Consider the following 47,073-nt stretch of genomic DNA (forward strand, 5'->3'; position numbering starts at 1 on the left):
CGCCACCCCTTACCGTCATCCACCTGAACGGCCCGATCAACAGCGGCAAGACGACGATCGGTGTCGCGCTCGCACGCGTGCTGCCCGACGCGCGCTTCATCGACGGCGACGATCACGATGCGCCCGAAGATGCGCCGTTCGACGTGCAGTGGGCGATCGCGCTCGAACGTCTCGTCACGCAGATCACCCACGCACGCGAGCGTCATCTGGTCATCGCCTATCCGATCGGCGAGCCGGAATTCGAGCGGCTGCGCGCCGCCTGCGATGCATGCGGTGCGCGGTTGTACGTCGTGACGCTCGCGCCGCCCGAAGCGATCGCGTCGTCGAATCGCGGCTCACGTGCGTTGACGGACTGGGAGCGCAACCGGATCGCCGAGATGTATCGCGAAGGCTATGCGTCGCGGCCGTTCAGCCAGATGGTGCTCGAAACGTCCGATGCGACGCCCGACGCTTGTGCGGCGAGGATTGCGCAGCACGTCGCGGCGACGGAGTCTTGAACGGCACACCGGCACGCAGATACCTCGCAGCAGCCAGCAAAATGCCATTTCTCCGGCCTGGATTGGAAAACGTTTACTCTCCCGACACTTCTTGCTAGCATCGTCCTCGATCGGCCTGGCCAGATTCACGGAAAGCCGATTGAAAGCCTTGAAATTTCCGCAATTCCCGGCATCTCTGTTCCAACTTCCGAGCCTCACCTGCTTTCTGTATTTTGGAGTGCTTTCTACGGGCAACCGATCTCGCTCCGACGATCGCGCGCCTTAAAAGGAAAACGTTATCCAACAACGTGGCGCCCAGCCACGGACCATCAGAGAGAGACACCATGAAGAACAGGATCATCCCGTGCGTCGTCGCCGTTCTGTCCGTTGCGTGCCTGTCCGCGTGCGGCGGCGACGATCCGGCCAGCCCGGCCGCCGCCGCCCGCCAGCAGGCCACCGCGATGGCGCTCAGCCCGTCGAACCCGCCCGGCTCGAACTTCAACCTCGCGCCGTTCACGCTGCAGTTGCCTACCGGCTCGTCCGGCAAGGTCGACACCGTGAGCGGTTCGTCGCTCGCGGGCGGCTACGTGAACCCGACGTATTTCTATACGGACGCCAACGACGGATCGATGGTGATGATGGACCCGACGCAGGGCTGGACGACGTCCGGCTCGCTGCATCCGCGCACCGAACTGCGCGAGAACGCGATCTGGCCGACCTCCGGCACGAACCGGCTGAATGCGACGGTGGCCGTCACGCAAGTGCCCGATCACACGACGATCGGCCAGATCTTCCAGGGCACCGGCCCGAGCAAGCCGCTGTGCGAGCTGCAGTTCACATCCGGCGGCGTCGTGCAGTTGCTGCTCGAAAGCACCAACCAGGGCGGCAAGTCGACCACCACGCCGATCACCACGGTCGGCGTCGGCAAGCAGTTCAGCTACGCGCTGAGCCTGAGCGGCACGACGATCACCGTCACAGCGAACGGCACGACGAAGACCTTCACGATGGATTCGAGCTTCGACGGCGAAAGCTTCTACTTCAAGGCGGGCGACTACGACCAGACGGCCGTGTCCGGCACACCGCTGACGACGCCCGGCACCGTCGTGAAGTTCTATGCGCTGACGCTCACGCATGGCTGATCGCTCGGCAAGACGCATGAAGCCGGACGGGCGCACATCATGCGCGGCCGTCCGGCGTTTCGATGCACGCGTCGCGCTTACGAGTGATGCCGCACACCCGGCACGACGGCTTCCTTCGCACCCTTGCGGCGCAACATCAGCGTCACCACCGCCGACACCGCGAGCGTGCCCGCCACCACATACAACCCCGCCGCATACCCGCCCGTCACGTGCTTCAACCAGCCGATCGCGAACGGCCCGACGAATCCGCCGAGATTGCCGATCGAATTGATCATCGCGATGCCCGCCGCCGCGCCGGCGCCGGACAGGAACGCACTCGGCATCGCCCACAACGGCGCCTTCGCGGCGCTGATCCCGATGTTGACGACCACCAGCGCGAGCACGGTCAGCAGCGCCGTGCTCGCCTGCCCCGCGAACACGAAGCCGATGCACGCGAGCACGCACGGAACCACGACGTGCCACGTGCGCTCGCCGGTGCGATCCGAGTGCCGCGCCCACACGATCATCGCGACGACGGCGGCGATGCTTGGAATCCCGGTGAGCAACCCCGTTTGCAGCGCGGTGAAGCCGAACTGCTTGACCATCAGCGGCGCCCAGAGGCCGAGCGTGTACAGCCCCGCCGACGTGCCGAAGTAGATCAGCGCGAGCGCCAGCACGCGCGGGTCGCGCAGCGCCTGCCACGCGCCGGCCGTATGCCCGGCATGCGTGTGGCGCGCATCGGCTTCGGCTTTCAACCTCGCGACCAGCCAGTCGCGCTCGTCCGCGCGCAGCCACGCGGCCTTCGACGGCGCATCGGTCAGGCACCTGAGCACGACGAAGCCGAGCACGACCGCCGGCAGCGCTTCGATGATGTACAGCATCTGCCAGTCGGCGAGCCCGAACATCGGCGGCATCTGCATGATCGCGCCCGACAGCGGCGATCCGATCGCGGTCGAGATCGGCGCGGCCGCCATGAACCACGCGGCGGCCACCGCGCGCTGCTTCGCGGGAAACCACAGGCTCAGGTACAGGATGATGCCGGGGAAGAACCCGGCTTCGGCCATGCCGAGCAGGAAACGCAGCACGTAGAAGCTCGTCGGCCCGGCCGCGAAGGCAGATACAGCCGACACGATCCCCCACGTGATCATCACGCGCGCGATCCAGATGCGCGCGCCGACGCGATGGAGGATCAGGTTGCTCGGCACTTCGAACAGAAAGTAGCCGATCAAGAACAGGCCGCCGCCGAACCCGAATGCGGTCGGCGACAGGCCGATCGCCTTGTTCATCGTCATCGCGGCGAAGCCGACGTTGACGCGATCGAGAAAGCTGACGAAGTAAAGCAGCATCACGAACGGAATGATGCGCCACATCAGCTTCCGCGCGACGCGGGTTTCCAGATCCGCTTGCATGTGTCTCCTCCTTCGAGGTCGAGCCGTCGAGCCGGGCTCGGTGTATGAATGCTCGCCGGCGCCGCGGCGAAGCGCGTGGACCGGCGCGCCCGGCTCGCGTCGGGCGCGCGAGTCTCGGGGCAGGAAAATCCCGGGGGGGCGATGAACGGGCGACGAACGGTTACTGGGAGCACACGCACGCGCGCCGCCTGCCCATCGCCACCCTTGTCATCAGGCTGCGACCACCGCGTTCGCGACGCGCTCGCACACAGCCGCCGTCACCTGCGCGGTCGTCGCGCTGCCGCCGAGGTCGCGCGTATGCAGTGACGGGTCGGCCGTCACGGCCTCGATCGCCTGCATCACGCGCGCGGCGGCTGCCGTTTCGCCGAGATGTTCGAGCAGCATCACGACCGACCAGAACGTGCCGACCGGATTCGCGAGCCCCTTGCCCATGATGTCGAACGCGGAGCCGTGGATCGGCTCGAACATCGACGGATAGCGGCGCTCGGGATCGATGTTGCCGGTCGGCGCGATGCCGAGGCTGCCCGCGAGCGCGGCGGCGAGATCGCTGAGGATGTCCGCGTGCAGGTTGGTCGCGACGATCGTGTCGAGCGACGCCGGCCGGTTGACCATGCGCGCGGTCGCCGCATCGACGAGCTCCTTGTCCCACGTGACGTCGGGGAATTCCTGCGCAATCTGCTTCGCGATCTCGTCCCACATCACCATCGCGTGCCGCTGCGCGTTGCTCTTCGTGATCACGGTCAGCAGCTTGCGCGGGCGCGACTGCGCGAGCCGGAACGCGAAGCGCATGATGCGTTCGACGCCGGCGCGCGTGAGGATCGACACGTCGGTCGCGGCCTCGATCGGGTGACCCTGGTGCACGCGGCCGCCAACGCCCGCGTATTCGCCTTCGGAGTTCTCGCGGACGATCACCCAGTTCAGGTCGTCGGGCCCGCAGCGCTTCAGCGGCGCGTCGATACCGGGCAGGATGCGCGTCGGGCGCACGTTCGCGTACTGGTCGAAGCCCTGGCAGATCTTCAGGCGCAGCCCCCACAGCGTCACGTGATCCGGCACGTCGGGGTCGCCCGCCGAGCCGAACAGGATCGCGTCCTTGCCGCGCAAGGCGTCGAGGCCATCGGCCGGCATCATCGCGCCGTGCTGGCGGTAGTAGTCGGCACCCCAGTCGAAATCCTCGAACTCGAACGCAAAGCGGTCGCTGCCGCGGGCCAGCGCTTCCAGCACCTGCTTGGCCGCAGGCACCACTTCCTTGCCGATCCCGTCGCCGGGAATCGTTGCGATACGGTAGGTCTTCATGCGCGCATCCTCGATTGATCGTCAGCGTGGATGCACTTTACCGAACCGGCAGTGCGGGAACCGGTGCTAGACTCAAAGCATCTTTAACTTGAATTCATGAATCGCGACATGGCGGATACCGTCCAGCCGGCCGATCTCGGCTTCTTCTCGACGCTGGCCGCGTCGGGCAGCCTGAGCGCGGCCGCGCGCGAACTCGGGCTCACCGCGGCAGCCGTCAGCAAGCGGCTCACGCAGATGGAGCGGCGCGCGGGCGTGACGCTCGTGAACCGCACGACGCGGCGCATGATGCTGACGCCCGAAGGCGACGTGTATCTTGACTACGCGCGCCGGATCCTCGACCAGATGGACGAACTCGGCGAACTGCTCGGCAGCGCGAAGCAGCGCCCGAAGGGGCTGCTGCGCGTGAACGCGACGCTCGGCTTCGGGCGTAACCAGGTCGGCCCCGCTATCTCGCGCTTCGTCGCGCGTTATCCGGAGGTATCGGTGCAGCTGCAGTTGTCGGTGATGCCGCCGCCACTCACCGACGACGCGTTCGACGTATGCATCCGCTTCGGCGAGCCGCCCGATACGCGGGTCGTCGCGCGGCGGCTCGCGCCGAACCGCCGGCTGCTGTGCGCGGCGCCCGCGTATCTCGCGCAGCACGGCACACCAACGACGCCGCACGACCTGACGCGCCACAATTGCATCGGCATCCGGCAAGGGGACGAAGGTTACGGAATCTGGCGCCTGTCGAGCGGGCGCGGCACGGCACGCCACACGGAGGCCGTGCGGATCAACGGCAACCTGACGACGAACGATGGCGAGATCGCCGTGAAATGGGCGCTCGACGGGCACGGGATCCTGATGCGCGCGGAATGGGATCTGCGCGACTATCTCGCCGACGGCCGCCTGGTCGTCGTGCTGCCCGACCACGAGACGCCGAGCGCCGACATCTATGCGGTGTATGCGCAGCGTCACCAGATGTCCACCCGGATTCGGGCGTTCGTCGATTTTCTGGCGGACGAGCTGGGACAGTGATCGGAACGCAGGAAACGACGCACGCCGATTCATGAGAGACAAACGTGCGGCTCGGTCAAAAGAGCCAATATTTCAGCTGTTTCGTCAAATAATCGCCAGAATATTGACACTTTCATATGAGCCGGCAGCCGCCGGATTCGCGCCGGGCCGCCGCCCTCCGCTCCGCCGCGGCAACCCGGCGGGATCATCGATGCGCTTCCGTTATCTCGTCGGTCAAGCGAGCGCACCCACGACGATTGCGAACCATTGACCGCGCCTGACCCGACACTTGCTGATCAAGCTGCGGCCATCTGGGCGTCCACCTGATCAGCCCTGTCCGCGGCACCCACCGTCTGCCGCCACACCCGTGCGGTGATCATGCCTGCATGGCCGCTCACCGCCGCCTCGAAACGCTCGCCGATCCATTCGACGAACGCGCGCACGCCGGGCGACACGTGCGGCCGCTTCACATACACGGCCGACACCGCGATCGCGTCGGGCCGCCAGCGCGGCAGCACTTCGCGCAACCGCCCCGCATCGATCAGCGGCTGCGCGGCGACACGCGGCGGCTGGATCAGCCCGAGACCGTGCATGCCGCACGCCAGATACGCAGGCTCGTCGTCCACGCTGACGATCCCGTCCATCCGCATCTTGCGCACCGTGCCATCGACGAGGAAATCGAGCTCGGCCGTGCGCTGGCCCGGCACCGACGACAGGCTGACCGCGCGATGCGAGGCCAGATCGTCGAGCGCGCGCGGCACGCCGTGGCGGTCGAGATACGCGGGGCTCGCGCAGGTCACGCGCTCGAGCATGCCGAGCCGGCGCGCGACGAGCGACGAATCGGGCAGTTCGCCGAGCCGGACACTGCAGTCGATCGCATCGCCGACGCGATCGGCCGCGCGCCCGGATACACCCAGCGTCAGCACCAGATCGGGATGCCGCGCATGAAACGCGCCGAGCGCCGGCAGCACGATCGCGTCCGCGACCGCCGCCGGCAACTCGACGCGCAGCGGCCCGCTCGGATGCAGCGCGGCGCCGCGGATGCTGGCTTCGAGTTCGTCGACGTCCGCCGTGATGCGCACGCAGCGCCGGTAATACGCGTCGCCTTCGGGCGTCGCCCGCAGCGCGCGCGTCGTACGCACCAGCAACGGCATGCCGAGCGCCGTTTCGAGCTCCTGCACGGTCCGCGTCGCGGTGGCGCGCGAAATGCCGAGCGCCTGCGCTGCACGCGTAAAGCTGTTCATTTCGACGATGCGCGTGAAGATGCGCATCGCGCGGATCGGATTGTCCACCGGACACCCCTGCATGTTGGCCGCATGCCGCCGCGCGCGTTCGCGCACCGTGCATGCGTATCGAGGAACGCCGCGCCGCCGGCGCGGCAGAGTGGGCTCAGCCGTTCGCCGCCACGGCGCGCCGCGCCGGTTCGTCGAGGAGCCGCTGCGCCAGCGCGAGCGCGTCGTCGCGCGTGGCAGCCGCATTCAGCGGATAGCCCCACACCTTCTCGAACGCACCCGAGAATGCGTTGAGCGCCACACGCCGCGCCGCGTCGGGCTCGATCGCGATCATCGCGGGGATCCATTCGCGCGACTGCGCGCGGTTGGCCTTGCTCCACTTCGCGAGCTGCTTGCGCAGTTCGTGATCGTCCCCGCCGCGATCGTCGCCGGACGGCGCATCGTCGGTCAGAAGAACGAACGGTTCGCGACGCGCCAGCAACGTGTCGAGCTCGGCGATCAGGCGGGCGGGGTCGGTGTGCGTCGAACCGGTGTAACGCAACCAGACAAACGGGAAGTCAGTCGTGACGATTTGCATGTCGGCCCCCAGATGAGAACGATTCTCATTTTATGGATCGAGGCCTGCGGCGTCATTTATCGTCCCGGCCAACCGCTTGCTCAATCCGGCCAATCGCGCACGCATGGGGCGGCACGGCCTTCATCGTTCAGCGTTGCCGGTCGGTCAGGAATTGCGTCGGCGACTTGCCGGTTGCCTTGCGGAACATCGTCACGAAGCTGCTCGCGCTCTCGTAGCCGAGATCGATCGCGATCTGGTGCACGCGGCGGCCGGTCGTCAGCATCCGCAGCGACAGCGCGACGTGCAGCCGCCGGCGCCAGTCGCCGAGGCTCATCCCGAGTTCCTTCGCCGCGAGCCGCGTCAGGCTGCGCTCGCTGATGCCCACACGCCGCGCGAGTTCGGGCAGCGGCGACTTGTCGGCCGGATCGTCGAGCAGATGGTCGATCAGCTTGCGCAGCCGCCGGTCGGCCGGCATCGGCAGGTACAGATCCTCGACCGGCGCCGCGACGAGTTCGTCGAGGAGCGTCGCGATCAATCGCCCTTGCGGCCCGTCGACGTCGTACAGGTTCGGGAAGCTCGCCGCCTTCAGCAGCAGCTCGCGCAGCAGCGGCAACACCGACAGCGTGCAGCAACGCGCCGGCAGGTCGAGCGCGGCGTCGGGTTCGACCAGCACCGCGTAGAAGGTCGCGCCGGCCGAGCCGCGTGCCGCGTGCGGGACGTCGCACGGAATCCACACCATGCATTGCGGCGGCGCGCTCCACACGCCGCCGTCGATCTCGCAGTAGATGACGCCGCTCAGCGTATAGAGCAGTTGCGCCTGCGGATGACTGTGCCGCTCCAGCCGCCATTCGGGCTCGACGACCGAGCCGCCGAACACGACGAGCGGACGCGGCACGTGGAAGATTTCATCATCCGCTGCGGGATCGGTGGTCGATGGAAGCTTGCGCATGAAACGGTGGACGATGGAGAAAGCCGGACGCGCTGCCTGCGCGCCCTTTCGTGCTTATACCAGAAAGGCACCGGTGCGGCCCTGCCGCCGGCCGGGTGACCGGGCCGCGTCTGCAACCGCGCGGCGAAGCGAATACAATGCCCCGATCCCCCGCCGCTGCGCCCACTTTCCGGAGCCGCCATGTTCGACCTGACCACGCTGACCACCTTCACGGCCGTCGTCCTGGGCCTGTTCCTGATTCCCGGCCCCGCCGTGCTGCTCGTGCTGAGCCGCACCGTGCAGGGCGGCCGCAGGACCGGCATCCTGACCGGACTCGGCGTCGCCAGCGGCGATTTCGTGCATACGCTGTTCGCGGCGGTCGGCCTGTCGGCGCTGCTGATGACGTCGGCGCTCGCGTTCAACGTCGTGAAGGTGGTCGGCGCCGCGTACCTGATCTACCTCGGCGTGCGCGCGCTGATCGAGAAGCCGTCCGATCCGTCGCTGCCCAGCGTGTCGCCCGTCACGCCGCTCAAGGCGTACCTGCAGGCGATTCCCGCCGAAGTGCTGAACCCGAAGACCGCGCTGTTCTTCCTCGCGTTCATGCCGCAGTTCGTGCATCCGGAACGCGGCTCGACGTTCGTGCAGTTCGCGGTGCTCGGGCTGATCTTCGTCGTGCTCAGCTCGCTCTACACGACGCTGATCGCGTGCTCGATCCGCCCGCTCGGCCGCATCGTGAAGCGGCTCACGTGGCTCACGCGCTGGCAGGGGAAGATCATCGGCTCGATCTTCATCGCGCTCGGGCTGCGCGTGGCGGTGCAGCAGCGCTGATGCGCGCCCACATGACGTCTGCTCCCGCGCCCGCCGGCGAAGCCCTCTACACCGACCCGCGCCTCGTCGCGATCTACGACCTGTTCAACGCGGGCGACCAGGATTTCGCGTTCTACGCGTCCGTGATCGGTGCCGCGCGGCAACGCATCCTCGATCTCGGCTGCGGCACCGGCACGTTCGCGCGCCGGCTCGCGGCAGCCGGGCACGACGTCGTCGCGATCGATCCCGCGCCGGCGATGATCGAATACGCCCAACGCCAGCCCGGTGCCGACACCGTGCGCTGGCTTGCATGCGGGCTCGACAGCTTGCCGCCCGATGCACCACCGTTCGATGCGGTCGTGATGACCGGGCATGCGTTCCAGTGCCTGCTGACCGACACCGAAATCGACGCGACGCTGCGCGCCGTGCGGCGCGTACTCGCCGACGGCGGCCGCTTCCTGTTCGACACCCGCAATCCGCGCATCCAGCCGTGGCTTGCATGGACGCCTGAGCATTCGGCACGCAGCGTCGAGTCGCGCGAGGCAGGCATCGTCGATCTTCATCATGCGGTGCGCTCGGTGGACGGTGCGATCGTGACGTTCGACACGCACTACCGCTTCCGCCGCGACGACACGGTGCTGACGAACACGAGCCGGCTGCGTTTCATCGCGCAATCCGAATTGCAGGCGCGCGTGACGGCGGCCGGTTTCGCGTCGGCCGACTGGTGTGGCGACTGGGAGCATGCACCGTTCGATGAGGCGGCCAGCGCGGAGATCATCGCGATCTGCCGCGCGTGAGAGACGCGGTGCAGACATCACGCGCCCCTCTCATCATCACCCGCCGTCGAGCACCTGCCGCACGCCCTCCCAATCCAGCCCGAACCGCGCGAGATACTTGCGCAGCCGGTCCGCATCGTTCGGCTGCTTCTTGCTCCGCCGCGATACCGCGAACAGCGTGCGCCCGGCTTCCGACAAGCTTGCCGACACGCGGCACACGTCGAGCACGCGTTCGAGCTGCGCACTGTCGAACAGGTCGAGTTCCGCCGCACGCGCACCGAACACCGCGTCGACACACGCTTCGGACGCACCCGCTCCGCCCGGCGACGACCACGTGCGCGTCAGCCGCTCGACTTCCTGTTCGGCAAGCGCTTCGGTGATCCGCCCGGCATCGGCCAACGTCGCCATCCGCGTGACCGACGCGGACAGCTCGCGGAAGTTGCCGGCCCACGCCGCACGTGGCGACGCGGCGAACGCGAGATAGCGCCGCTTCGCCTCGACGTTGAACCGCACCTGCTCGCCCTGCTCGCGGCCGAAACGGTCGAGCTCGAATTCGAGGTTCGGTTCGATGTCCTCACGGCGCTCGGCCAGCCCCGGCAACTCGTACGTCCACAGGTTGATCCGCGCGTAGAGATCCTCGCGGAACGTGCCGGCCGCCACCATTTGCCGCAGGTCGCGGTGCGTGCCCGCGATCAGCTCGAAATCGCTGGTCGCCTCGACGTCCGCGCCGACCGGCAGGAAACGCTTCTCCTCGATCGCCTTCAGCAGCATCGCCTGCTCGTCGAGCCCGAGTTCGCCGATCTCGTCGAGAAACAGCAGGCCGCCGTCCGCCGCGCGCAGCAGCCCGGCACGCGCGGACTGCGCGCCGGTGAACGCGCCCTTCACGTGGCCGAACAGCGTCGACATGGCCGCGTCGCCGCGCAGCGTCGCGCAGTTGATCTCGATGAACGGACCCGCGAGCCGATGGCGGCCGCGCTTCAGCTCGTACACGCGCTTCGCGAGAAACGACTTGCCGGCGCCCGTCGGCCCGACCAGCAGCATCGGCGCGCGCGAACGCACGGCCACGCGCTCCAGTTGCTCGATCAGCGCGTTGAAGCGCGCATTGCGCGTCGCAATGCCGGCCTTCAGGAACGACACGGTTTCGTCGCGCTCGCGCGTGAAGCGCTGCGCGATCCGGTTGTAGCGCGACAGGTCGAGATCGATCACTGACATCGTGCCTGGCCCGCTCGGCCCTTCGTCGGTCTTTTGCGGCGGCGCCGTCTGCGCGAGACGCGCGGGCAGGTAGCGCGCCTCTGCCAGCAGGAACCAGCAGATCTGCGCGACGTGCGTGCCGGTCGTGATGTGGATCAGGTAGTCCTCGCGATCGAGATCGAACAGGTAGGCACGCGCGAAATCGTGCAGCGTGGCGTAGACCTCCTCGAAATCCCACGGATCGCGAATCTCCATCGGGATCAGCCGCACGTCGGTATGCGGCGACACACGCTCGAGATCCTGCTTCACGCGGTTCGCGAGACGCGCGTAGTTCGGCGAGTGCAACAGTTCGAGCCGGTCGATCGGCGTGTCGCGCTGCTCGCACAGCGAAATCGTCGGCCGCCAGTTGCGCCAGCGGCGCTGCGAGCCGCCGCCCTGGTCGAGCACGGTACCGAGAAAGCCGATCGCGACAGTCTTTCGCATGTTTATCTCATAGGATAAGAAGCGATCTGATTGTATCGAATTTTCCTGGTCGAGCCACCAGCGGATATTCGACACCACCCGCGATTCAAAATAATTTCCCCTTTCACTTCAACGGCTTGAGATTTTTATCGAGCATCAGGTCACCCACTGGCACGCTCCTCGCTAAATAGAAAGCGCCGGATGTCCCGCTGGCCCACGAGCCAGGGTTCAACAAGCCCTGCTGGTGCGCCGCCGCCGAACCTCGTTCGTCGCGGCAGCGCATGTCGCCATGGGCAGACGAAGGCACACGGGCGCGCCAGGCATGCCTCGTCCGGGTTCGAATCCCGGGGCGCCCATTGTTCGGAAGCTCATCAGGTCGAGCAGCCGGCGAAAGCCGGCCGGTGGCGGGTTCGAATCCCGCTCGAACACTGTCCGCAAGGACAGTCTCTTGATAGAAGCAGTACCCGCCGGCGCGGGCCGCAAGGCCCGCCGCGCGTCGGACCGGTTGCGGTTCCGCGCGATCGGCCGGACGGCCGCAAGGCCCGCGCGAAGGCGCACGACGACGCGATGCAGGATGCGCCGCCGTGCACTTCGACGCCGGGCCAGCGCGCCGCCCGCCCGATTGCGTCGCCCCGCGATCCGCACGATGCGCGTCACCCGGCGGTCATTGAAGAAAAGGACAAGAATATGTGGATGCGACATGTAGTGAAGAAGAACGAACGCGCGCTGCTGATGAATGAGGGCGATTTCGTGAAGGTGCTGGAACCGGGCGTGTTCAAGGCCTTCGATCCGTTCAAGCGTTTGTCGGTGCAGACCGCGCGTCTCGACGCGCCGCTCGCCGACGCGGCACTGGCCGACTACCTGCGTCACGACGCGCCGGACGTGCTCGCGCAGCACTTCGTCGCGATGGATCTCGCCGACGATGAAGCGGGCCTGCGCTACGAAGACGACGTGCTCGTCGAGATCCTGGCGCCGGGCACGCGCCGGCTGTACTGGCGCGGCCTGACCACGCACCGTCTGGAACGCGTCGATCTCGCGCAGGACAGCATGCTGCCGGCCGCGCTCGTGAAGCGCATCGCGCAACCGGCGCTGCGTGCGCGCGGCGTGGCGGGCCTGACGGGCGTGCTGCTGGCGCAGGTGCCGGCGTACCACGTCGGCGTGCTGAAGATCGACGGCAAGATCGAGCGGTTGCTGGACGCGGGCGTGGCAGCGTTCTGGCGCTTCAACCGCGACGTCGCGGTCGAGCTCGTCGACCTGCGTTTGCAGGCGATCGAGGTCGGCGGACAGGAAATCCTGACGCGCGACAAGGTCGCGCTGCGGCTGAACCTGTCGGCGACGTGGTGCTATGCGGACGTGCTGCATGCGTTCGGCCAGCTGCAGAAGCCGGTCGAACACCTGTATCGCGAGCTGCAGTTCGCACTGCGATCGGCCGTCGGCACGCGCTCGCTCGACGAACTGCTGGAGGACAAGCAGTCGATCGACGACGTCGTGATCGCGCAGGTGCGTGCCCGCCTCGGCCATTCCGGCGTGGACGTGCGCAGCGTCGGCGTGAAGGATATCGTGCTGCCGGGCGACATGAAGACGATCCTCGCGCAGGTGGTCGAAGCGGAGAAATCCGCGCAGGCGAACGTGATTCGCCGCCGCGAGGAAACGGCGGCCACGCGTTCGCTGTTGAACACCGCGAAGGTGATGGAAGAGAACCCGACCGCGCTGCGGCTCAAGGAGCTGGAAACGCTCGAGCGCGTCGCGGAACGGATCGACCGCATCTCGGTGTTCGGCGGTCTCGACCAGGTGCTGAACGGACTCGTCAGCATCAAGGGCGCGCAATGAACGATCAGGCACGGCGCACGGGCGCCGTGCCTCATGAACAAGGTAGCAAGGTGATGAACATGAGTGAAATGGATTACCAGGTGATGGAACTGGCGAACGGCAAGCCGGTGAAGATGTGGACGCAAGGCGTGGCCGTTGAAGACGAAGCGCGCGCGCAATTGCGCAACACCGCGCAGATGCCGTTCATCTTCAGTCACGTCGCGGTGATGCCGGACGTCCACCTCGGCAAGGGCTCGACGATCGGCAGCGTGATCCCGACGAAGGGCGCGATCATTCCGGCCGCGGTCGGCGTCGACATCGGCTGCGGGATGATGGCCGCGCGCACGACGCTGACGGCGTCCGACCTGCCGGATTCGCTCGCGGGCCTGCGCAGCGCGATCGAACGCGCGGTGCCGCACGGCCGCGCGCCGGGCCGCCGCGATCCGGGCGCGTGGGGCGACCGCGCACCGGCCGCCGTGACCGAATCGTGGAAGTCGCTGCAGCCGGGCTTCCAGCGGATCGTCGACAAGTATCCGAAGCTGGAAAAGACGAACCACTACGCGCATCTCGGCACGCTCGGCACCGGCAACCACTTCATCGAAGTGTGCGTCGACGAAGCGGACCACGTGTGGTTCATGCTGCACAGCGGCTCGCGCGGCGTCGGCAACGCGATCGGCAGCCTGTTCATCGAGCTCGCGCAGGCCGACATGCGGCAGCACATCGCGAACCTGCCGGATCGCAACCTCGCGTATTTCACCGAGGGCAGCCGGCACTTCGACGACTACGTCGAAGCGGTGGGCTGGGCGCAGGACTACGCGCGCCGCAACCGGCAGGCGATGATGGACGCGGTGATCGGGGCGGCACGCGGCGTGATCGCCAAGCCGTTCTCGGTCGACGAACACGCGGTGAACTGCCACCACAACTACGTGCAGCGCGAACGCCACTTCGGCGAAGACGTGCTCGTGACGCGCAAGGGTGCGGTGTCGGCGCAGAAGGGGCAGCTCGGGATCATTCCGGGATCGATGGGGGCGAAGAGCTTCATCGTGCGCGGGCTCGGCAACCCGGACAGCTTCTGCTCGTGCAGCCACGGCGCGGGCCGGACGATGAGCCGCACCGAAGCGAAGCGCCGCTTCACCGTTGACGACCAGGTGAAGGCAACCCAGGGCGTCGAATGCCGGAAGGACTCGGGCGTCGTCGACGAAATCCCGATGGCCTACAAGGACATCGACGCGGTGATGGCGGCCCAGCGCAGCCTCGTCGAAGTGGTGCATACGCTGCGCCAGGTGGTGTGCGTGAAAGGATAGCGCGGTGCGCGGCCGAGGGCCGGCGGCCGCGCACAACGAAAAGGAAGCAACAACAATGAAAACGGAAAAATTGACGACCGTGCGCAGCGCACATCCGGTCGACCCGGCCGTGCGGGCGCGCGTGATGGCGGAGCTTGAAGAAGTAGAGCGCCGCCACGACGTGAGCGTGCTTTTCGCGTGCGAATCGGGCAGCCGCGGCTGGGGGTTCGCATCGCCGGACAGCGATTACGACGTGCGCTTCGTGTATGCACACAAGCGCGACTGGTACCTGAGCGTCGAGTCGCAACGCGACGTGATCGAGCGGCCGCTCGACGACGAACTCGACGTCAGCGGCTGGGAACTGCGCAAGGCGCTGCAACTGCTGCGCCGCTCGAACCCGACGCTGCTCGAATGGCTCGACTCGCCCGTCGTGTATCGCGAAGACGCGCGCTGGGCGCCGCGGCTCAGGTCGCTCGCGTCGGCGTTCTTCTCGCCGGTGCGCGGGCGTCACCACTACCTCGCGATGGCGAAGAAGAACTTTCGCGGCTATCTGCACGGCGACACGGTGCGTTACAAGAAGTACCTGTACGTGCTGCGGCCGCTGCTCGCGGTGCGCTGGATCGACGCGGGGCTCGGGATGCCGCCGATGCGCTTCGTGGATCTCGTCGACGGCACCGTGCACGAGCCGGCGGCGCGCGCGGAACTCGACGCGTTGCTCGCGCTGAAGATGAGCGCGAACGAAAGCGAGTACGGGCCGCGCCGGCCGGCGATCCACGCGCTCGTCGAGACGATGCTCGCCGATGCCGAGCACGATCGCGAATACAAGCGGCCGTGGGGCGACGTGGCGATGCTCGATGCGTTCCTGCGCGACGTGGTCGACGGACGATGAAAGGTGAACGGCGCGATGCCTGAGGGCGTCGCGCCTTTTTTTTCACCCGCGCTTGTCCGCCCCATGCCGGCCAGCAACCGCCGTGCCCGCACACTACGCGTCGTCGTCGCGATCGCAACACATTGCGGCGGTATACTCGACGCTGTTCCGTAACGCGCGCCGCCGCATGCGCCGCAGCCTTCGACCCGCGCCGCTTGCTGACGACGCGCTTGCAGTCCGACGTCTTCCGCCCGCCCTTCCACAGTCGATACGAACCGTCATGTCGCACCGCCTTTCGCTCGCCATCGCCACCCTCCTCGCCGTTTCCCCGCTCGTCGCCCAGGCTCGTCCGCTTGCGCGGCCGCCGGTCGAGCGCGATTTCAAGAACTGGTCGGTCGTCTGCGACAACGGCAACCGTTGCATTGCCGAAAGCCACGCCGACGATATCGACGACGCACGCACCCGGCTGATCCTGCGCGTGACGCGCGATGCGGGCCCGGACGCACAGGCCTCGCTCGACCTCTACGCGTCGGCGCCGCTGGACCTGCGCACCGCACGCGTGGATGGCCGCCCGTTCGATGCCATGGCGGCCCAATGGCATGCATTCGGCGGCAAACCGGACGATGACGACGCGCATCCATTCCGGATCCGCACCAACGATCCGGCAACGGTTGCGGCATGGCTCACCGCCTCGCGCAATGCACAGTTGCTGAGCTTCGGCGATCCGGCGTCGGCGCAAACCGCCCGCACGCCGTTGACGGGATTGAATGCCGCGCTGCTGTTGATCGACGACACGCAGGGCCGGGTCGGCACCGTCACCGCGCTGCTGCGCCCCGGTACCCGGCCCGCGTCGTCGGTACCGGCCGCACCGGCACTGCCGCCCGCCGTCACGCCGGCACCGGCCGTCGCGGACCTGTCGGCCGCCGAGCAACGCCCGCTCGTCGACGCGGTGCTTGCGAAGTTCGGCGGTGACGTGAAGCAATGTGCGGCCGACGTCGAAGACGAAATGTCGGCGAGCGATCGCCGGAAGGCATCGCGCGCCGTGGCGATCTCCGCCGACGAGGCACTGGTTGCGATACCGTGCCAGACCAGCAGCATGTATAACCACACCGACCTGTGGTATCGCGTGCGACGGACGGCGCCCTTCACGCCGACGGCGATGAATTTCGGCGAGAACGCGAACGCGGGGCTCGATTCGGCGTCGTTCGCGAACGAACTGACCGAGGCCGGCTACGATTCCGCCAACGCGACGTTGTCGAGCAAGGTGAGGCTGCGCAGTGCCGGTGATTGCGGCTCGACCGCGTCATGGATCTTCGACGGCCGGCGCTTCGTGCTCGGCGACATCGCGACGCACGGCACCTGCAACGGCCTGTTCGACGATCAGTGGCCACGCCTGTATCGACGGGCCGATGCGGCAGGAAGCCGCTGACGCATCACCTCACGCGCCGACGATCGAGATCGAGAACCCGTCCCAGCCCTTCTGGCCGACCGTCTGCACGGCGGTCGTCGTGAGGTTCGGTGCAGCCGCGAGACGCGCGAACCCGTCGCGCACGCCGACCACGTCGGGTTCGCGATTGCCCGGATCGGCCACGCGCCCGCCGCGCACGACGTTGTCGACGACGATCACCGTGCCGGGCCGCGACAGCTTCAGCGCCGCGTCGAGATAGACCGGGTTGTTGTCCTTGTCGGCATCGATGAAGATGAAATCGAACGGTGCTTCACCCGCGTCGACGAGCCGCGCGAGGCTATCCTTGGCACTGCCGACCACCACCGTCACGACTTCCGCGAACCCGGCACGCGCGATGTTCCGCGTCGCGACCTTTGCATGCTCCGGGTTCAGTTCGAGCGTCACGAGCGTGCCGCCCGGCGGCAACGCGCGCGCGAGCCAGATCGTGCTGTAGCCGCCGAGCGTGCCGACCTCGAGAATCCTCCGTGCGCCGCGGATCGTCGCGAGCAGTTGCAGCAGCTTGCCCTGGTTCGGCGCGACGTTGATCGCGGGCAGCCCCGCCGCGTCGCTCGCCGCGAGCGCGGCGTCGAGCGCGTCGTCGGATGGCACGAGCGTCGCGGAGAAATACGCATCCACCTGGTTCCACTGGTCCTGATTCATCACGCCCCCCTTGTTTGCGGAACAGGCATTTTATGCGCCGCCCCGCCATAAGCAACAAACCATTCGTTCTAAGGGCAGGTGCGCACGTGCTCCTATAATCGCTCGACCACCACAACAACAGACGGAGCACCCATGACCGATCAGGCCGCATCGAACTGGCGCCTCGAAACCATCGCCGTGCACGGCGGTTATCGTCCCGACCCGACCACGCGCGCGGTCGCCGTACCGATCTACCAGACCGTTGCGTACGCATTCGACGACACGCAGCACGGCGCCGACCTGTTCGACCTGAAGGTCCAGGGCAACATCTACACGCGGATCATGAACCCGACGACGGACGTGCTCGAGCAGCGCATCGCCGCGCTCGAGGGCGGCATCGGCGCGCTGGCGCTCGCATCGGGGCAATCGGCCGTCACGTACGCGATCCAGACGATCGCCGAAGCCGGCGACAACATCGTGTCCGCGAGTTCGCTGTACGGCGGCACCTACAACCTGTTCGCGCATACGCTGCCGCAATACGGGATCACGACGCGCTTCGCCGATCCGCGCGACCCCGCGTCGTTCGAGCCGCTGATCGACGCACGCACGAAGGCGATCTTCGCGGAATCGGTCGGTAACCCGCTCGGCAACGTCACCGACATCGCCGCGCTCGCGGAAGTCGCGCATCGCCACGGCATCCCGCTGATCGTCGACAACACGGTGCCGTCGCCGTACCTGCTGCGCCCGTTCGAGCACGGCGCGGATATCGTCGTGCACTCGCTGACGAAGTATCTCGGCGGGCACGGCACGAGCCTCGGCGGCGCGATCGTCGATTCGGGCAAGTTCCCGTGGGCCGAGCATGCGCACCGCTTCAAGCGGCTGAACGAACCCGACGTCAGCTATCACGGTGTCGTCTACACGGAAGCGTTCGGGCCGGCCGCGTATATCGGCCGCGCACGCGTGGTGCCGCTGCGCAACATGGGCGCGGCCATTTCACCGTTCAATGCGTTCCAGATCCTGCAGGGCATCGAGACGCTGGCGCTGCGCATCGAGCGGATCAGCGACAACGCGCTGAAGATCGCGCAGCATCTCGCACGCCACGAAAACGTCGAATGGGTGAACTACGCGGGCCTGCCCAATCACCCGGACCATCCGCTCGTCGCGCGCTACCTGTCGGGCCGCGCGCCGGGCATCCTGACGTTCGGCGTGAAGGGCGGCCGCGACGGCGGCGCGAAATTCCAGGACGCGCTGAAGCTGTTCACACGGCTCGTCAATATCGGCGACACGAAGTCGCTCGCCACGCACCCGGCATCGACGACGCACCGGCAACTGTCGCCGGCCGAACTCGCGAAGGCCGGCGTGAAGGAAGAAACGGTGCGGCTGTCGATCGGCATCGAGCATATCGACGACCTGCTCGCCGATCTCGACCAGGCGCTCGCGCAGCTTTGACCGCCACGGGCGCACCGGCTTGCCGGTGCGCCCTGCATCGAACGGGTTGACCTTGAAGCGGCTTCAAGGTGTTCAATCGCCGGTTGGTGCCGGGGCTACGCCCGGCGTACACGAACCGTACAATGCAGCGGGCAGCATGATGCTGAGCCCGCTGCGGTACGCCAACCGTCCGAGAGGCCTCATGACACCGACCGCGAAGCTCGCGCTGCTCACGTTACCGCCCTTGCTGGCGGCCTGTTTCGGTGCCCTCGCGGCCGCGTGGCGCTCACCCGGCCCAAAGACTTCCAGCGTCATCCAGCATTTCACCGGCGGCATCGTGTTCGCAGCCGCCGCGCTCGAGCTGCTGCCGCAGGACCGCGCGCACGCGCTGTTTCCGGTCGTCGTCGGCTTCGTGCTCGGCATCGCACTGATGCTCGCGGTCCGCGCGCTGTCGGGCGCGATCGAGACGCGCTTCGAAGCGGCGCGGCTGCCCGTGAGCCTCATCGTCGTCACCGCGATCGACCTCGTCATCGATGGTCTCGTACTCGGGATCGCGTTCTCCGCGAGCGACGAAAGCGGGATCATCCTGACCGTCGCGCTGACGCTCGAGGTGCTGTTCCTCGCGCTGTCGGTCAGCGCGGCGCTCGCGGCCGCCGGCATCGGCCGCCTGCTGTCGATCGTCGTACCGGTCGGGCTCGCGGCGCTGCTGAGCATCGCGGCCGTGGCCGGTAACGCCGCGTTCGCCGGCCTTCCTCCCAACCTCTACGCAGCGCTGCTCGGGCTGGGTACCGTCGCGCTGCTGTACCTCGTCACCGAAGAACTGCTGGTCGAAGCGCATGAGGTACCTGAAACACCGTTCGCAACGGCAGCGTTCTTCATCGGCTTCATCGTGTTCTTCCTGATCGAAGGATCGGTGAAGGCAGGATAAGCCGCGCACGACCACACGCCGGCTACCACGTGGTCGCGCCCGTCGGATACGTATCGACGATGCGCGTGCCGTTGACGGGCGTCACGCCCTCGTTGCGCAGCGCGGCCCACAGGTCGATCGCATGTTCGCGCGACTTGCGGCTGCCGTCGTCGGTCAGCACGTTCAGCGCGATCACTTCGTCGCCGGACGTCAGTTGCAGTTGCTCCTTCAGCTTGCGCGACTGATGCGACGCGGTGCGGATATCGCCGAGCAGGATCCGTTTCTCCGCGCCATTCGATCCGCCGCCTGCATCGGCCGGCACGAACGTCAGCCGGCCGTTGCCGACCTCGCATTGCCCGCGCGTGAACGTCGCGCTCCACTCGCCGGCCGGCACGGCCGCGAACTCGCAGCGCATCCGCTCGCTCGCGCGCCGGCCGACGTCATGCGCCGACGCGTGCGACAACGCTCGCTCCGGCCAGCCGGCCGCCATCGCGGCCGTCGACATCAGGCACGCCGCGAGCACGATTCCTTTCGCTAAATGGCGCATGGCACTCTCCTCTTCGCGTTTGCTGGAAATCCGTGACAGGAGCGTTCACTTTGAGCCGGCAGCGGTGCGGAATCGTGATCGCAGCATGACGGTTTCGTCACCACCTCGACACCGTATGCGTCGCACTACGAACGACAATTCGTCGCGCATTTCCGCACGCATGACGCGGCGATGACATTTTTCTCATTTGTCCCTCACCTTCACGATCCGAACGGTTTCCAGAATCGGCAGCGCCATCGCGACATTCCGCGCCCGCCGGCACCCCGCGCGGCACGAAATCGATCGATGCACGAAACGATCATCTTGACCTTCAGGGGCACACCATGAAAACTCCAGTTCGGCTCGCCATGATGTCGGGTGCGCTGCTCGCGACCGCTCACGCGGCCCACGCATCGGAAGTCACGTTATACGGCCTGTTCGATACGTCGTTGACGTACGTATGGAACGCCAACGCGGACGGCAGGAATCTCGTCGGCCTCGGCAACGGCAATCTGCTCGGCAACCGCTTCGGGGTGAAAGGCTCGGAAGATCTCGGCGGCGGGCTGAAAGCGATCTTCACGCTGGAAAACGGCTTCAATCCGAACACCGGCGCGCTCGGGCAGGGCAACCGGATGTTCGGCCGCCAGGCATTCGTCGGCCTCGAAAGCGCACGCTGGGGCACGCTGACGCTCGGTCGCCAGTACGATGCACTCGCGGATGTCGCGTGGCCGGTCACAGGCGACTTCTACTTCGGCAGCGTCTACGCGACGCCCGGCGACGTCGACAACTACGACACGTCGTCGCGCACCGACAACGCGGTGAAATACACGTCGCCCGTGATCAACGGACTCCAGTTCGTCGGCATGTATGCGCTCGGCGGCGTGGCCGGCAAGAGCGGCGCCGGGCAAACCTGGTCGGCTGGCCTGTCGTACAGCAACGGCCCGGTCGACGTGGCCGGCGGCTACTACTACGCGGCCAATCGTTCGTCGCTCGCCAACGGCAACCGGACCGGCTGGAACGGCACGTCCGACGGCACGTTCGACGGGTCGCTGGTCAACGGCGGCTACATCTCCGCGAAATCGATCGGCATCGCGCGCGGCGCATTGCGCTACAACTTCGCGCCGTTCGCGATCGGCATCGACTACAGCAACGCGCTGTACAAGGCCGATGCGATGTCCGCGTTCCGCAGCACGCAGAAGTACGACACCGCACGCGGCTTCTTCAACTACCAGGCGACGCCCAGCCTGCTCGTCGGCGTCGGCTACAGCTACACGCGCGCCCGTGGCGATACGGGCGCAACCTACCATCAGGTGTCCGCCGGCGCCGACTACGTGCTGTCGAAGCGCACCGATCTCTATGCAGTCGGCGCATGGCAACGCGCGAACGGGGAGCAGCGCACGCTCGACGGCGGCACGCAAACGGCGCAGGCGTCGATCGGCTCGTATGGCTACGGCGGAACGCGCACGCAGGGTATCGTCAATCTCGGGTTGCGCCACCGGTTCTGACCGCAGCGGCATGACGCGCGCCGCGTGACGAAAATTTCATGTTCCGATCAGGTTCGCGAAGCGTCGTATCGCTACGATCGGAAACGTGACGGGCAGCGCCCGTTCCAGACCACGCAAGCGAGTCGCTGCCGCACGGCACGTCACGCGTTAGGCCCGGACACGTCGAGTGCCGGGCCTTTTTTTGATCGCGCGCCGACGATCAGCGCGTTGAAGTGCGTTGCGGAAACAGGCAGTTGTGCGTCTTTACGTACAGGTTCGGATTGCCGCAACGATGCCCGGCGTAGTCGATCTGCTCGCCGGGCATGAGATCGGCCGGCACCGGCTTTTTCGCAGCGGCGGGCGCGGCCTGCGCAGTAGGCTGGGTGCCGGAACGTGTCGATGCGCAGCCCGAGAACAGCGGGACGATCAGGACTGCGATCAAGGCTAGGCGAATGGCGGGACGATGCACTTTTCGGTCCGGAAGGAAAGTCTGAACGACACCGCACGCGTTCCATACAGCGATCGCGAACGGCATGAATGCCGCCGGCCACATCGACCATCGGCGGACTTCATGTTCCGCTTCCCGCTCATCGCGCCCGTGACCCGAACATGACGATTGCGTCATGTCGGTCGCGTCCGAACGGCACCGCCCCTCATCACGCAATCTGACGCATTTTTCATCTCGCGATCACGATCACGCACGGCTGCTTTCGCATACTGGGTCCATGGTTCGCCACCCGGCGGCCGTGATCAAGGAGAGCACTCGATGAAAACCGCAAAGCTCGCAGCACTGTTCGTCACCGCCACGCTGTCGCTCGGCATGGCCACGCAGGGCGCATTCGCGCAGACGCAAACGCAGGGCAAGACCCGCACGCAGGTCGTCAATGAACTGAAGCAGGCGCAGCACGACGGCGTCGTGCCGGTGAGCAAGACGCAGTACCCGCCGACCGGCGAGCTCGTCGCGCGCAACAAGGAGCTGCATGGAATTTCGGTGCATGGCGGCGAGAAGAAGCCGCAGACCGACAACCACGACAACCTGACCGCGCAGAGATGATGCCCGGTCATACGACCGCAAGCGGCGCGCCGCGCACGGCCGCCTCATGGCGAACGCGCGGGCGTGCCCACCGGCGGTGTCAGGTATGGATGGCCGCCGGCCGTATCGGCTCGGCCGGCCGGCGCGGAAAGCGCAGCCAGAACGTCGTGCGCCGGCCGGGGTCGCTGTCGACGCCGCATTCGCCGCCGTGATTGTCCATGATCGACCGGACGATCGCGAGCCCCAACCCCGTCCCCTGCGCCGAGTTGTGCCGGGACGGATCGATGCGATAAAAGCGCTCGAAGATCCTTCCGACGTGCCGGGCCTCGATGCCGGGCCCCGTATCCGACACGGCGATCGTCGTCGCCCCGCCCTGCTCCATGCAATCGATCGTCACGATGCTGCCGCGCGGCGCGTAGGCCAGCGCATTCGACAGCAGGTTGCTCAGCGCGCGCTGGTACAGCGTCAGGTCCGCGTCGACCCACGCATGGCCGTCGACCTTCACCGTCACGCCGGCATCCTCCGCCAGCGGCTCGTAATAGCCCGCGACGCGCCCCGCCTCTTCCGACGCATCCAGGCGCCGCACGCTGATCGACGTGCCGGCCTGCTCCGATCGCGCGAGGAACAGCATGTCCTCGATCATCCGCGACAACCGCTGGTATTCGTCGATGCTCGACTCGATCACGTTCCGGTATTCGTCCGCGCTGCGCGGCTGCGACAGCACGACCTGCGCGGCCGCCTGCAGGTTCGTGAGCGGCGTGCGCATGTCGTGCGCGAGATTCGACGAGAACTGGCTCAGCCGCGTGAACGATTCGTTCAACCGCTCGAGCATGCCGTTGAACGCGTGCTCGAGCTCCTTCAGTTCGCCGGCCGTATCGAGCGCCGGCAGCGGATGGGCGAGCCGGCTCGTCGACATCTGTTCGGCGCGCGCCGCGAACCGCCGCAGCGGGCTCAAGCCGAGCGCCGCGATGCCGTATGCGATCACGGCCGCGAGCACCACGCCGAACACCTCGATCACGACGATCGTATAAGCATGCGTGCGCAGCAGCAGCACGTCGGCGCTGCGGTCGTACTGCACCACGACACGCACCACGGGAACACCCGTGCCCGCACCGGCAAGCGGCACATTCGTCACCAGATACTGGTGCCGCGTGCCGGGTGGCGCGACGCCGACCGGCACGCGGCCCGCATCCAGCGACATCAGCGGCCCATACGGGCGGAAGCCGGGCGTGCCGACCAGACGCGCCCCCGTGGCATCGAAGATTGCGAGATCCATGTTCGGATGACCATGCAACTGGTCGATCCAGATGTCGATGTTGCGCGCGACGTCGGCCGTCGAGCGTGCTTCGGCCAGATGCGCGCCCAACGCGGCGGATATGCCGGCCATCTGCTCGGCCGCCGTCGTGTCGACGCGATTGCTCAGCGCCTCGTACAGCGCGACGCCGCTCGACGCGAGGATCACCGACGTCGACAGGATGATCAGCGCGGTCAGGCGTCCGCGCAGCGTGCGCGGCAGCAGGCGCGCGATCATGCCGCGTTGCCGCCGCGCGCCTCGAGCACGTAGCCCATGCCGCGCACGGTGTGGATCAGCTTCGGGTCGTACGCGTCGTCGATCTTCGAGCGCAGGCGCCGGATCGCCGAATCGACGACGTTCGTGTCGCTGTTGAAATTCATGTCCCACACCTGCGACGCGATCGTCGCGCGCGGCAGGATCTCGCCCTCGCGGCGCATCAGCAGCCACAGCAGCGCGAACTCCTTCGCGGTCAGCAGGATCGTGTCGCCCTGCCGGGTGGCCTTGCGGCGGGTGAGGTCGAGTTCGAGATCGGCCACACGCAGCGTGTTCGAATCGCGCGGCTGGCCGCGCCGCAGGATCGACTTGATGCGCGCGGTCAGCTCGACGAAGTCGAACGGTTTCGCGAGATAGTCGTCGGCGCCGAGCTCGAGCCCCTTCACGCGATCGCCGACATCGTCGCGCGCGGTGAGGAACAGCACGGGCGTCGACTTGCTGCGCCGCAGGTTCTGCAGCAGCGTCCAGCCGTCCTGGCCGGGCAGCATCACGTCGAGCACGAGCAGGTCGTATTCCTCGGTCTCGGCCTGATGCTGGCCCGTGATGCCGTCCTCGACCCAGTCGACGACATAGCCGGCCTCGGTCAGCCCCTTGCGCAGGTACGCGCCCGTCTTCGGTTCATCCTCGACAATCAGAATTCGCATCACGCATTACCCTTGAAGAAACCCAGCCGGCGCAGCACGCCCGAGCCGAAGCCGCCGCGCAACGCCGCGCGCCACGACACCGCATGGCTGACACGGTACAGCACCGGCAGCACCAGCAGCGTCAGCGCCGTGGACGACAGGATACCGCCGATCACGACCGTCGCGAGCGGGCGCTGCACCTCGGCGCCGGTGCCGGTCGCGAACGCCATCGGCAGGAAGCCCAGCGACGCGACGAGTGCCGTCATCAGCACCGGCCGCAGCCGCGTGAGCGCGCCTTCGCGCACGGCGGCCTCGAGCGGCATGCCTTCGTCGCGCAGGTTGCGGATGAACGAGATCATCACGAGCCCGTTGAGCACGGCCACGCCCGATAGCGCGATGAAGCCGACCGCCGCCGTGATCGACAGCGGAATCCCGCGCAACCACAGCGACACGACGCCGCCGCTCAGCGCGAACGGAATGCCGGTAAACACGAGCAGCCCGTCCTTCACATTGTTGAACATCACGAACAGCAGCACGAACACCATGAACAGCGCGAGCGGCACGACGAGCTTCAGGCGCTCGCTTGCGCTCTGCAGCTGCTCGAACTGCCCGCCCCACGACACCCAGTAGCCGGCCGGCACGCGCACGTCCTGCTGCAGCTGCTCGCGCGCATCGGCGACGAACGACCCGACGTCGCGGCCGCGCACGTTCGCGCTGACGACCACCCGCCGCTTGCCGTCCTCACGGCTGATCTGGTTCGGGCCCGGCGCGACGTCGATCGTCGCCAGTTCCGCGAGCGGCACGTACGGCGCTGCCGCGAGCGGCGCGCTGGCGCCGGCCGCCGGTGCGGGCAGCGCGATCGGCAGCCGCTTGATCGCCTCGATGTCCGAGCGCAGCTCGTCGGGCAGCCGCACGACGATGTCGAAGCGACGGTCGCCCTGGAACAGCGTGCCGGCCTTCTGCCCGCCGACGGCCGCGGCCACCGAATCCTGCAGGTCCGCAACGCTCACGCCGTAGCGCGCGAGCTTGTCGCGATCGAGGTTGACGGTCAGCACGGGCAGGCCGGTGGTCTGCTCGACCTTCACCTCCGACGCGCCCGGCACCTTCTGCAGCGCGGCCGCGATCTGCTCGCCGGTCTGGTTCAGCACGGCCATGTCGTCGCCGAAGATCTTCACGGCGACGTCGCTGCGCACGCCCGAGATCAGTTCGTTGAAGCGCAGCTGGATCGGCTGCGAGAACTCGTACGCGTTGCCCGGCAGCTCGGCGAGCGCTTCCTCGATCTCGCGCACGAGCTGGTCGCGCGGCTTCTTCGGGTCGGGCCACTTGTCGGCGGGCTTCAGCATGATGTAGCCGTCCGACAGGTTCGGCGGCATCGGGTCGGCCGCGATCTCGGCCGTGCCGGTGCGCGCGAACACGCGCTCGATCTCGGGGAAGCGCGCCTTCAGCGTCTTCTCGATCGACTTCTGCATCTCGACCGACTGCGACAGGCTCGTGCCGGGAATCCGCAATGCGGCAACGGCCAGGTCCCCTTCGTTCAGGCTCGGGATGAACTCGCTGCCGAGCCGCGTGGCCAGCCCGAGCGTGGCCAGCACGATCACGCCCGCACCGACCATCACGCGCGCCGGGCGCGTCATGAATGCGGCGAGCGCCGGCTCGTACGCGCGCCGCGCCCAGCTCATCAGCCGGTTCTCCTTCTCCTCGACACGCTCGCCGATGAACAGCGCGACAGCCGCCGGAATGAACGTGACGGTCAGCACCATCGCGGCCGCGAGCGCCATCACGACGGTAATGGCCATCGGGTGGAACATCTTGCCTTCGACACCTGTGAGCGCAAAGATCGGCAGGTACACGACCATGATGATCAGTTGCCCGAAGATCAGCGCGCGACGCGCTTCCTGCGACGCACCGAACACCTCCGCGAAGCGCTCGTCGCGTGTGAGCGGCCGGCCCGCGGCGGCCTGCGCGTGCGCGAGCCGCCTCACGCAGTTCTCCACGATCACCACCGCGCCGTCGACGATGATTCCGAAGTCGAGCGCGCCGAGGCTCATCAGGTTCGCGCTCACCTTCGCGTTCACCATCCCGGTGAAGGTCATCAGCATCGACAGCGGGATCACGAGCGCCGTGATCAGCGCCGCGCGCATGTTGCCGAGGAACAGGAACAGCACGGCGATCACGAGGATCGCGCCTTCGAGCAGGTTCTTCTTCACCGTCGCGACGGCCTTCTCGACGAGCACCGTGCGGTCGTACACGGGAATCGCCTTCACGCCCGCCGGCAGCGTGCGGTTCACGTCCTCCATCTTCGCGGCGACGGCTTTCGCGACCGTGCGGCTGTTCTCGCCCATCAGCATGAAGACCGTGCCGAGCACGACCTCTTCGCCGTCCGACGTCGCCGCGCCGGTGCGCAGCTCGCGGCCGATGTCGACCAGCCCCACGTCCTTCATCCGCACCGGCACGCCGCCGACGTTGGTCAGCACGATGCTGGCGATATCGTCGACGGTGCGCGCCTGGCCCGGCACGCGCACCAGATACTGCTCGCCGCGCTTCTCGATGTAGCCAGCGCCGACGTTGTCGTTGTTGCGTTCCAGCGCGCGCACGACGTCGGCGAGCGTCAGCCCGTACGACATCAGCTTGGCCGGATTCGGCGCGACGCGGTATTCCTTCACGTAGCCGCCGATCGAGTTGACCTCGGTCACGCCGCGCACGTTGCGCAGCTGCGGCCGGACGACCCAGTCCTGCAGCTCGCGCAGGTCGGCCGCCGTATAGCGCGTGCCGTCGGGCTTGCGCGCGTTGGCGTCGGCCTCGACGGTCCACAGGTAGATCTCGCCGAGGCCCGTCGACGTCGGCCCCATCGCGGGCGCGATACCGGCCGGCAGCTTGTCCTTCGCTTCCTGGATGCGCTCGTTGACGAGCTGCCGCGCGAAATAGATGTCGGTGCCGTCCTTGAAGATCACCGTGACCTGCGACAGCCCGTAGCGCGAGATCGAGCGCGTCTGCTCGAGGCCTGGCAAGCCGGCCATCACGGCCTCGACCGGATAGGTGATGCGCTGCTCGGCCTCCAGCGGCGAATAGCCGGGCGCGGCCGTATTGATCTGGACCTGCACGTTGGTGATGTCGGGCACCGCGTCGATCGGCAGCTTCTGGTAGCTGAACACGCCCAGCGCGGCCACGGCCGCGATCGCCAGCATCACGAGCCAGCGGTGCGCAATCGCAAAGCGGATCAGGCGCTCAAACATGACGGGATTCCTTGAAACGGGGCACGGTCACCCTCGACGGACGGGCCGCCCGGCCGGTCACCCGGCGGGCCGGAAAGCGGGTCGCATATCGGGCCGCGAGGCGTGCCACGGCACACACGTAATGCTCATTCATGTTCCGCGCTCCCCTTGCCGAGTTCGGCCTTCAGCACGAAGCTGTTCGACGCCGCGTATTCCTGGCCCGGCTTGAGCCCCTTCAGCACTTCGGTCGCACGTTCGTCGCGCCGGCCCGTTTCGACGGCTTGCGCGACGAAACCCTTCGACGAGCGCACGAAGACTGACGGTGCGCCGTCGACGTCCTGCAGCGCGTCGCTCGCGACCGCGAGCGGCACGCCCTGCTTGCCCGCATCGACCGACACGTTCACGAACATCCCGGGCCGCCACACGCCGTCCGGGTTCGGCAGCACGACGCGCGCCGGCGCGGTGCGCGTCTGTTCACCGAGCAGCGACCCCACGTACGCGATCGGGCCGCTCGAACGCGATTCGAACGCGGTTGCGATAACCGTCGCGTCGCGGCCGACCCGCACGTCGTTCAATCGCTGCGCCGGCACGGCCATCTCGGCCCATACCGTCGACAGGTCGGAGATCACGAACATGCTGGCATCGGCGGCGATCGCTTCGCCGGGCGTCGCGTGCTTCTCGACGATCGTGCCCGCGAACGGCGCGCGCAGTTCGTAGCGGTTCAGCGCGCCCGCGCCGACCGGTGCGTTCAGTGCAGCGAGCTTCTGCCGCGCGTTCTGCACGGCGATTTCGGCTTCACGCAACTGCACCTGAGCCTGCTGGTAGTCCTGCTCGGCCGAGATGCGCTCCTTCCACAGCGTGCGTTCGCGCTCGTAGGTCGCGCGAGCGCCCGACAGACGGCGCTCGGCCGTCAGCAGCTCGCTGCGCCGGTCGGCGAGATCGGTGCTCGCGATCACGGCCAGCACCTGCCCCTTCGCGACGTTCTGCCCGAGCGACACCGACACCTGCTCGACGATGCCGGCCACGCGCGGCACCACGTGCGCGGTGCGATCCTCGTTGAACTTGATCTCGCCCGGCAACTGGAACGGCGTCGCGATCCGCGCGGGGCCGACCTTCGCCAGCGCGATCTTCGAAGCCGCGAGCTGCGCGTCGGTCAGCGCGATCGCGCCGTCGGCGCGGGCGAACGGGAACGACGCCGATTCGTTGCCCGCCTTCACATCGATCGTCGCGTCGAACACGTGCGGCTTGCCGATCGACTGCGCGGACACGAACTTCTGGCCAGCCGCGTCGAAACGCAACGGCTCGTGCGTGCGGTCGTAGCGAACCAGCGTGCCGGACACGGTGACGCCCTTGTCGGCCGGCTTGCCGTCGACGAACGGATAGACGATGAGGCGCGCGTCGCCGGGCTTCTCCGTCATCACGATTTCGACGGACAGCTTGCCGCGCTTGAGCACGACACCGCCGCGCTCGCCGACGGCTTCGGCGGATGAAGCGGCTTCGGCCGCGGCCGAGCCGTTGCCGCCGCTGTTGCGCGTGACGCCGAGTGCGCCGATGACGATCCCGGCACTGCCGAGCACGACCGCCGCGATGATCATGATTCTGCTGCGTGACATGGTGATCCTTCAGGTAAAAGTGGCGTCCGTTGCGCTATTGCGCGACCGGTGCGAGCGGCGTGCCGACGAGCCGGCCGATGTCGGCGCGGGCCGTATGGGCATCGGCGAGCGCGCGCACGTATTGCGACTGGCCCTGGAACAGCGTGCGCTGCGCGTCGAGCACGTCGAGGAAGCTGAACTTCCCGAGCTCGTAGCCGCGCGACATCGCGTCGAGCGCGAGACGCGCGGCCGGCAGGATGTCGGACTTCAGCCGCTGCGCTTCCTGCGCGGCGGCTTCGAAATTCGCGTACGCCTGCGTGAGGTCCAGCCGCAGGCGCGTGCGTTCGCGATCGAGATCGGCATTCGCGCGCGCGGCCTTGTGCGTCGCCTCGAGCAGCGCGCCCTTGTTCGTGTTGAACAGCGGAATCGGGATCGACACGCCGACCACCGCCTGGTTGTCCGGCACGCCGCCCGTGGTCACGCGTTTCACGCCGGCACTGATCGTCACGTCCGGAATGCGCCGCGCACGTTCGAGCGACACGGCCGCGTTCGAGCGCAGCATTTCGGCGCGCGCGATCCGGGCAAGCGGAGAATCGTCGAGCTGCGCGGTCAGCGCGGACAGCGGCTCGACCGGCGGCACGGCTTCGAGGTCGCCCTGCACCGCAAGCCGGCCGTCGCCTGCTTCGCCCATCACCGCGTTCAGCTTCTCGCGCGCAACCTCGACACGGCCGCGCGCGGTCACGACTTCGATCTGCACGCCGGCCGCCGCCACGTGCGCCTTGGTCGCCTCGACCGGCGACACCTTGCCGGCCTGTGCGCGGCGGCTCGCGAGATCCGCGGAGCGCGCGGCGATCGCGGCCGATTCCTCGGTCACCTGAAGCTGGCGCTGCGCGGCGAGCAGCCCGTAGAACGCGGCGATCACGTCGGCGCGCACGACGGCGCCCTGCTCGTCGAGCGATGCATTCGCCGCTTCCCTGCCGTACGACGCGACATCGAGCCGCGCGCTGCGCTTGCCGCCGAGTTCGATCGTCTGGTTGATCAGCGCGGTCGACGTGCGCTCGGCGCGACGAAATCCTTCCTGCAGGAACGACACTTCGGGATTGGGACGCGCACCGGCCTGCATCAGTGCGCCGGCCGACGCATCGACGTCCGCGCGGGCGCCGCGCAGCGCCGGATTGTTCCGGGCCGCGACCGATAGCGCATCGGCAAGCGTCAACGAGCGGGAAGGGAGCGTGTCGGGGGGCGGTGCGCCGATCGGCGCGGCGCTGCCGGAGGCAGCCGGGGCCGGCCCCGGCGACAGCGACGGCTGCGCATGAGCCGTCGCGGCCATCGCGAAGACGATGGCCACGGCGAGGTTGAGCTTGAGCATGTTCGGTTCTGCGGTAACGGTTCGCGACCGATGCTACGGTCCGGCCGCAGTGCGAACATGAGGCGAAGATGATATTTCCGTCATATTCGGCGCGCGGTACTCGCCGAATCGATGGGCATATCTGCCCTGATAGCCAACCGTACGCGACGTCCACGCTCACGCGAGCGATCCGACTATGCCGTCAAAGTTCATCGGATTCGTCGCATCGTTCCCGATCATTCGATTCGGTCACGTCAAAATCATAGAAATATTCTGCATTCGAAAATTTCGAACGAGTTCTATAGACATAGTCACTCGAAAATATGATTTTTCAAGATTCCGGGAACACGAACGCAACCATGCTCAGAATAATTTTCACGGCACTAATCGCCCCCATCGCAACGTCGTTCTTTTTCTTCACAGATGCTGCAGCAAAATGCCAGGAATCACAAAATCTGCCGTCACAGCAATTTTTCGTTGCATTCCCACCCAACAGTCACGAAGTCTCCGAATCCGAACGAATGCGAATTGCACGATGGGTCTTGGCAATGAACACAAAATATCCAATACAAAACTGGATAGACATCATTGGCAGCGCGTCAAGAAATGAAACCTCCCCCGATCGACTCGCAACGAAACGTGCTGCCGCGACGGCGAAGTTGATCATAGACGATGGCTTGATCAACGCGCCACTTCAGATAAAAACGCAAATTTATCCAGTCAACAGCACAACCGTATCAACGTCGGAAACCCGTGAGGTCACCGTTCAAGTGAGCCCCGGCTGCCTCGACAATTGCTGTACGGGCCATTGACACGAACGCCGCCGCGCTTGCGTTTAACCCCACATATCCAGCGCTTTCGTGCGGGGACCCATCGAATCTATCCGGCAAGATTCCGATTTTCAAATCGATAATGATTCGAGCGAAATCGAAGCTATCAGGGGGTTCTCGAGGATCAGACAGCCCCTTGCTTCGCGCGCCGTCGCTGCAAGAGCCAGTCGAGCAATTGCCGCCCGTCGCGCTCGCCGAACCAGCGAGCGTGACCGAACAGGTAACCGTCGTACGCTATGTCGACAATGGCCGGCGCATCGATGATGCAGCCGAAATAAGCGACTTCCGACAGCGCGAACTCCGTATGCACGATCGGCAGCAGTGCGACCAGCGCCGCGTAGGCTTCGTCGCTCAGCGGTTCGAGCGATTCGTAGCCGTCGAGCAGTGCGTCGATCTGTGCGTACTCGACGCGCCGTGCATCGGCCGGCGCCATCCAGTCGACCGTATTGCGCTCGATCGCGAGTGCGAGATCCATCACCGCACAGGTGCGATCCGACAGCCCGAAATCCAGCACGGTCCGCACCTGCGCGCCAGGTCCTGCCTCGGTCCACAACAGGTTCGACGCATGCCAGTCGCCGTGTGTCCACAACGGCGTAAGCGCGGGCAGCAACGGAACGAGGCGTGCGTGATACGGGCCGATCGCGTCGGCCACGTCGCCGCGCCAGTCGCGCGCACCGAGCGCGCGCACGAGCAGCGGCTGCGCGTCGACCCAGCGTTCGAGCGCGCCCGCCAGATCGGCGGACGACAGCACGCGAAAGCTCGACAGTAGGGTCCGCACGGGCCGCGCCGGCGCATCGTAGCCGGCCGACGCGCGATGCAGCTCCGCCAGCGCGCGGCCGGCCGCGTACGCGTGCGAAGCATGCGTAAACGGCTGCCACGACATCACGCCGCGATACGGGTCGACGCCGGGCGCGCGCACGTGCACTTCGTAGGTCCAGTCGCCGGACGCGAATGCGGTCGCGCCGTCGCGGTCGGCAAGAATATCCACCACGGGCATCCCGCGTTCGCGAAGATGCGCGATGAAGCGATGCTCTTCCTCGAGCCCTTCCACATCGCGCAGGCTCACGTGATGACGCTTGACGAACAGCCCTCGCCCGTCCGTCATCTGGACCAGGACGGCCGCCGCGAACTGCCGCGGGCTGTGCCATGTGAGCCGCGCCGGCTCGCCGGCGCCGTCGATCCGTGCGATCACCGCCGCCACCTCGTCGTGTGTCATCAGCGGCCAGTCGCGCTCGGCCTGTTCGCCGTCGACACCGAATTGCGGCGGCGCGACGTCACGCGACAGGGATCCGTCCGGCTCGAGTGGGAATGACATGAACGACGTTGCTCCGTGGTTGAATCCGAATCGGCGCGTGAATCAGCGCGCGCCGCCGCCTGTTGCCAGCGCACCGCCGGCCGCCGCGCGCAGCGCCGCGGCCGTGCGGCTCCAGTCGCGCCAGCCGACGACGGCCAGCCCGATGAACAGCGCATAGAGTCCGGCCGTCAGATACAGTTCCTTGAACACGAACATCCCGACGTACACGACGTTCACGACGATCCACAGCCCCCACGACGCGATGTAGCGCCGCGCGGTCCAGTATTGCGCGACGAGGCTGAACGCGGTCAGCGACGCATCGACGAACGGCAGTGCGGCATCGGTCCAGCGCGCCATCATGCCGCCGAGCAGCGCGCTGCCGACGACGGCCGCGATCAGGTCGGGCAGCATCTGCATCGGCCGAACGCCCGTGACGGGTGCGACATCCCCCGCCGGTGCCGCGCCGCCATTGGCCTCGCTCGCACGCTGCGCGAGCCAGCGCTGCCAGCCGTACACCTGCAGCACCGCGAACGCACCCTGCAGCAGCATGTCCGAATACAGCTTCGCGTCGAAGAAGATCCAGCCGTACAGCGCGACCGACACGAGCCCGACCGGCCAGCACAGCATGCGCCGCTTCGCGGTCAGCCAGATCGCGAGCGCGCTGACGATCACGCCGGCGATTTCGAGTGGGGACATCGTCTGTGCTCTCCAGGTTAGCCGCCGGGGCCGCACATCACGCGGCCGGTTCCGGACGATCAGAAATCATAGGTCAACGACACGCGCGCAGTGCGCGGCGCACCCGGGAACAGGTACGCATCGCCCTGCTGCTCGCCCGCGTCGCGCCAGTAGAACTTGTTGAACAGGTTGTCCACCGACACGCGCAGCACCGCGCGATGGCCGCCGATCTTCGTCGTATAGCGCGCGCCGAGATTGAACACGAACCACGACGGCACGCGCGCGGTGCCCTCCTCGTTCGCATTGCGGGCCGCGCTGTACTCGACGCCGCCCAGCACGTTCAGCCCCGCGACGCCCGGCACCGCGTAATCCGCATACACCGTCGCGCGCAGCGCCGGCACGTTGATGATCTGGTGCCCTTCGTACGCCGGCGAACCTGAATCGTACGCACGCGCACGAATCGCCGCGACGCTGGCCGTCAGCCCCAGGCGCTCGGTCACGCGCCCGGCCGCGCCGAGCTCGATCCCCTGGTGCCGCTGCGTGCCGCGCTGCACGAACGTGTAACTCGTGCCCGATGCGTCCGGGTCGGCGAACTGGAACGGCTTGCTGATCGAGAACACGGCGGCCGTGAGGCTCAGCCGGTCGAGCCAGTCGTATTTTGCGCCGACCTCGAACTGGTGCGATTCGACCGGCGGCAGGAACGCATACGCGTTGGTTGCACGCACGGGCGCCTGGTCGCCGAGCGACAGCGCCTTGCTGTACGACGCGTACAGCGACAGCACGTTCACCGGCTTGTAGACGAGCGCCACCTGCGGCAGGAACACCGAGCGGTCGGTATGCGTCGCGTCGCCGTCGAGGCTGCTCCAGCTGCGCTGGCGCAGCAGCACTTCCTTGCCGCCCGCGAGCACCTGCCAGTGTTCGCCGATACTGATGCGGTCGAGCCCGAACACGCCGTACTGCCACGCATCGAGGCGCGGATACGACGGGCCGGGCGAATTCGGCGACGGCGAGAACGTCGTGTCGGGCCCGTAGATGTTCTCGCTGCCCACGTAGTCGTACACGGCGTCGGCCATGCTCACGACGCGGCGCTGCGCGCTCACGCCGAGCGTCAGCTCGTGCCGCAGCGGGCCCGTGGCGAACTTGCCGGTCGTGACCGCGCGCAGGTCGTCGTTGCGACGATATTCGCCGGGGCTGCGGAAGTCGTACACGTCGTAGTCGCCGTTCGCGCCGAAGAAGAACGGCGACGTCGCACCGGCCGTGCAGCTCGCCGCATACGAGCAGCCGTACGCGAACGCGCTGTTGTCGTCGATCATCGTGCGGCTGCGGCCGGCAGCGATGTAGGCCTTCCAGTCGTCGTTGAACTGGTAGTCGAAGCGCGCGTTCAGGTTCAGCGCGTCGGTCGTCACCGGTTTCGCCCACGGCTGCGCGCCGAGCGCCTTCGACGTCGTCTTGACCGACGGCACGACGGTGCCGCCGAGCAGCTGATAGCCGGGGGCGGAGCGCTGGATCCACTGCTGGAATTCGGCGTTGAGCTGCAGGCTCGCACGCGGGCTGATGTCCCAGTCGGCGGCGATCGAGCCGAACGTGCGCCGTCCGTTCGTGCCGTCGATGTACGAGTGCATGTTCTCCTTCGCGGCATTGATCCGGAACCCGAACTGATTGTCGGGACCGAAGCGGCGGCCGAGATCGACGGCCGCCGACGTCGAGCCGCGGCTGTCGACGCCACCCGTCACGCTCGCGACGTTCGCCGAGCGCTTCGTCACGAAGTTGATCACGCCGCCCGGCGCGACGACGCCGCTGTCGATGCCGGCAAGCCCCTTCAGGATCTCGACGCGCTCCTTGTTCTCGAGCGGCACGTTCTGCTCGCCGGACACGGTCAGCCCGTCGATCCGGATCGCGCTCGCGAGATCGACCGGGAAACCGCGAATCGCGAAGCCCTCGAAATAACCGACCGGCGCATAGTCGTTGACGACCGACGCGTCATTGCGCACGACGTCGCTCAACCGCTTCGCCTGCTGGTCGTCGAGTTGCGCGCGCGTGACGACGCTCACCGACGCCGGCGTGTCGCGCAGCGGCGTGTCGTCGAGCCCCGCGACCGACGCGTTGCGTACGCGCAGCGCATTGCCGCGCTCGCCGCTCACCGTGATCGTCGGCAGCGTCGCGCTGCCGGCCGCCTCCGTGTCCGGCGCCGGCGTGTCGCCCTGCGCCGCGGCGGCCTGGGCCGCGAAAAGCGTGATGCCGAGACCGACGCCAAGCCCGACCTTCGCGCGCCGCCGCCGTGCGGGCGACGCTGTTGTTCTATTCACCGTCATTGTTCTGGATGGAAAACTCGCCACTCGACCCTGTCGAAACCCGTTACGAAGCTGCGAAGCGTGCCCGCGCGCGACATTCATCAGACGAACCGGACGATGCGGCACGCACGCGGGCCGCTCGGTCGGGAAGGCGCAGGATGGGACATCGGATTCAGGTGACGCACCGGGCACCGACGCGGCCGTCGACGGGTTCGTCGGGGGCGTGTCGGGCGGCCGGCTGCATCGCGCAGTCTTGTCATGCGGGGGGACGCTTCGAACGCCTCGGTGCGGACGCGACGCATTGGCGCGCACCGTTCGCTGGAACGGCGGCGTGCCCGTCGCGCGCGACATCGCGGCGCGGCGCGCATTTTACCCCGGGCGGGGCTGACCGCCCGGGAATCGGGCGAAACGGGAGGCGGGGAAGGCGGGAATGGGGACAGCGCGATTCGCGCGGCACGACGACGGTGCCGATGGGCGCGTGACTTGCGTCGTGCGCGCCCGCTTCGATGAGCGGCGCCGCTACGCGCCGTTACGCGCCGGTCATACGGCCGGCAACCGGAGCGGGAACGTTCGCCCGCTCGCGATTCATCGGCCGTCTGCTCAGAACCCCTGCATCGTCACGGTCGGATCGACGACCAGGTGCACGACGCCGTAGATGACCGCGCCGACGAGCACCGCGAGGATGATCGCCACGAACGGCAGCAGCGTGAAGTTGACGTTGGCGAGATCGGCCGCGTGCGCCTTGCTGTTGCGTACGCCGAAGAAACTCCACAGGACCAGTTTGATCATGCCGAGCAGTTTCATGATTGCGCTCCTTTCATCTATCGGTTGACGCTATCGTCGATCCAACCGGCATCCGAAAAAAGAAGCAGTTGTGCGCGCATTTCGCGCAGCAGGCCGTCTGCGGCGGCATGTCGCATGCGTGCGTCAGCAGTCGAGCACGAGCGGTTCCGTCCCTTTCGCGGGCCGCGCGACGCACAGCAGCGCGCAACCGGGTTCGACCTGTGCATCGGGCGCCTGCTCGTAGTCGACCGCGCCGGACAGCACGCGCGTCGCGCACGTGCCGCACGACCCGGAACGGCATTCGGACGGCACGTCCACGCGCTGCCCTTCCGCGAATTCGAGCAAAGAGCCGTCGGCTGGCGTCCACGCGGCTTCGCGGCCGGTGCGCCGGAAGACGACCGGCACGCTCGCCGCCGCCGGCGTGGCAGACGTGCGGGTCGCGCTGCGTGCCACGCTCGACGGCCCGAACGCCTCGAAACGGATGCGTTCGTCCGGCACGTTCAGCGCGCGCAATCCGTCGTACAAGTCGCGCATGAACGCCGACGGCCCGCAGAGGTAGAAATCGTAATCGTCGAACGAAAGGATCCGCTTCAGCTGCGCGACGTCGATGCGGCCCGCATTCGCTGCCGAGCCTTCGTGAGGATGACTGTCGAACCAGTGAAGCGACAAGCGCGCGTCGGTCGCCGCGGCGCGTGCCAGTTCCTCGGCGAACGGACGATCGGCTGCTTCACGCGCACCGTGTACGAACACCACGCGGCGCGAAGATGGCGCGTCGGCCAGCGCACGGCGCAGCATCGCGATCATCGGCGTGATGCCGATACCGGCCGACACGAGCACGGCCGGGCGCGGGCTCGCGAGATCGAACGAGAAGCGGCCGCGCGGCATCTGCGCGTCGAGCGTCATGCCCGCGTGCGCGTGCTCGTGCAGCCACGCCGAGACGCGCCCTTCGCGCTTCACGGTGATTCGATAGTGCGCGCCGCCCGGCGCATCGGAGAGCGTGTAGCTGCGGATCGCCGGCGCATCGCTGCCCGGCAGCGGGATGCGCAGCGTCAGGTGCTGCCCTGCTTCGTAGGCAGGCAGTGCGCCGCCGTCCGCCAGTTCGAAATGGAACGAGCGGATCGCGCGCGCTTCATCGACGATCTTCACAACGCGCAGTGAGCGCCATGCGGGTGCCGACGTCGATGCGGATGCGGATGCGGATGCGGATGCGGATGCGGATGCGGATGCGGATGCGGATGCGGATGCGGATGCGGATGCGGATGCGGACGATACCACCACGCCTGCCCCTGCGGCTGCATTTGAGCCCGCACCTGCCGCCATCGCCGCGAACTGCGGCGCACGTTCGACCGTCGACCACCGGAACGGCAGCACCGCGCGCATGCGCCGCACCTCCCGCACATGGAACCGCACGACGCGCTGCGCGCCGTCGAACGACGCGACGAGCGGCCCGTCCCACACGATCTCGGCGCGCGCGGCCACGTACAGCAGGTCGCCGTTGTCGAAATCGACGAACAGCAGCCCCGCGCGCGGATCGTGCTGCAGATTGCCGAGCGTGTTGAAGAAGCGGTTGCCGCTGAAATCCGGCGTCGTCAGCGTGCGTGCATCGTCGACACGCACGAAGCCCGGCATCCCGCCGCGATGCGACACGTCCGCGCCGCGCGCGGCGCCCGCATCCGCCGACGTGTTCGCGCTCGCGACGAAGAACGTATCGGCCTGCGCCAGCAGCGCGCGATCGGCGTCGTTCAACGCATCCGACACGTCCGGCTCGGCATACGCATCGGCTTCCCGCGCGACGAACGTCGGCGTGCGCCCCTGGATGTACTTCGCACAGTTGCCGAAGCTCTGCTCGACCGCGATCGTCAGCGCATCGCCGTCCACCGCGCGCACGACGCCGTTGACGCGATTGCGCCGCCGCGTATCGAATTCAATCCCGAGCCCGCCGAGCGGCGCACCCGGCTGCCACGCGCCGGCCAGCGGATCGCCCGGCAGCGCGCGCGCCGCGATGCGCAGCGTGCGCGCGTCGGACGACGTCACGAACCCCGGCGCGCCGGCCCGCAGCGTCGCCCACGGCTGGCCGTGCGCATCGACGCCGCCGAGCACGAAGAACGGCAGTTGCGCGAAAAACGTCCGGTGCTGGTCCGGCATGAAGCGCCGGATCCCGCGCCGGCCAGCCGAACCCGCGGCCTCCGTCACGCCCGCGCGCTGCTGCACGGCGAGCTCGCCCGCGTGAAACGGCGTAGCGTCGAGTTCCCAGCCCGGTACGACGGCGGTCGGGGTGTTCATCACGTTCTCCCTGGGCAGGCCCGGCTTCGGTGGGCGTTACGCGGCGAGCAGGCCCGCGCGCGTCGTCGGCATCGCGACGAAGCCCGGCAGCGCCTCGATGCGCGCCAGCCACGCACGCACGTGCGGATACGGTTCGAGCGACACGCCGCCCTCCGGCGCATGCGCGATGTACGAGTAAGCGGCGATATCGGCGATCGTCGGCTGCGCGCCGGCCGCAAACGGCTTGCCGGCCAGCTCGCGGTCGATCACGTCGAGCACCTTCGCGGCGGTGCGCTTGGCGGTCTCCTGGTCGAGCTTCGCGCCGAATACGGTCACGAGCCGCGCGGCAGCCGGCCCCGATGCGATCGGCCCCGCCGCATACGACAGCCAGCGCTGCACGAGCGCCGCGCCAGCCGGATCGTCGGGCAGCCAGTGCGCGTCGCCGTAGCGCTTCGCGAGATACACGAGGATTGCGTTCGAATCGGCGATCACCGTGCCGCCGTCGTCGATCACGGGCACCTGCCCGAGCGGATTGAGCGCGAGGAACGCCGGTTCGTGCTGCGCGCCGGCCGCCAGATCGACATCGACGGTCTCGGACGGCAGGCCGAGCAGCGACACGAACAACCGGACGCGATGGGCGTGCCCCGAGAGCAGGAATGAATAGACACGAATCGGTGAAGCAGGCTTGTTGGCGGCAGACATGGAAACGCTCCTGACTCTCGCGCCGCCGGGGATCGGCGACGAACGACTGCAGCGTAACGCTCGCCGTTCGTCACCAGAAGACGGATAATCGCGGAAACATTATCCTTTCCCATAGGACAATCGACGATGGCCGATCTGCGCGACGTGAACCTGAACCGGCTGGCGATCTTCGTCGCGGTGGTCGACGCCGGCTCGCTGACAGCCGCGGCCGAGCGGCTCGGCCTGGCGAAGACGGTCGTCAGCACGCACATGCAGCGCCTCGAATCCGAGGTCGGCGCGAACCTGCTGGTGCGCACCACGCGGCGGCTGAGCGTGACCGATGCGGGGCGGGCGTTCTACGACGCGTGCCGCGACATCGTGCGCGCCGCCGAAAGCGCGCTCGACGCGGTGTCGTCCGATGCGGGGCCGCTGCGGGGCACGCTGCGCGTGAGCGTGCCGATCGACTACGGTGCGCTGGTGGTCGCGCCTGCCGTGGTCGCGTTGCGCGACCGGCATCCGGGGCTCGACGTCGAACTCGTCGCGAACGACCGCGTGGTCGATCTCGTCGCGGACAACCTCGACGTCGCGATCCGCATCGGCCGCCTCGCCGATTCGAACTATCGGGCGGTGCAGCTCGGCACGTACGAGAAATGGCTGGTGGCGAGCCCCGCGTTCGTCGCGCGCCACGGGCGGCCGCAAGATCCGGATGCGCTCGCCGCGCTGCCGTTCGTGATGCTGTCGACACTGCCGCGCCCGCATACGGTCGAACTCGAAGACGAGAAAGGCGACACCGCTTCCGTGCGCTGTGTCGCGCAGGTCGTGTCGAACACCGCCACCGCGTGCCGCGCGATCGTGCTCGCGGGCGGCGGCTTCGGGCTGCTGACGGATTTCTCGACCGCCGACGATGTCGCAGCCGGCCGGCTCGTGCGGCTGCTGCCCGCGTGGCGCTCGGCGCCGGCCGGGATTCACGCGGTGTATCCGTCGACGCGGTTGCCTTCGCTGAAAGTGCGGGCGTTCGTCGAGGCGATGAAGGCGAGGATCGGGGAGACGGCGGGGCGTGGGTGACGAAGTGCTCAAGCCCGGCTCAGCCGAAGAATACGGCGCGGCGGGACGAGGAAGCATCTCGTCATGCGCGTCGCATGATCCGACCGCCATGAAGGCAAGTTCCGCGTCGCCGCTGCCATGGTCCGACGCCAGTCTCGCCAGGCAGCCAGCCCATCACATGAACTTGACGTAGCACGACTTCTTCTCGACCTCTTCGCGCTTGAATCCGCTCTCGGCCATGCATGCCTCGTACTCGTCGGGCAGCGGCTTCAGATTGAAGATCCGCTGGTCGATCGCGGTGGGCAGGCCATGATCCAGTTCGACCTGCGCCTCTTCGCAGGTCGCCTTGGCCAGGCTGAGCTTCACGGGTTCCCCAGTGATGACGTTGCGGATCTTTTCAAATTCCCCGCCCTTGCAAGCCGCAATGGCTTCCTTGAGGTGTCGCGTGTAGACCGCGTCGCGGCATCGATCTCCTTCCTGATCCAGGTTCTTGAATTTCGCCGCGAAAGTCTGCGACTTCCACACGGTTTCAGAAGTCGTGGACTCGCTGAACGGCCAGCAGCCGCAGCCCGTCAGCCCCAGGACAGACACAGCCATCCCCGCCGACGTCATGCGGCGCAACCATCGGTTTCGTGCTTGCATAGGTTCCTTGTTATTGATTGTCGGCCATACATGGTCGCGGGTAACCGGCCCCGCTCCCGCTGATCTACCCCGCCTCCCGCAACGTCCCCAGCAGCACCTTCCTGCAACTCGCGACCATCTGCGCCTCCGGATCGCGATAGTCGGTGAGCAGCCACGCCGCGCCGACGTTCGTCATCGCGCCGACGAGCGCGAGCCCGATCAGCCGCTGCTCGGTGCGCTCCGCAGGCGTCGCCGCTTCGCGCGGCGCGCCGATCGCCATGATCAGCTTGCCGAAGTCGATCAGCATGCGCTGGTAGGTCATGTCGGTGTCCGCGCTCACGCCCATCACCTCGAGCAGCAGCACGCGCGCCGCGCACGGATCGCGCAGGAACGCGAAGAATGCGGCGAGCCCCGCGTCGACGCTCTCGCGCAGGTCGCCGCCGCGCTCGGCCACCGCCCGCCCGACCGCGTCGTGCAGCTGCTGCGCATGATGCAGGTAGGTGCAGCGCAGCAAATCCTCGGTGCTGTCGAACGCCGCATAAAAATAGCGATCGTTCAGCTTCGCTTCCTGGCAGATCGACCGCACGGTCGCCTTGCGGAACCCGACCGTGCCGAACACGCGCGTCGCCGCGCGAATCAGCGCGTCGCGCCGCTCCGCGGCCCGCACCTCGGGCGCCACGCCACCATACGACCGGCCCCTTTTTTCCGTTTTTTCCGTTTCGAGTGCTTTCTCCATTCCGCTATTTGACATCAGGACACCCGAAAACTAAAGTGGTGACGAACAACACCACAATAGATGCGCCGCCGGTACAGCGCAAGCGGAACGGGAGGAACGACGGATGAAGGGGTTTTCCGGCAAGGTTGCCGCGATCACGGGCGCCGGTTCGGGCATGGGCCGCAGCCTCGCGGTCGAGCTCGCGCGGCGCGGCTGCGAGGTCGCACTCGCCGACGTCAACGACGTCGGGCTCGCCGGCACGGCGGCCGCCTGCGCGCAGCACGGCGTGCGCGTGAGCACGCGGCGGCTCGACGTCGCCGACCGCGATGCGGTGTTCGCGTGGGCCGATTTCGTGCGGGCCGAGCACGGCAAGGTCAACCTGGTCTTCAACAACGCGGGCGTGTCGCTGGCCGCCAGCGCCGAGACCGCGCGCATCGCCGATCTCGAATGGATCGTCGGCATCAATTTCTGGGGCGTCGTGCACGGCACGCAGGCGTTCCTGCCGCATCTGCGCGCGTCGGGCGACGGGCACATCGTCAACACGTCGAGCCTGTTCGGCCTCGTCGCGATGCCCACCCAAAGCGCGTACAACGCGACCAAGTTCGCGGTGCGCGGCTTTACCGAGGCGCTGCGGATGGAGCTCGAACTCGACGGTGCGCCGGTGAGCGCGACCTGCGTGCATCCGGGCGGCGTCGCGACGAATATCGTCGACGCAGGCCGCGTCGATACCAGCATCCATGCGCTCACCGGCCAGGACGAAGCGACCCATCGCCGCCAGGCCAACCGCCTGATCAACGCGACGACGGCCGACGACGCCGCGCGGCAGATCCTCGCGGGGGTCGAGCGCAATGCGCGCCGCGTGCTCGTCGGCGCCGACGCGCGCCGGCTCGACCGGATCGCGCGCCTGCTCGGCGCCGGCTACCAGTGGCTGATGCTGCGCCACGTGCGCCGCGCCCGTGCCCGTAACCTTCGACCGAAGGAAGTCCCTGTGGGAGAACGCGCGCACGCCCCGGCCGCACTCCCGACCACGCCGACCAAGGACCCCGCATGACCTCGACGACGACCGACCGGCGCGACGCGCCGCCCGCCCCCGACGCCCGCCAGGAAAGCAACGACCTCGACGTGCTGATCGTCGGCGCCGGCCTGTCCGGCATCGGCGCGGCGTATCACCTGAAGCAGCGCTGCCCGTATGCCAGCGTGGCGATCGTCGAGGCGCGCGACGCGATCGGCGGCACGTGGGACCTGTTCCGCTATCCGGGCGTCCGTTCGGATTCCGACATGTTCACGCTCGGCTACAGCTTCCGCCCGTGGCACAGCGACAAGGCGATCTCGGACGGCCAGACGATCCTCGACTACATCCGCGACACCGCGCGCGCATACGGCATCGACAAGACGATCCGCTACGGCCAGAAGGTGGTGGCAGCCGACTGGGACTCGAACCGCGCGCGCTGGACGGTACGCATCGAGCGCACGCGAAACGGTGCGACCGACTCGCTCGTCTACACCTGCCGCTTCCTGTTCATGTGCAGCGGCTATTACGACTACGACGCCGGCTACCTGCCCGACTGGGCCGGGATGGACACGTTCGAAGGCAAGCTCGTGCATCCGCAGCACTGGCCGAAGGACCTGTCGTACGCGAACCGGCGCGTGGTCGTGATCGGCAGCGGCGCGACGGCCGTCACGCTCGTGCCGTCGATGGCGGCCGATGCGCAGCACGTGACGATGCTGCAGCGCTCGCCGACCTACATCGTGTCGCTGCCCGCGCGCGACAGGATCGCGAACGCGTTGCGCCGCGTGCTGCCGTCGCGGCTCGCGCACCGGCTCGTGCGCGTGAAGAACGTACTGCTGACGATGTACCTGTACAACGTGTCGCGCCGCAAGCCCGACCGGACGAAGCAGTTCATCATCCGCGCGGCCAGCAAGCAGGTCGGCCCCGGCTTCGACGTCGCGAAGCACCTGACGCCGCGCTACATGCCGTGGGACCAGCGCGTGTGCCTCGTGCCGAACGGCGACCTGTTCAAGGCGATCCGCTCGGGCCGCGCGTCGATCGTCACCGACGAGATCGAGCGCTTCACGCCGACCGGCCTCAAGCTGAAAAGCGGCCAGCAGCTCGACGCGGACGTGATCGTCACCGCGACCGGCCTGAAGGTGAAGATGCTCGGCGGTGCGCGCGTCACCGTCGACGGCCGCGCGGTCAACCTGCCGGACACCGTGTCGTACAAGGGCATGATGTACAGCGACGTGCCGAACCTCGCGTCGTCGTTCGGCTACACGAATGCGTCGTGGACGCTGAAGGCCGAGCTGATCGCGCGCTACGTGTGCCGGCTGCTCAACCACATGCGCGCGAACGGCTACGACACGTGCGTGCCGCGGCTCGGCACCGGCGACCTCGGCAACGTGCCGGCCGTCAACCTGAGCTCGGGCTACATCCAGCGCGCGGCCGGCATCCTGCCGAAGCAGGGGCACAGCAAGCCGTGGAAGTTCCATCAGAACTACGTGCTCGATCTCGCATCGCTGAAATTCAGCGGACTCGCCGATTCGGCGATGCAGTTCGAACGCCGCGCGAAAACCGGGCCGGCCGCGACGTCGCCGGTTGCCGAACCCGCACTCGAAACCCGTTGAGGCCGACATGACCCATACGCTCCATCTGATCCAGAACGTGCTGCTCGGCGTCGTCGCGGTGCTCGCCGCGCTCGCGCTGTTTACCGGCTACGTGGCCCGCCGCGTGACGCGCGCGTTTCCGCCCGAAGGGCGCTTCGTCGACATCGGCAGCGACCGCATCCACTACGTCGAATACGGCAACGGGCCGCCGATCGTGTTCGTCCACGGGCTCGCGGGGCAACTGCGCAATTTCGCGTACCTGCCGCTCGCGCGGCTCGCGCAGCAGCATCGCGTGATCCTGATCGACCGGCCGGGTGCCGGCCGCTCGCTGCGCGGCGCGGGTTCGCAGGCGAACGTGTTCGCGCAGGCCCGCACGGTCGCCGCGTTCATCGACGCGCTGCAGCTCGACAAGCCGGTGCTGGTCGGCCACTCGCTCGGCGGCGCGATCGCGCTCGCGGTCGGCCTCAATCATGCGGACCGCGTGAGCCGCCTCGCGCTGATCGCGCCGCTGTCGCACGAGCAGAGCGAGCCGCCGGCGCCGTTCAAGCCGCTGATGCTGCCGTCGCCGCTGGTGCGCCGCTTCGTGTCGTGGACCTTCGCGATACCGCTGACGATCCTGACCGGCCGCAAGGCCGTGCGCCAGGTGTTCGCGCCGGAAGACGTGCCGCGCGACTTCCCGGTCAAGGGGGGTGGACTGCTCGGGATGCGCCCGCACGTGTTTTACGCAACGGCGACCGACCTGCTGTCGGCACCGGTCGACCTGCCCGCGATGGAACGCCGCTACCCTGACCTCGCGCTGCCGGTCGACGTGCTGTACGGCCGTGCCGATCCGATCCTGAACTGGCGCGAGCACGGCGAAGCGCTCGCGAAGAAATCGGCGCGCGTGCGGCTGAAGGTCGTCGAGGGCGGGCACATGCTGCCGGTCACGATTCCGGAGGCCACCGCCGACTGGGTGCTCGAAGTCGCCGCTGCGCCGGCCGACGTGGCCGCGCCGTCGGCACGCATCGCGTAAGCCGGGACCGTGTGGCAGGGCCTGATTCCGTGCCGCAGGCACAGGCGCGGAATCAGGTTTCGTCGTCGGGCAGCGACAGCCCGAGATCCGAGATCACCTCCCGCGCGCTGCGGAACGCCTCGACCGCGGCCGGCGCGCCCGCGTACAGCGCGCTGTGCAGCAACACCTCGCGGATCTCGACGAGGCTCGCGCCGTTGTTGAGCGCACCGCGAACGTGACCCTTCAGTTCCGTGCTGCGGCCAAGCGCCGCCAGCATCGCGCAAGTGCACAAACTGCGCGTCTTCAGGTCGATCCCGCCCCGCTGCCACGTGCTGCCCCACGCGTGCTCGTTCAGCCAGTTCTGCAGCGGCCGCGAAAAACCGTCGAGGTCACGCATCGCACGCTCGACGAACGCCTCGCCCATCACGTCGATGCGTCGCGCCTTGCCGTATTCCCTGTCCTGTTCGCTCATGTCCGTGTCCTGTGTGGAGTCGTGGTCGTTGCGGCGTCGCCGGCAGCCGGGGATGTCGCGCCATGTTCATCGGGCCGGCGCGTTTCGTCAAAGATGCGGCCCTCGGTTCGACGCGCCCGTGCCGCGCATATCGAACGCTACGTAACATCACTCCGCACGTTACGGCGGCGCGCGGGAACATCGCAACCGCCGCGCCTGCGCACCCTGCGTGCCCGTCGCGCGAAAGCCCCGGTACTCCGTTTAAATCGCACGTATATTCCCGATTTCTGAAATAAAGCGCGACACCGTTTCGGGAAAACTGCCGTGGCGCGGAATTTGCAGTGGTGGCTTGGACACACTTCCAATGTCGAGGCCAACATGCACAAACTCTTCAAGAAGACGACGGTAACGATGGCCGTCTCGTCGCTGCTCGCACTCTATGGTTGCGGCTCGGTCGATGGACCGACAACGCCGCCGACGATCAAGCCGAGCACGTCCGGGTCGGGCGGCAGTTCGGGGACCTCGGGGTCGTCGGGGTCGTCTGGTACGTCGGGGTCGTCTGGTACGTCGGGGTCTTCTGGTACGTCGGGGTCTTCTGGTACGTCGGGTTCGTCCGGGACGTCGGGTACTACTTCGGGTACTTCCGGCACTTCGGGCACCTCCGGTACGTCAGGTACTTCCGGTACGTCGGGTACTTCCGGCACTTCGGGTACTTCCGGTACCTCGGGCACCTCCGGCACCTCCGGCACCTCGGGTACCTCCGGTACGTCGGGTACTTCCGGCACCTCGGGTACTTCCGGTACCTCGGGCACCTCCGGCACCTC

Annotated in this window: 41 protein-coding genes, 1 tRNA gene and 1 pseudogene; 20 read left to right on the forward strand and 23 right to left on the reverse strand. The window is 67.6% G+C overall.

Translation table 11 applies throughout. The annotated features are described in order from the left end of the window. Positions 1–497 (forward strand): hypothetical protein (locus FFS49_RS36190; RefSeq protein ID WP_137951047.1); only part of this gene is annotated, 497 nt, incomplete at its 5' end. 323 nt (positions 498–820) lie between these two features. Further along, positions 821–1,615 (forward strand): polysaccharide lyase family 7 protein, encoded by a 795-nt coding sequence (locus FFS49_RS36195; RefSeq protein WP_105817194.1) that lies wholly within the window; start codon positions 821–823, stop codon positions 1,613–1,615. Between the two features lie 77 nt (positions 1,616–1,692). On the opposite strand, the gene FFS49_RS36200 is transcribed toward FFS49_RS36195, so the two are convergent. Beyond that, positions 1,693–3,003 carry an MFS transporter gene (locus FFS49_RS36200; protein ID WP_105817195.1) on the reverse strand — a complete coding sequence of 437 codons (1,311 nt, stop codon included), beginning with the start codon at positions 3,001–3,003 and terminating at the stop codon, positions 1,693–1,695. A gap of 210 nt (positions 3,004–3,213) precedes the next feature. Continuing rightward, positions 3,214–4,296, reverse strand: coding sequence for a tartrate dehydrogenase (locus FFS49_RS36205; protein ID WP_105817196.1), 1,083 nt, complete (start codon positions 4,294–4,296; stop codon positions 3,214–3,216). A gap of 108 nt (positions 4,297–4,404) precedes the next feature. On the opposite strand from FFS49_RS36205, the gene FFS49_RS36210 reads away from it, so the two are divergent. Further along, positions 4,405–5,313, forward strand: a complete 909-nt coding sequence (locus FFS49_RS36210) for a LysR substrate-binding domain-containing protein (RefSeq protein ID WP_105817197.1) — start codon at positions 4,405–4,407, stop codon at positions 5,311–5,313. Positions 5,314–5,588: 275 nt separating this feature from the next. On the opposite strand, the gene FFS49_RS36215 is transcribed toward FFS49_RS36210, so the two are convergent. The 3 genes from FFS49_RS36215 to FFS49_RS36225 form a co-directional block, all read right to left on the reverse strand. Further along, entirely contained in the window at positions 5,589–6,584 is a 996-nt protein-coding gene (locus tag FFS49_RS36215; RefSeq protein ID WP_105817409.1) for a LysR family transcriptional regulator, read from the reverse strand. A gap of 97 nt (positions 6,585–6,681) precedes the next feature. Continuing rightward, positions 6,682–7,101 (reverse strand): ATP--cob(I)alamin adenosyltransferase, encoded by a 420-nt coding sequence (locus FFS49_RS36220; protein ID WP_105817198.1) that lies wholly within the window; start codon positions 7,099–7,101, stop codon positions 6,682–6,684. A 127-nt stretch (positions 7,102–7,228) separates the two neighbouring features. Further along, entirely contained in the window at positions 7,229–8,029 is an 801-nt protein-coding gene (locus tag FFS49_RS36225) for a helix-turn-helix transcriptional regulator (protein ID WP_105817199.1), read from the reverse strand. Between the two features lie 180 nt (positions 8,030–8,209). Here FFS49_RS36225 and FFS49_RS36230 point away from each other — a divergent pair, with 180 nt between their 5' ends. After that, positions 8,210–8,836: a LysE family translocator gene (locus FFS49_RS36230; RefSeq protein WP_047851713.1), complete on the forward strand. Its 627-nt coding sequence runs from the start codon at positions 8,210–8,212 to the stop codon at positions 8,834–8,836. A gap of 11 nt (positions 8,837–8,847) precedes the next feature. Then, positions 8,848–9,612 (forward strand): class I SAM-dependent methyltransferase, encoded by a 765-nt coding sequence (locus FFS49_RS36235; RefSeq protein WP_105817410.1) that lies wholly within the window; start codon positions 8,848–8,850, stop codon positions 9,610–9,612. Positions 9,613–9,648: 36 nt separating this feature from the next. Here the strand turns inward: FFS49_RS36235 and rtcR are convergent, their stop codons facing one another. Next, on the reverse strand, positions 9,649–11,265 hold the full coding sequence (rtcR, locus tag FFS49_RS36240; RefSeq protein WP_137910262.1) for an RNA repair transcriptional activator RtcR: 1,617 nt from the start codon (positions 11,263–11,265) through the stop codon (positions 9,649–9,651). 336 nt (positions 11,266–11,601) lie between these two features. On the opposite strand from rtcR, the gene FFS49_RS42230 reads away from it, so the two are divergent. The 5 genes from FFS49_RS42230 (at position 11,602) to FFS49_RS36260 (ending at position 16,633) form a co-directional block, all read left to right on the forward strand. Continuing rightward, a tRNA-Phe gene (locus FFS49_RS42230) sits at positions 11,602–11,673 on the forward strand. A 258-nt stretch (positions 11,674–11,931) separates the two neighbouring features. Continuing rightward, entirely contained in the window at positions 11,932–13,074 is a 1,143-nt protein-coding gene (locus FFS49_RS36245) for a slipin family protein (RefSeq protein ID WP_137910263.1), read from the forward strand. A 59-nt stretch (positions 13,075–13,133) separates the two neighbouring features. After that, positions 13,134–14,357: an RtcB family protein gene (locus tag FFS49_RS36250; protein WP_046549566.1), complete on the forward strand. Its 1,224-nt coding sequence runs from the start codon at positions 13,134–13,136 to the stop codon at positions 14,355–14,357. Between the two features lie 55 nt (positions 14,358–14,412). After that, positions 14,413–15,225, forward strand: a complete 813-nt coding sequence (locus FFS49_RS36255; RefSeq protein WP_137910264.1) for a nucleotidyltransferase domain-containing protein — start codon at positions 14,413–14,415, stop codon at positions 15,223–15,225. A gap of 259 nt (positions 15,226–15,484) precedes the next feature. Continuing rightward, a complete protein-coding gene (locus FFS49_RS36260; RefSeq protein ID WP_171026887.1) occupies positions 15,485–16,633 on the forward strand; it encodes a DUF1176 domain-containing protein in 1,149 nt (382 codons plus the stop codon). 9 nt (positions 16,634–16,642) lie between these two features. Here the strand turns inward: FFS49_RS36260 and FFS49_RS36265 are convergent, their stop codons facing one another. Beyond that, a complete protein-coding gene (locus FFS49_RS36265; protein WP_137910266.1) occupies positions 16,643–17,311 on the reverse strand; it encodes an O-methyltransferase in 669 nt (222 codons plus the stop codon). A 132-nt stretch (positions 17,312–17,443) separates the two neighbouring features. Between FFS49_RS36265 and FFS49_RS36270 the strand changes: the two genes are divergently transcribed. Next, on the forward strand, positions 17,444–18,739 hold the full coding sequence (locus FFS49_RS36270; protein ID WP_137910267.1) for an aminotransferase class I/II-fold pyridoxal phosphate-dependent enzyme: 1,296 nt from the start codon (positions 17,444–17,446) through the stop codon (positions 18,737–18,739). Between the two features lie 181 nt (positions 18,740–18,920). Beyond that, positions 18,921–19,646, forward strand: a complete 726-nt coding sequence (locus FFS49_RS36275; protein WP_071333035.1) for a hypothetical protein — start codon at positions 18,921–18,923, stop codon at positions 19,644–19,646. A gap of 22 nt (positions 19,647–19,668) precedes the next feature. On the opposite strand, the gene FFS49_RS36280 is transcribed toward FFS49_RS36275, so the two are convergent. Next, complete coding sequence (locus tag FFS49_RS36280; protein ID WP_137910268.1) at positions 19,669–20,172, reverse strand: hypothetical protein; 504 nt, start codon at positions 20,170–20,172, stop codon at positions 19,669–19,671. Positions 20,173–20,495: 323 nt separating this feature from the next. On the opposite strand from FFS49_RS36280, the gene FFS49_RS36285 reads away from it, so the two are divergent. Beyond that, the gene (locus FFS49_RS36285; RefSeq protein ID WP_137910269.1) at positions 20,496–21,656 is read left to right on the forward strand and encodes a porin; all 1,161 of its coding nucleotides are present in this window, start codon (positions 20,496–20,498) and stop codon (positions 21,654–21,656) included. 199 nt (positions 21,657–21,855) lie between these two features. Here FFS49_RS36285 and FFS49_RS36290 read toward each other — a convergent pair whose 3' ends face one another. Next, the gene (locus FFS49_RS36290) at positions 21,856–22,260 is read right to left on the reverse strand and encodes a hypothetical protein (RefSeq protein ID WP_224755897.1); all 405 of its coding nucleotides are present in this window, start codon (positions 22,258–22,260) and stop codon (positions 21,856–21,858) included. A gap of 141 nt (positions 22,261–22,401) precedes the next feature. On the opposite strand from FFS49_RS36290, the gene FFS49_RS36295 reads away from it, so the two are divergent. Then, complete coding sequence (locus tag FFS49_RS36295) at positions 22,402–22,689, forward strand: DUF4148 domain-containing protein (protein ID WP_039349334.1); 288 nt, start codon at positions 22,402–22,404, stop codon at positions 22,687–22,689. Between the two features lie 79 nt (positions 22,690–22,768). Here the strand turns inward: FFS49_RS36295 and FFS49_RS36300 are convergent, their stop codons facing one another. The 5 genes from FFS49_RS36300 to FFS49_RS36320 form a co-directional block, all read right to left on the reverse strand. Continuing rightward, positions 22,769–24,199 (reverse strand): heavy metal sensor histidine kinase, encoded by a 1,431-nt coding sequence (locus FFS49_RS36300; protein WP_137910270.1) that lies wholly within the window; start codon positions 24,197–24,199, stop codon positions 22,769–22,771. Further along, complete coding sequence (gene irlR / locus FFS49_RS36305) at positions 24,196–24,879, reverse strand: heavy metal response regulator transcription factor IrlR (protein WP_071333040.1); 684 nt, start codon at positions 24,877–24,879, stop codon at positions 24,196–24,198. Before irlR ends, FFS49_RS36300 begins: the two co-directional genes overlap by 4 nt. Further along, positions 24,879–28,091: a CusA/CzcA family heavy metal efflux RND transporter gene (locus FFS49_RS36310; RefSeq protein ID WP_137910271.1), complete on the reverse strand. Its 3,213-nt coding sequence runs from the start codon at positions 28,089–28,091 to the stop codon at positions 24,879–24,881. The genes irlR and FFS49_RS36310 overlap by 1 nt, the downstream gene beginning before the upstream one ends. Positions 28,092–28,216: 125 nt before the next feature. After that, a complete protein-coding gene (locus FFS49_RS36315) occupies positions 28,217–29,683 on the reverse strand; it encodes an efflux RND transporter periplasmic adaptor subunit (protein WP_137910272.1) in 1,467 nt (488 codons plus the stop codon). Between the two features lie 34 nt (positions 29,684–29,717). Continuing rightward, positions 29,718–31,031: a TolC family protein gene (locus FFS49_RS36320; protein ID WP_137910273.1), complete on the reverse strand. Its 1,314-nt coding sequence runs from the start codon at positions 31,029–31,031 to the stop codon at positions 29,718–29,720. Positions 31,032–31,369: 338 nt separating this feature from the next. Between FFS49_RS36320 and FFS49_RS36325 the strand changes: the two genes are divergently transcribed. Further along, positions 31,370–31,822 (forward strand): OmpA family protein, encoded by a 453-nt coding sequence (locus tag FFS49_RS36325; protein WP_137910274.1) that lies wholly within the window; start codon positions 31,370–31,372, stop codon positions 31,820–31,822. 142 nt (positions 31,823–31,964) lie between these two features. On the opposite strand, the gene FFS49_RS36330 is transcribed toward FFS49_RS36325, so the two are convergent. From FFS49_RS36330 to FFS49_RS36355, 6 genes are all read right to left on the reverse strand, one after another. Continuing rightward, the gene (locus FFS49_RS36330; protein WP_137910275.1) at positions 31,965–33,155 is read right to left on the reverse strand and encodes a phosphotransferase; all 1,191 of its coding nucleotides are present in this window, start codon (positions 33,153–33,155) and stop codon (positions 31,965–31,967) included. Between the two features lie 42 nt (positions 33,156–33,197). Further along, complete coding sequence (pnuC, locus tag FFS49_RS36335; protein WP_071333045.1) at positions 33,198–33,830, reverse strand: nicotinamide riboside transporter PnuC; 633 nt, start codon at positions 33,828–33,830, stop codon at positions 33,198–33,200. A 59-nt stretch (positions 33,831–33,889) separates the two neighbouring features. Next, a complete protein-coding gene (locus FFS49_RS36340) occupies positions 33,890–36,121 on the reverse strand; it encodes a TonB-dependent siderophore receptor (RefSeq protein WP_137910276.1) in 2,232 nt (743 codons plus the stop codon). Between the two features lie 579 nt (positions 36,122–36,700). Continuing rightward, positions 36,701–36,904: a DUF2970 domain-containing protein gene (locus FFS49_RS36345; protein WP_046549365.1), complete on the reverse strand. Its 204-nt coding sequence runs from the start codon at positions 36,902–36,904 to the stop codon at positions 36,701–36,703. A 123-nt stretch (positions 36,905–37,027) separates the two neighbouring features. Continuing rightward, positions 37,028–39,166: a pyridoxamine 5'-phosphate oxidase family protein gene (locus tag FFS49_RS36350; protein ID WP_137910277.1), complete on the reverse strand. Its 2,139-nt coding sequence runs from the start codon at positions 39,164–39,166 to the stop codon at positions 37,028–37,030. Positions 39,167–39,202: 36 nt separating this feature from the next. Continuing rightward, positions 39,203–39,847 (reverse strand): glutathione S-transferase, encoded by a 645-nt coding sequence (locus tag FFS49_RS36355; RefSeq protein WP_137910278.1) that lies wholly within the window; start codon positions 39,845–39,847, stop codon positions 39,203–39,205. 126 nt (positions 39,848–39,973) lie between these two features. On the opposite strand from FFS49_RS36355, the gene FFS49_RS36360 reads away from it, so the two are divergent. Beyond that, a complete protein-coding gene (locus tag FFS49_RS36360; protein ID WP_137910279.1) occupies positions 39,974–40,891 on the forward strand; it encodes a LysR family transcriptional regulator in 918 nt (305 codons plus the stop codon). Between the two features lie 153 nt (positions 40,892–41,044). Here the strand turns inward: FFS49_RS36360 and FFS49_RS36365 are convergent, their stop codons facing one another. Further along, positions 41,045–41,512, reverse strand: coding sequence for a hypothetical protein (locus FFS49_RS36365; RefSeq protein ID WP_137910280.1), 468 nt, complete (start codon positions 41,510–41,512; stop codon positions 41,045–41,047). 64 nt (positions 41,513–41,576) lie between these two features. Continuing rightward, a complete protein-coding gene (locus tag FFS49_RS36370; RefSeq protein WP_224755898.1) occupies positions 41,577–42,227 on the reverse strand; it encodes a TetR/AcrR family transcriptional regulator in 651 nt (216 codons plus the stop codon). 103 nt (positions 42,228–42,330) lie between these two features. Here FFS49_RS36370 and FFS49_RS36375 point away from each other — a divergent pair, with 103 nt between their 5' ends. The 3 genes from FFS49_RS36375 to FFS49_RS36385 are packed head-to-tail and all read left to right on the forward strand — an operon-like array spanning position 42,331 to position 45,819. Continuing rightward, entirely contained in the window at positions 42,331–43,257 is a 927-nt protein-coding gene (locus FFS49_RS36375; protein ID WP_137910282.1) for an SDR family NAD(P)-dependent oxidoreductase, read from the forward strand. After that, the gene (locus FFS49_RS36380; protein WP_137910283.1) at positions 43,254–44,828 is read left to right on the forward strand and encodes an NAD(P)/FAD-dependent oxidoreductase; all 1,575 of its coding nucleotides are present in this window, start codon (positions 43,254–43,256) and stop codon (positions 44,826–44,828) included. Before FFS49_RS36375 ends, FFS49_RS36380 begins: the two co-directional genes overlap by 4 nt. Before the next feature lie 7 nt (positions 44,829–44,835). Next, complete coding sequence (locus FFS49_RS36385) at positions 44,836–45,819, forward strand: alpha/beta hydrolase (protein ID WP_137910284.1); 984 nt, start codon at positions 44,836–44,838, stop codon at positions 45,817–45,819. Positions 45,820–45,871: 52 nt separating this feature from the next. On the opposite strand, the gene FFS49_RS36390 is transcribed toward FFS49_RS36385, so the two are convergent. Beyond that, entirely contained in the window at positions 45,872–46,270 is a 399-nt protein-coding gene (locus tag FFS49_RS36390) for a carboxymuconolactone decarboxylase family protein (protein WP_137910285.1), read from the reverse strand. A 357-nt stretch (positions 46,271–46,627) separates the two neighbouring features. Between FFS49_RS36390 and FFS49_RS36395 the strand changes: the two are divergent. Continuing rightward, positions 46,628–47,073 (forward strand): annotated as a pseudogene (locus FFS49_RS36395) (hypothetical protein); the annotation flags it as partial.

The sequence above is a fragment of the Burkholderia sp. 4NA327C6 genome (assembly GCF_005502655.1).
Taxonomy (GTDB): Bacteria; Pseudomonadota; Gammaproteobacteria; order Burkholderiales; family Burkholderiaceae; genus Burkholderia; species Burkholderia contaminans.

What these genes read in the sequence shown, in the direction of transcription:
- FFS49_RS36260 (WP_171026887.1), top strand. Translation starts at nt 15,485, where the DNA reads ATGTCGCACCGCCTTTCGCTCGCCATCGCCACCCTCCTCGCCGTTTCC.
- FFS49_RS36340 (WP_137910276.1), bottom strand. Translation starts at nt 36,121, where the DNA reads ATGACGGTGAATAGAACAACAGCGTCGCCCGCACGGCGGCGGCGCGCG.
- FFS49_RS36270 (WP_137910267.1), top strand. Translation starts at nt 17,444, where the DNA reads ATGACCGATCAGGCCGCATCGAACTGGCGCCTCGAAACCATCGCCGTG.
- FFS49_RS36345 (WP_046549365.1), bottom strand. Translation starts at nt 36,904, where the DNA reads ATGAAACTGCTCGGCATGATCAAACTGGTCCTGTGGAGTTTCTTCGGC.
- FFS49_RS36355 (WP_137910278.1), bottom strand. Translation starts at nt 39,847, where the DNA reads ATGTCTGCCGCCAACAAGCCTGCTTCACCGATTCGTGTCTATTCATTC.
- FFS49_RS36390 (WP_137910285.1), bottom strand. Translation starts at nt 46,270, where the DNA reads ATGAGCGAACAGGACAGGGAATACGGCAAGGCGCGACGCATCGACGTG.
- FFS49_RS36195 (WP_105817194.1), top strand. Translation starts at nt 821, where the DNA reads ATGAAGAACAGGATCATCCCGTGCGTCGTCGCCGTTCTGTCCGTTGCG.
- FFS49_RS36265 (WP_137910266.1), bottom strand. Translation starts at nt 17,311, where the DNA reads ATGAATCAGGACCAGTGGAACCAGGTGGATGCGTATTTCTCCGCGACG.
- FFS49_RS36310 (WP_137910271.1), bottom strand. Translation starts at nt 28,091, where the DNA reads ATGTTTGAGCGCCTGATCCGCTTTGCGATTGCGCACCGCTGGCTCGTG.
- FFS49_RS36230 (WP_047851713.1), top strand. Translation starts at nt 8,210, where the DNA reads ATGTTCGACCTGACCACGCTGACCACCTTCACGGCCGTCGTCCTGGGC.
- FFS49_RS36365 (WP_137910280.1), bottom strand. Translation starts at nt 41,512, where the DNA reads ATGCAAGCACGAAACCGATGGTTGCGCCGCATGACGTCGGCGGGGATG.
- FFS49_RS36350 (WP_137910277.1), bottom strand. Translation starts at nt 39,166, where the DNA reads ATGAACACCCCGACCGCCGTCGTACCGGGCTGGGAACTCGACGCTACG.
- rtcR (WP_137910262.1), bottom strand. Translation starts at nt 11,265, where the DNA reads ATGCGAAAGACTGTCGCGATCGGCTTTCTCGGTACCGTGCTCGACCAG.
- pnuC (WP_071333045.1), bottom strand. Translation starts at nt 33,830, where the DNA reads ATGTCCCCACTCGAAATCGCCGGCGTGATCGTCAGCGCGCTCGCGATC.
- FFS49_RS36295 (WP_039349334.1), top strand. Translation starts at nt 22,402, where the DNA reads ATGAAAACCGCAAAGCTCGCAGCACTGTTCGTCACCGCCACGCTGTCG.
- FFS49_RS36245 (WP_137910263.1), top strand. Translation starts at nt 11,932, where the DNA reads ATGTGGATGCGACATGTAGTGAAGAAGAACGAACGCGCGCTGCTGATG.
- FFS49_RS36200 (WP_105817195.1), bottom strand. Translation starts at nt 3,003, where the DNA reads ATGCAAGCGGATCTGGAAACCCGCGTCGCGCGGAAGCTGATGTGGCGC.
- FFS49_RS36325 (WP_137910274.1), top strand. Translation starts at nt 31,370, where the DNA reads ATGCTCAGAATAATTTTCACGGCACTAATCGCCCCCATCGCAACGTCG.
- FFS49_RS36380 (WP_137910283.1), top strand. Translation starts at nt 43,254, where the DNA reads ATGACCTCGACGACGACCGACCGGCGCGACGCGCCGCCCGCCCCCGAC.
- irlR (WP_071333040.1), bottom strand. Translation starts at nt 24,879, where the DNA reads ATGCGAATTCTGATTGTCGAGGATGAACCGAAGACGGGCGCGTACCTG.
- FFS49_RS36375 (WP_137910282.1), top strand. Translation starts at nt 42,331, where the DNA reads ATGAAGGGGTTTTCCGGCAAGGTTGCCGCGATCACGGGCGCCGGTTCG.
- FFS49_RS36290 (WP_224755897.1), bottom strand. Translation starts at nt 22,260, where the DNA reads ATGACGCAATCGTCATGTTCGGGTCACGGGCGCGATGAGCGGGAAGCG.
- FFS49_RS36285 (WP_137910269.1), top strand. Translation starts at nt 20,496, where the DNA reads ATGAAAACTCCAGTTCGGCTCGCCATGATGTCGGGTGCGCTGCTCGCG.
- FFS49_RS36300 (WP_137910270.1), bottom strand. Translation starts at nt 24,199, where the DNA reads ATGATCGCGCGCCTGCTGCCGCGCACGCTGCGCGGACGCCTGACCGCG.
- FFS49_RS36315 (WP_137910272.1), bottom strand. Translation starts at nt 29,683, where the DNA reads ATGTCACGCAGCAGAATCATGATCATCGCGGCGGTCGTGCTCGGCAGT.
- FFS49_RS36330 (WP_137910275.1), bottom strand. Translation starts at nt 33,155, where the DNA reads ATGTCATTCCCACTCGAGCCGGACGGATCCCTGTCGCGTGACGTCGCG.
- FFS49_RS36320 (WP_137910273.1), bottom strand. Translation starts at nt 31,031, where the DNA reads ATGCTCAAGCTCAACCTCGCCGTGGCCATCGTCTTCGCGATGGCCGCG.
- FFS49_RS36370 (WP_224755898.1), bottom strand. Translation starts at nt 42,227, where the DNA reads ATGGAGAAAGCACTCGAAACGGAAAAAACGGAAAAAAGGGGCCGGTCG.
- FFS49_RS36385 (WP_137910284.1), top strand. Translation starts at nt 44,836, where the DNA reads ATGACCCATACGCTCCATCTGATCCAGAACGTGCTGCTCGGCGTCGTC.
- FFS49_RS36210 (WP_105817197.1), top strand. Translation starts at nt 4,405, where the DNA reads ATGGCGGATACCGTCCAGCCGGCCGATCTCGGCTTCTTCTCGACGCTG.
- FFS49_RS36255 (WP_137910264.1), top strand. Translation starts at nt 14,413, where the DNA reads ATGAAAACGGAAAAATTGACGACCGTGCGCAGCGCACATCCGGTCGAC.
- FFS49_RS36220 (WP_105817198.1), bottom strand. Translation starts at nt 7,101, where the DNA reads ATGCAAATCGTCACGACTGACTTCCCGTTTGTCTGGTTGCGTTACACC.
- FFS49_RS36280 (WP_137910268.1), bottom strand. Translation starts at nt 20,172, where the DNA reads ATGCGCCATTTAGCGAAAGGAATCGTGCTCGCGGCGTGCCTGATGTCG.
- FFS49_RS36235 (WP_105817410.1), top strand. Translation starts at nt 8,848, where the DNA reads ATGACGTCTGCTCCCGCGCCCGCCGGCGAAGCCCTCTACACCGACCCG.
- FFS49_RS36225 (WP_105817199.1), bottom strand. Translation starts at nt 8,029, where the DNA reads ATGCGCAAGCTTCCATCGACCACCGATCCCGCAGCGGATGATGAAATC.
- FFS49_RS36205 (WP_105817196.1), bottom strand. Translation starts at nt 4,296, where the DNA reads ATGAAGACCTACCGTATCGCAACGATTCCCGGCGACGGGATCGGCAAG.
- FFS49_RS36360 (WP_137910279.1), top strand. Translation starts at nt 39,974, where the DNA reads ATGGCCGATCTGCGCGACGTGAACCTGAACCGGCTGGCGATCTTCGTC.
- FFS49_RS36275 (WP_071333035.1), top strand. Translation starts at nt 18,921, where the DNA reads ATGACACCGACCGCGAAGCTCGCGCTGCTCACGTTACCGCCCTTGCTG.
- FFS49_RS36250 (WP_046549566.1), top strand. Translation starts at nt 13,134, where the DNA reads ATGAGTGAAATGGATTACCAGGTGATGGAACTGGCGAACGGCAAGCCG.